This is a genomic window from Parapedobacter flavus (assembly GCF_035818675.1).
Taxonomy (GTDB): Bacteria; Bacteroidota; Bacteroidia; order Sphingobacteriales; family Sphingobacteriaceae; genus Parapedobacter; species Parapedobacter flavus.
Window position 1 is genome coordinate 1 of record NZ_JAYKZZ010000032.1, and the last position, 46,847, is coordinate 46,847.

Consider the following 46,847-nt stretch of genomic DNA (forward strand, 5'->3'; position numbering starts at 1 on the left):
GACTGACAAATAAAACTAAATCCCGGGTTTACCGGACAACAATGAATTTATTTGTCATAATTTAATTTTTTGGTTGGGACAAGGTTAAGTAAAACATCGAATAAAAAAAATGTTTTTCTGATTTTCCATCATCACATCCCAAAAAAAGAACTTAGTCAGACCGGGTCAATCAGGATTTTTTTCCTATCATTGTGGTAGCCAATAAACAACGCCCATTTATGACAAGAATAAGCCTTCGGAATTTGCTATTTTTTCTCTTGGCTTTGTTCGGTATGCAAGCGTGTTCCCAGCAACGGACGCCCGACAACCAGCAGGAAGAGCCTCTTACTCGAAACACACCAGTCAACGACCAGCATACGCGTACGGTTAAGCCGGATACCGCAGCGCTGTTCCCAACCGAACGATCCGCATTCAAGAATTATGTTTTTGTGCTGGATGGAGAAGTCATTGAACAAGAGGCATTATCCCATTATGTGGGGGCATCACTGCATAGGGTATTTCCCTACGACACAACGCTTCAAGGCCGTGACTACAGCGGGGCGGTGCTCTTTCATTCCCCACAACAGACCGTGTTTGCTGAACCCTATGCCGATGACCCCGCTTATTTCATCAATGGTATACAGGTGAGTCCGTATGATATTCGATGGTCTATACCGGAATCGTACAACACGCTTGAAAAATCCACCAAAGATACTGTCGTCGACGGGACGCGATACCATGGTTTCGTGCTTGTGGATACCGATGAGGACTTTTTTGCCGACCGTATCACGTTCGCGGAAGCCGTTGACAAATATACGGACTTGCCTTTGCAGGATGTAATCGTTCATTGGCACAGTGGAAGCAAGAAGGATGGTGGCCGGATAATCCAAGATCATTTTTCGATATATCATATCAAACCCTCCGGCATTCATGCCGTCTCAATTGATAGTGTCCAATTTGCCCATCATGAGAAGTTCGTCGTTCACATAGCCGACCACGGCTATCGCCGAGGTGATTTGATTGATAAAGGAGGGCGAGTGCGAACAAACAGGTGGACTAGTGATAAAGCTCAGCTACTTTTTGAGAATCCGTTGGAAATTGATACCGCTTGCCCGTGCTATATTGCGAATTTTGTTCGGAACGGCGATAATGTGTTCCAATTGACGGAATTAAAGCCGGAACCATACGGAGGCGACGTATTATACTTGGAAAAGTTATCAGGTCTTTTAGGATTACCTGGAAAAGCCGGCAACCCGACAGATCCGGATTCTCTGTGGGTACAGTTTATCGTGACCCGCACAAGCATGCTTGCCGAGCTTCAAGCGATAGACAATCCTTCACCAACCGATGAAAAAATCTTGCAAGCCATCAAACGGTATTCCTGTTCGTGGTCACGCGGTATGTTTAGTGGACGGCCGGTGTTGACACAACGTAACATGACCATCATATACAGTAAAGACCCAAGCGGCAATATGGTTTCGTTGGATGACCTTGAATACCGTTATGACAAATGACACTGAACATTTGCATAATACAATGCGATTAACTAGTCGAAACGGTTTAAGCGTCAACTAACATCAATAGTTAGGCACCCAGCGTGGTCAGGAGAAACAAAAAGGGATGCGGTGGCTATCGGGACAAACCAGCCCGTGTGTGGCACCCGAAAAAGCTACTTGCGCGGCGATATGGCCTTCCGCTCTTCGCGGGGCGACCGGTGGAACTGTTTTCGGTATTGGTTAGCGAGGTGTTTGGCATCGGTAAAATGGAGACTCGTCGCAATTTCCTCTATCGATCGGTCCGGCTTTTTGCGCAGCAGCTCCCTTGCTTTGTGCAGGCGCAGCGTGCGGACGGCCGCATTGAAGGTAACCGACCGGCCCTCAAAAGCCCGAGTGAGTTGCCTCACGGAGCAGTTACATTCCGTAGCGACCGTTTCCCGGTTTAGGCCCTCGTCCATGTAATGCTGCTGGATATGGGCAACGGCCCGGTGGTACAACAAGATGAGGGCTTCCTCCCCGTCCGGCTCGTGGGGTTTCGTCAGTTGGTAAACGTAGGCGGTATACAGGTGGGCCAGCAATTGGCCGATGTGGTGCAGGGTGGTGAAGGGGCCGAAGGCTAACTTGGAGAAGGCATCCAGCTGGCGCCTGTGGGCAGCGGTGATGGGGTAGGCGGCCCAGTCGTTCTGCGGATCGTCGAACAGCTCCCGCAGCGGAGCCAGCTCGGCCAATAACAGCCGGCGGGAGGACCCCGATACCCCCAGCAGCAGGGTTCATTGTTTTTCGGCCGCCAGCGTAAGGGGGTAATCGTCTGCACCAGGGGCAAATGAAAATAGCGTTTCGGGCTGGCCTACGTGGCCATCGGTAAACGACAGCTTGCCGTGGAATTGCAGGCAGAGCCAAAGTACGTCCGTTTGCATGGCCGGCAGGGCAAAAGCCATCATCTCCGATGGACGGCCTTTCAGTTCGCACAGGATGAAGTCGTGGGTTTCGAACTGGATGAGCGATAGTTGCTGGTCGAGCTTCCGCCGCACGGCCTGGCGCAACGCCGCCAAGTGCATCCCGTTAAAGGAATCCCTTGCGCTGGTTCTTGACGAAACCGCCTCCCGCCATTGGTGGAACAGGTCTTTTTCGGGCATCTTTTCAAATAGGCATTTATCGATTGGCGGTAAGATAGGAATATTTTTTGAATTGGGACTAGTCCAAGTGGCCGGTGAATGGTGTCAATAAGCGAGCATTGAAAAGATCGGAGTATGTGATAAATACGTGGATGCCGCCATCGTCGGCGGTGCGGACTATATCGTGACCAATGACGCACATTTCAACACCTTGAAAAAGGTCGAATTTTCAAAAATAGATATCATTAGCATCGATCGGTTTATGACGATGATCGATTAATCCGTTGGTTTCGGTACCACCGTCTATAGACAACTATCCCGTATAATCAATTTTAGCGAGGGGCAAAAGATAAATTCAGTTTGTATAGATAAGTCATCGAATAAAAGGTCTGTAATTTCTTCCTTTCAATATGGAAACAGTCGGGTACCCATTTTTAAAATTTAAGCAACAGCAATTGGTTTTCAGGCCTAAATTTCCCTACCTTCACCCCTGAAAACTTGCGTTATGCCTGCCGTTCCTCCATTAAAAATCCTCAAAGCATCCGCCGGGTCTGGCAAGACCTTCAGCCTCACGGCGCAATACCTGACGCTTCTGTTTGCCGGTGAGCATAAGTACCGCGAGATACTGGCCATCACCTTCACCAACAAAGCTACGGCCGAAATGAAAGGCCGTATACTGGAAGTGCTGGAAGCACTGGCCATGGGCGACGGCGGTACGAAAGACGACGCCAGTGGATACCGCGAAATGCTGCTCGCCGCCTACCCCCAGTGGGGTGCCGCCACCTTGCAGCAACGGGCGGCAGAGACGTACCGCAAAATTTTGCACGACTATAGCCGGTTTGCCGTGAGCACCATCGACGGGTTCACCCAGAAGGTGATTCGCGGGTTTACCTTTGAGCTGGGTATCGATGCGGGATATAAGCTGGAGATGAATATCCGCAAGGTAAAGGCCGACCTGGTGCTGCGCCTGAACCGGTTGCTCGACGAGCGGCCCGACCTGTTGCAATGGATCATGGACTATGCACAGGCCAAGATCGATCGCGATGAAAACTGGAACTACCGCTGGGCGCTGAGCGAGTTGGCCTCGGAAATTTTTAAGGAGGATTTCCAGGACTTCGACAAGGCCATATCCCGCATTCCGGCGCAGGAGCTCTTCACCAACCTCGACCGCTATTGCAAAGCAGCCATCAAGCAGTTCGAAGATGCGTTCGGGCAGTTGCTCAAGGCGGCAGCCGATGCGTTCAGCAAGTCGGGGGTGGATGTGATGGACCTGGCCGGTAAATCGCGCAACTACCTCGGTAAGCTGGATCGGTTTTCGGCAGAAGACCCCGCAGATGTTATCAAAAAGTTAGGGAAATACATCGATGAACCCAACGAATGGCAGAAAAGTGGCCTGGATGCCGGCATGGCAGCGCTGTACGGCGTGCTGAATCCCCTGCTCCACCAGCTGCAAACGCTATATGCCGAACAGGCGCCCGACTATTACCTGGCCAAGGCCATCGATGAAAATTTGTATTACCTGCGGCTGCTTAAGGAAATGAGTGCGCTGCTGGCCGAATGGCGGCACGACAACGCCGCACAACTCATCAGCGACGCCCAGATCCTCCTGAGCAGCATCGGCACCAACGAATCGGGCGACCCTACCTTCATCTGGGAGAAAACGGGTAGCCGTTTCCGGCATTTTCTCTTCGATGAGTTCCAGGATACCTCGAAAAGGCAATGGGATAACCTGCGGCCGCTGCTCATCAACGCCATGGGCAACGCGACGGGCCAGCACCACGAACACCTCGTGGTGGGCGATGTGAAACAAAGCATCTACCGCTGGCGCAGCGGCGACTGGCGTATCCTGCTCGACCGCGCCGAACGGCAGATCGGGCAGGCATTTAACGTGGCCGACACGGCGTCGCTGATCCGACAGGAAACGCTCGATACTAACTACCGCAGCCACGAACGCATCGTGGCCTTCAACAACCTGGTTTTTGAACATGCGCCGGCCTGGCTGCAGCAACGGCTGAACGACCGCGTGCTGAAGGAACTGGGGGCAGAGCGGTATGAACAATGGTGGAAACCGTCCGGCAACCACGATACGATCATCCGCGCCTACCACGATAGTACCCAACAGTTGCCCCCACGTGCCGATAGGGCGGGAGGGACTGTACAGGTCGACTTTATCGAGGTAAACAGCAACAGCCACCGCCCGAGTGCCGTGAAAACAGAGGCATTGGAACGCATGGCCGATACGCTAACCGGCTGCCTGGCCGCCGGGACATATACGCCCCGCCAAGTGGGCATCCTCGTGCGGACCAACAACGAGGCTCGCGAAGTTATCCAATTCCTGCTCGACCGGCAACGGGAGACCGGTGTTTCATTCGATGTGATTTCCGGCGAGGCGCTGACACTCGCCAACAACCCGGCCATACGGCTGCTGGTGGATACGCTGCGGGCACTCGTGGGGGGTGTCTCGGACGCGGCACTATACCGGGCCAACTGCATATTGCTGTATAACCAACTGCACGGTAAACCGGTAGCGGCCGATGATTGGCTGCACATCTGCGCGGGTGGCTTGGGTGGCCTGGCTGGCTTGCTGCCGGAGCCGCTTTGCGAACAGGGGCCGATATGGATGCAGCTGCCGCTGGTCGAACTAATCGAAACCTTGATCGGTGCCTACGGACTGCACGCGCTGCCCCAGCACCTCCCCTATATCTTTGCGTTCCGCGATATGGTGGCGGGCTTCGCGACCGGTGGCGAGCGCGGCATACCAGCCTTCTTGGCGTATTGGGAAGAGGAGGGCATAGACAAGGCCCTTCCCGCCAGCACCGATGCCGACGCCGTGGAAGTGATCACCGTTCACAAATCGAAAGGGCTGGCCTTTGACGTGGTGATGATTCCTTTTTGTGCGTGGGCCATAGATGGCAAGCCGAATGGTCATTTCTGGGTGGGTACGGCGGACACCCCGTATGCGTTGCTGGATAAAACGCCGGTTAAATACAAAAGTGACCTCGGTAAGTCGTCGCTTTATAAGGCCTACTTTGAGGAGATGCTCTTCAACTACATGGATGCGCTCAACACGCTTTATGTAGCCACCACCCGCACGCGGAAGCACCTGTATGTAACGGCGCCCGGTATAAAAGGGGCAGATGAAATCAACACGCTGGTGGCGGGCGACCTGCTGCTGGAAGTGCTGCAGCACCATGCGGACCAACTGGGCGTGGCGTTTAACCAGGGGATACGGTTGGGCGAACCAACTGCTGGGCGCGCCGATGGCGGTTCGGAAGGCCCGGAAGGAGACTTCTCGTTTGACCATTACCCCACGTCGGGCAGGCTGAAGGCCGAGTTGGTGCGCCCCGAAATGCATGCCGAATTGGATATGGTGCGGCGCGAAACCGCCAGGCGGCACGGGCAGCTCCTCCATGAGCTGATGGCTGCCGTAACCGATATGGCCGGATTGGACGCCGCGCTGGATAACCTGCAGGCGCAGGGCTTGTTACAGGGCGAAGAGCGGGATGAACTGCGGGCCCTCGCCCTAGCCACCTGGGAGCATCCGCAATTACAGGCGTGGTATGGGGGCGACTACCTGCACTGGAACGAACAGCCCATTATCCTATCCAATGGGCGGACCTTACGCCCGGATAAGGTGCTGGTGGGTAAGGATGAAACCATTGTGGTTGACTTTAAATTCACCCAGCAGGAAGATGATGCCCACCGCAAACAGGTGGCCGACTACCAACTGGTGCTCCGCCAACTGGGTATGCCCAATGTAAAAGGGTATGTGTATTACGGAACATTGAATAAATTAATCGCGATATGAGCGCCGCGCCCTTTCTTCGACAAGTAGCTGCCGACCTGTTGTCGCGCTTTGGCGACGACCTAAAAGACGTGGCCGTGGTGCTGACCAACAAACGGCCCGCCGTATTCTTGCGCAAGCACCTGGCAGACCTCGCGGGTAAACCGTTGTGGAGCCCGGCGTTTTTCACCGTGCAGGAATTTTTCGCCCAGTCGGCCACCCTGCCGCAAGGCAATGTGCTTGCGCAGTTTTTTATCCTGCACCGCCTGCACAACGGACTGCTGCGCGATGAGGGCCTGCCCGAAGAAACCCCGGATGCGTTCTATTCGCTGGCGGAGACCATCCTATCCGACTTCGCCCAGCTGGACTATGACCTGGTAGACCCCGGCGAGGTGTATGCTGAGCTGCGCGACATCGCCCTCCTCCAGCAGCGGTTTCCCCACCTCTCGGCCGAGCAGCAGCGTTTCATGCGGCAGTTCTGGGAGTCATTTTCCGTGGGTAAGCAAACCGCCATACAGCAGAAGTTCCTGCAGCTGTGGGGGCGCCTGCCGCGGTTATACCGCCAGTTTAAAGCGGAGTTGGCCCAGCAGGGGCTCACCACCTCGGCAACGACGTACCGCGACCTCGCGGAAGGACACGCTGCCAACCCGCAGTTTATCGAAGCCTATAAACAGGTGGTTTTCGTGGGCTTCAACGCCCTTAGCCGCTGCGAAATAAAATTGTTCACCCAGTGGCAGGAAGCCGGTAAGGCGCTTTTCTATTTCGATGGCGACCAATATTATACAAATGATGACTTGCAGGAGGCGGGTCTCTTCCTGCGCAGGAATATCGGGCAGCATGGGCTGAAAAATGCCTTGGGCGACTTCCCGTCCGTATTGGCCACGAAGACCAGCCGCTTGGATGTGGTCGCTGCCTCGGGTGCGGTGGCCCAAGCCAAGATGCTGTCTGCATGGTTGCCCACGGCTGCGGCGGGAATGGCTTCGCCAACCCGTACAGCCATCATCCTGGCCGACGAGCGCCTGCTGATACCGCTGCTGCAAAGTCTGCCGGAAGGGGCCGACTTCAACGTGACGGTAGGGTACCCGCTGGTGCAGTCGACACTCTTCGGCTACATCGACCTCTGGCTGCGTATCCAGCAGTACTACGCCACCCACGGCGCCGGGGCCGCGCACCATCTCGATGTGGCGGCGGTTTTGGCCCACCCCCTGTGCGGGGTGGCCGCCGCGGAACGGCGAAGCATCCAACAGCTGATCAATGAAAACCAATGGCTGGACGTGCCCGCCCAGGCGCTGCCGCTCAGCTCGGGCAGCTATCCTGCTTTTTTTACCGAGCGGAAAAACAGCGGGGCGCTGCTCCAGGCGTTGCATGGGCTGCTCGAAGGCGTGCTCGAACAGCGGCAACGCGACAAGGCTTTGCAGCATATCGAGGCAGCCCTTCTGCTGGCCACCAAGAAGACCCTCAACCTGCTGCACGAAGGACTCGCCAGTCACCCCGACCTCTCGGTCGATTTCGCCTGTGCGCTCATCCAGAAAGCATTGCAAAGTGTCAGCGCACCCATCGAGGGCGAGCCGTTGAACGGCATACAGATCATGGGGCTGCTGGAGAGCCGTTGCCTCGATTTCGACGAGGTGTTCATTATCGGGGCCAACGAGGGCGCATTGCCGAAAATTACCGCTGCCCCTACGTTTATCCCCGACTCCATCCGCCGCGCACACGGCCTGCCGGTGCTCGAAAACCAGGATGCCCTTTCGGCATACCTGTTCTATCGCTTATTGCAGCACCCCCAACGGATCACCGTGGTATATAACCAGGTCGTAGACGAGGGCAACAGCGGCGAGGTGAGCAGGTTCGTGCGGCAGCTGGCTTTCGAAAGCAGGTTGACGTACCATCATCGGGTACAGCGGCAACCGGTGCGGACCGTATCGCCACCCAATCCGGTGACGGTAGCCAAAACCGGCAACGTGTGGCAGCAGATGCAACGCTATGTGGATGTGGATGCGCCCGACCGCCTGCGGCTGTCGGCCTCGGGCCTCACTACCTACCTGCAGTCGCCCTTGTTGTTCTTCCTGAAGTACATCGCCGAAATCAAGGAACCACCGAAGGTATCGGAAGAATTTGAGCTGAATAGGCTGGGCTCTGTGGTGCATGGCGCCATGCAGACGGTATACGAACGGCTGCGCACGCAACACGAAACCATCGAAGCCGCCCATATCCGGCAACAGATCGCCCAACTGCCACAGTTATGCCTCGGTGCGCTGGCCAAGGAGCTGAAGCTGCCCGACGGCAAGCACCTCACACCGAACAGCATGCACCGCATTCTCCTGAAGATCGCCACGGAATACGCAGCCGTGTTTCTGCGGCACGATGCCAGCGAGGTGGCACCGTTGCACATCGTGGAGCTCGAGAATGACCGCGATTATGCCATCGAGTTTCCGATTACGGTGTGTGGAGAAGAAAAGACCATCTGCCTCTACGGTATCATCGACCGCGTGGATGTGGTTGCCGGGAAAACACGGGTTGTGGACTACAAAACGGGGCGCGACGAACTGAAGTTCAGCGGTTATGAAACGTTGTTTGCCCCTGCATCGGCCAAGAGCAACAAGGCCATGATACAAACCTTGTTTTATACCTTGTTGTATGAACAGGTAACGGGCACCGCCGGCGTGGAGCCGAACCTCTACGTGGCCCGGAAACTCCGCAACGAGGGTTCGTTGTTTTACATGGGTGGCCGCAGTGGGTTCGTGGTGGAGGGTGCCGGACTGGAGGATACCAAGGCCCGGTTCGTGGAGTTTCTGCGCCACACGTTGGAAGAGCTGTTCAACCCGGATATCCCTTTCGGGCACAATAGCAATGCGGTGTTGTATCCGGGCGACCCCTACCAGGAGTTTCTCGGCCAACAGCCCGCCGAAGAGGAAGCGTAGCCAAGTCGACGAAGACGTGTAACGAAAACGTATGCGTAGATTTTGGGGCGTATTTCGCATGTTGCGTTTCCTGTTTCGTACTTTAAATACTACTTTAGCACCCCATGAGTAAACATCGAATACTTTCTTTCGGCGAGCTGATGTTGCGGCTCAGTTCAACAGGCGCCTCATTTTTGGAAAAAGATAGTGCCGTGGCCGTTTTCCCCGCCGGCTCTGAAGCCAATGTCGTGGCATCGCTGGCCCAGTGGGGCGTACCGTGCAGCTACCTGAGCCGGATGCCCGATAATGAACTCGCTGCACAGGCGCTGGGCGGCCTGGCGGCGCTTGGTGTGGATGTATCCACCACGTTGCTGGAGGGCGATCGGCTAGGGCTCTATTTCCTGCTCTCGGCAAACGGACTTACCAAAGGCGAGGTGGTGTACGATCGGAAATATTCGGCCTTCAGCCAGCTGCAGCCGGGAGCTATCGATTGGGACGAGGTACTCGATGGTTATACGTGGTTCCACTGGAGCGCCCTTACGCCGGCCCTCAACGAGTCGCTCGCCGCAGTATGCAAGGAAGCCCTCGAAGCGGCACGCCGTAAAGGACGGGTGGTGTCGGTAGATCTCAACTACCGCAATAAACTGTGGAACTATGGCAAGCAGCCGATTGAGGTGATGCCTGAACTGCTTCGGTATTGCGACGTGGTGATGGGCAATATCTGGGCGGCGAATAAGATGCTGGGAACGCCGGTGCTCGAAACGCTGGGACGGGATACCCCATCCGATACGTATTTCGAACAGGCGAAGGAATCGGCGCGTGAAGTGTTAGAGCGGCTGCCCCAATGCAAACACGTGGCCTATACGTTCCGCTTTATGGATTCGGCTACCCATAACCTGTTGTACGGTACTTACCATACGCATGGCGGCGATTTTATGTCGGCCATACAGGAGACCAACGAAGTGGTAGACCGTATCGGCAGCGGCGATGCGTTTATGGCCGGACTGATTTATGCGCTGGTTGCGGAGAAAGACGGACAAGGGGTTGTGGATACGGCGACGGCTGCCGGGTTCAGGAAACTGTTTGTGAAAGGGGATTTCGGTAACGGTGATTTGTAGGGAGTAGACGACAGACAATAGACACTAAACGACAGACATCAGACACTAGATATTGGCTATCAAAAATGAAAAATATACTTGACCACATATTAAAATATCCGGTACTGCCGGTTTATTATAACGATGACATACAGACCTGCATAGAAGTGGTAAACGCTTGCTATGCGGGTGGCATCCGGGTTTTTGAATTTGTGAACCGCGGCGAACAGGCCCCGGAAAACTTCTCGCAGCTACTCGCCTACCAGCGGGAGCATTGGCCCGATCTATTACTGGGTATCGGGACAATCAAAACCGCCGCGATGGCTACGGCCTACGTCGAGATGGGAGCCGGGTTTATCGTGAGCCCCGTGGTAAAGCCGGAGATTGCGGAGGTGACCCTGAAGCGCGGCATCCTGTGGGTACCGGGCTGCATGACACCGACAGAAATCAGCATGGCCGAAGACCTCGGCGCACCGTTGGTGAAGCTCTTCCCCGGGGATGCGCTGGGGACGGGGTTCCTCAAATCCATTAAGCCGCTGTTTCCCACCATGCGGTTCATGCCCACTGGCGGGGTAAATCCGACGGAAGAAAGCATTTCCAGTTGGTTCGGTGCCGGGGTGAGTGCCGTAGGGCTGGGCTCCAAGCTGTTTGCCAAGCCTGAGGGCGCTACCGGGTTCGACTGGCTCGCCGACCGTAGTAAGGCGCTGATGGGTTGGGTGAAGGGTTAGGTGATTGTTTACAGTTACGCTGTCTCGAAAAAGGACACGGCACAATCATTTTCAAAATAAAAAGGCATATTTTCTACCGAAAATTGATTTTTTGGCTATCTTCATCGCCAGTTTCGCAAGGCGTAAGAGCGCCAGCGACAGCTTAAAATTTGCCCATTGATGAAGACAGTAGGGATTGCAGCAGATCACGCCGGTTTGGAACAGAAGGAACAACTGATGGCGAAGCTGATTGAAGCTGGGTATGAGGTGCACGATTATGGCGCGAAGGCATACGACCCCACAGACGACTATCCGGATATCATTGTGCCGTTGGCTCATGCTGTGGCCAACCATGAAGTGGCCCGCGGTATCGCGGTATGCGGCAGCGGTGTGGGCGTATCGGTGGCAGCCAATAAGATACCCGGCGTGCGTGCCGCATTGATTACGGAGACCTACTCGGCCCGCCAGGGGGTGGAGCACGACGATATGAACCTGCTTTGCCTGGGCGGACGGGTTATCGGTCCGATGCTGATCTGGGAGCTGGCAACCGCTTTTCTACAAGCGGAGTACGACGGTGGCGAGCGTTTTGAACGGCGACTGCAAAAGGTTATTGCACTGGAAAAACGTCTAACGCGGGCAGGTGATAGTGAAACGGAAAACAAGTGAGAATAAGGAGTATTTAATTCAACATGAAGTCAAATAAAAAGCTGGCCCCCACGGTTATTGTCATCTTCGGTGGCACGGGAGACCTTACTAAAAGAAAATTAATACCGGCATTTTACAACCTGTATATCGATGGGTGGATGCCCGAGAAATTTGCCATCATCGGCCTGGGACGCACCAAACTCGGTGACGATACGTACCGCGAGCACCTGCACAACGGATTGGTGGAGTTTTCCCGGAAAGGCAAGCCCGATGAAAAGCAGTGGGACCAATTCAAGACGACCATTTCGTATTTTGAGTCGAACATCAACGACCCGGCGGCTTACGAGGGACTTGGTGCCCAGCTTGATGCGTTCGATAAGGAATGGGGGGCACGCGCCAACCGACTGTTTTACCTGTCGATAGCGCCACAGTTTATCGAGTCGGCCACCCTAAACATCAACAAGTACAAGCTTGCCGATGTGCCGGAATCGGACCGGATCGTTGTGGAAAAACCGTTTGGTTACAACAAGGAGACGGCGGTGGCACTGAACGAGCTGTTGGGACGGACATTCCAGGAGGAGCAGATTTACCGCATAGACCATTATCTGGGCAAGGAAACGGTACAGAATATATTGGCCTTCCGCTTTGCCAACGCACTGTTTGAGCCGCTGTGGAATCGAAATTACATCGACTATATTCAAATTACAGTCGCTGAAAAGGTGGGTGTGGAAGATCGGGGCAGTTATTTCGAAAATTCGGGAGCGCTGCGCGATATGATACAAAACCACTTGTTGCAGGTGCTCTGCATGGTGGCTATGGAGCCGCCGATCTCGTTCCAGGCTGAAGAGATACGGAACCGCAAGGTGGATGTGATGCGCGCAATCCGACGCTTGAAACCGGAAGAAGTGCACAAATATGCCGTTCGGGGTCAATACGGCCCCGGCTGGATAGGGGGTAAACAGGTGCCGGGCTACCGCGAGGAGCCGGGGGTAGACCCCAAATCGAACGTAGAAACGTATGCGGCGGTTCAATTGTTTATCGACAACTGGCGGTGGCAAGGGGTTCCCTTTTACCTGCGCACCGGCAAGCGGATGCAGGAGAAAACCTCGTCGATCACCATCCAGTTCCGGCCGGTGCCGCACTCTACTTTTTCATCGTCGCAGGCGGGCAACCTGATGCCCAACCGGCTCACCATCAATATACAGCCTACGATGGACATCAGGCTGCGCTTTACAGCCAAGAAACAGGGGCTGGAAATGAGCTTGAACCCCGCGGAGATGGTGTTTGATTACGATACATGTTCCACACAGACCCCCGAGGCCTACGAAACCTTACTACTGGATGCCATGCGTGGGGATACCACATTGTATATGCGGTCTGACCAGGTGGAAGAGGCATGGGATGTAATTACGCCCATACTGGAAACATGGGAAAGCCGCGATTCCCTGGATTTCCCGAATTATGCTGCGGGGACATGGGGCCCCGAAAGTGCTGAAGCGCTGATTGCCCGGCAAGGGCACATCTGGGCGCTGAACTTGCATACATAAGTCTTTTGGTAAAAGTAGAAAGTCATGATTAAGAAATTCAACGATTTGGGGCAGCTGAATGAAGCTGCTGCGCAACTATTCCTAGAAGTGGCTAGCGAGGCGATTGACAAAAACGGCCGATTTACTGTAGCCCTTACCGGCGGCTCGTCGCCCGTGGAACTGTATAAACTGCTAACCACGGCGCCTTATCGCGATGCGGTGGACTGGCAAAAGGTGTTCGTTTTCTGGGGCGATGAGCGGTGGGTGCCCTTGGCCGATGACCGGAGCAATGCCCGGATGGCCTTTGAGACGCTGCTGGACCACGTGCCGGTACCGAAAGAACAGATTTTCCCGATGTGGGCCGACGGCACTTCGCCGGCTGATTTTGCAGTACAGTATGAAAAAGCACTGCACAGCCACCTCCAACCTGCGGGGCGCTTTGACTTGGTGCTATTGGGGATGGGGGGCGATGGCCATACGGCGTCGTGGTTCCCCAATACCGGGGTGCTCCATGAATATGACAAATGGGTGGCCGCCTATTTCCTCGCCCCACAAGATATGTACCGCATTACGCTGACCATACCGGTGGTCAACCAAGCGGCTAAGGTGGCGGTAATTGCTTACGGTGCCAATAAGGCGGAAGCACTGCGCGAGGTGCTGCGCGGTGAGCGCAACATCGAACGGTATCCTGCCCAGCTCATCGACAGGAGTGAGGAAGGCCGCGTAACGTGGTTTATTGACGAAGCGGCCGCACAAGGCGTGTGATTGCAGCTCCTACGGCTGCTTTCTCGTCTTTTACTTATTATCTCCTTTCAGCGTAGCCAGAAAGGCAACCACATCCCTGATTTCGCGTTTGGATAGGATGCCCTTCATATCCAGCATACTGGATGGGGAGAACGTCTTTTCTTTGATGTCACTGTGGGGGATAATCCGATCGGGAGCTTGCCCCTTTCTGATTTTTACGCCAGTTTCATCCTCCCCTTGGAATATACCCGATAGTTGCTCCCCGTTGTTCAGTACCAGCATCACGATGCCGTAGCCCGGTGCGATGCGCTTGCCGGGGTCGATAATCGATTCGAGTAGCTGTTCGCGGGTGAGGCGGTCGGCCACGCCATTGAGCTGCGGGCCAGCGTTGCCTCCGCGGTCGTCATAGGCATGGCATTTCATGCACTGTGCCTGCTGGTGCTGGAAGAAGACACGACGGCCCCGCCGGACATCACCCCCTCGGAGGCTGCTGGCATACGAGGCCATAAGCTGGTCGGTCGAGAAGTGTTGGGTAATGGCTTTGTAACGCGCGGTTAGCGATTCGGCATGGGTGCTATCGATCGCTTCGCCAAGTTCGAGGTAAACCTCCGGACTTAAGCGGTTCGCTTCCATGTCATCAAGCAGCGTGTTGAAAAGTGCTTCTGAATGTGCTACCGGTATTTTACCTAGTGTGATGATGGCGGCCTGTTTTTCCTCGATTGTTTTGGTGTCGATGACGTCTGCCAACAGATCGACCATCACCGGTTTAGGAATGGCCATGTTTTCCAGCAGGTCAAGCGCCGCCACGCGCAACGACTTTTCACGGTCGGCCAATGCAAATTTGATGGCCTCTTCTTGCTGGGTTGTTTCGAGGGCCACCAGGGCTGACAGGCATTCTACGCGCATGGCGGTTTCCTTATCGCCTTTGAGGCCGGCCAATAAGGCCGGAGCGGCTTGCTGGATACCGAGCTTGTGGATAGCCTTGGCGGCACTGAGGCGTACGGCGAGGTCTTTGTCGGTGAGGAGGTGGATGTACGTGCTGGCTGTTTGGCTTTTCAGTGCGTCCACATCGCGCTCCATAACACCGCGGTATCTGCCATCTACCCGATCGACCAGGGAAGGCTTGGCCCACGTGCTCAACGCCGCCAGGGCTTCGGCCCGCATGGGGGCAGGGTTGCTGCCATTTTGGGCATATTGGAGAAGTTCGTGTAAATTTTTTTCGTCACCCACCCGAAGGTTGGCATTGATGATGCGGCGGATGAGCGCCTCATTGGAGAATGGTGTTGTATTGAGCAGGGAAGCCAAGGCGGGGAGGGCCTCTTCGATAGAAAGGTCGTCGTTGATGGCGCGGGCGGTTTCGGTGACGACAAATTCATCGCGGTCGAGGAGGAAACGGGCGATGCCCGGGTCGCGCATACGGCGCAGAGCTACTACGGCGGCAATACGCAGCGCCGGCGAATGGTTGCGGACGAGCGCCAGCAAGGGGTCGGCATTGCCGATGCGGGCCAAAGCCAGTGTGCCGGCATGTCGCAGGTAAGCGTCTTCATCGTTATTGGTCCAGAGCATCATGATGAGCGGTTGAATTGCAGGTTCATACTGGATACGTCCTAAAGCTTCGGCCGCAAAAAAACGAACCCGGCGTATGTGTCGGTCCTCCAATAAGGGAATGAGCTCCGCGCCAGCGGGTTTATACTTGATATCACCCAGCCACTTGGCGGCCTGTGCCTGTATTTCCGGATCGCCATCTTGCAAGAGAGGAATGAGGAGGGCAGCATGCTGCTCATCCTGACGCGCCAGTTGGCTAATGCCCCAGATGGCATGTACGCGGGCGAGCTGGCTGTGGGTTTGCGCAAGCGCCTGCTTGAAGGCTTCCAGCCCTTTGCTGTCCCGCTCCACCAGTGCGAATTGGGCCTTTTGGCGGATGCGCATGTCGTCGTGGTGAAGTAGGTCGCCCAGCTCCGCTTCGCTTTTGTCCCCGAAGCTGGCGGCGAGCAGTTCTTTTACTTCCGCACGGATGGCCTGCGTGGCCCCATCGACATCGTCCATTTTCCAGATGCGGCCATAATCGTGGGTATCCCACCCGTCAATCCAGTCGGCCACGTACAGTGCGCCGTCGGGTCCGAAGTCAAGGCCGGTAGCCAAAACGCCCCCCAGTACCTTCTTATGTTCGCCGAGCTCAAAAGTGGCTCCCTTCGGGTTGAGCTTGAAACTGTGTACGCCAGAGTTGGCCGGGTTGCCCACGAACTCTGCCACGAAAAAGGTCTGTTTATATTGTGGGCCCAGGGCGGTACCGGGGTTGTAGACCACGCCGGCAGGACCGCTCACGAAATTGCTGATACAGGGCGTAATGTATGCTGCTTGGCCTTCGAAGCGCGGCAGGTACATCTTCTCATCCATCCACACCTTATAGCTGTTATTGTCCGGATCGCTGTATTTTCCGTATTGCCAGTTGCTCCGCCAGCCGGCATCCGACCCGTTGACAATGTATACCAAGCGCTCCTTCTCGCCGGGGTGGTCGCCGTCATTATCTTCGCTGATGATGTTACCATATTCGTCAAACACAAACTGGTGGGTGTTGCGCAGGCCGTGGGCAAAGATTTCGAAATCGCTGCCGTCGGGGTTGGCCCGGGCAATAACGCCCGAATTGGGGTGTTCCCATTTCGTGCCGTCGGCCCCTTCGCCATTGAATCCGATATCGCCGATTTGCCAATACAGGCGGCCATCGGGACCCATCTTCACACCCGACATGCCGTGGCCACCGAAGCCGATATGCACACCATAGCCATGGGAAATGGAGGTCTTTTTATCGGGTATACCGTCACCATCCGTGTCGGTGAGCCGCCACAAGTCGGGCGCTACGGCAAGGTAGAGGTCATCGCCATCGGCGAAAACTCCCCCTGCCACATCGGTAATCTCCTCGTGGAAATCGTGGACCACCAATTGCGACCGGTCCGCCACGCCATCGCCGGAGATATCCTCCACCCGATATACTTTTTCTTTCTCTATGGTGAGGTCATGCCAGTCGTGCGAACCGTCGCCGTTGAGGTCGGCCAGCCAGGTGTTGCGCGCGCTGTTCGCCGGCGATAACTCCTCGTGTAGGAATGCCCGTCGGTCTTCAACGGTTTGGAAACCGATGGATGGGATTTCCCAGGCACGATGGCCGCGGATATCGAACTCCGAATTTTTCTGCCGGTCGGTAGTGGTATAGAAGAGCCGTCCATGATCATCGATATCGATTGCAATGGGCGAAATGACCAGCGAGTCGATGCCCCACAATTTCAGGGTGAGGCCACTATCCAGCTGGGGGGTTACCTGCGCTTCGATCGTGGCGGCCAGCTCGGCGGTTTTGGCAGGGTCCATCTCCTTGGTTGGCAAATTGGCCGTTTTTTGCTGGCAGCTCCACAAGAGGGTGGCGGCGATTAGGGTAAAAATTGTTTTGTTCATTTAAGTATATGTCCATTTATCACCTGCGTCCGTTCGTCTGGTAAGCCCGAACGCGGTAATCGTAAAACCAACATTTAATCGGTAAGTTGGGCTAATATAAGAAGTATGTGCAATTTTATCTGTTTTTAATTGAGTGGTCACCAAATATTTCGTTATTTCGTTTGCAAATTAGCGACCATGGACTCCAGACGATCATTCTTGAAAAAAGCTGCACTGCTAGCGGGTGCCGCGGCGGCCCATACGCTGCCGCCCTCCATCCAACGGGCATTGGCCATCGACGCGCCGGCGGGGAGCACGTACCTCGATGCCGAGCATATCGTATTCCTGATGCAGGAAAACCGCTCGTTCGACCATTGTTTTGGGAGTTTGCGTGGCGTGCGGGGTTTCAATGACCCGCGGGCCATTACCCTGCCCAATGGGCTGCCCGTTTGGGCCCAGAGCAATGCGAAGGGCGAGACGTATGCCCCGTTCCGGCTCGACATCAAGAACACCAAGGCCACCTGGATGGGGTCCTTACCACATGGCTGGAAAGATATGGTGTACGCACGGAATGACGGAAAAATGGATACCTGGCTGGAAGCGAAACGGGCAGGCAACCCCGAGTACCGGCCTATGCCGCTCACCATGGGGTATTACGACCGGCAAGACATCCCCTTTTATTATGCGTTTGCGGATGCTTTTACCGTATGCGACCAACATTTCTGTTCATCCCTTACGGGAACAAGTCCAAACCGATCCTATTTCTGGTCAGGGACGGTTCGAGAGGAGCCACGCAATGGAAACTCGGTGGCCCATGTGGAGAATGGACAGATGGTCTATAAAGGGTTGGGTTGGAAAACTTACCCCGAGCGACTGCAGGAGGCCGGTGTATCGTGGCGTGTTTACCAGAATGAACTGAGCCTACCTGTCGGTTTCGAAGGTGAGGAAGAAGATTGGTTGGGTAACTTTACAAACAATAATTTAGAGTTCCACCGGCAATACCACGTGCGCTTCCACCCTGCGCACCGGACGCATCTGGAGCAATTGGCGACGTTGCTAGAAAATGAACTCGCCGGGGGTAAGGATGGCGATGATGTGCAGCAAAAGAAAAGGGCGCAGCTAGCCCAATTGAAAGCGGATTTGGAAAAATATACGGCTGATAATTTCGAAACACTGCCCGAAGTGGAGCGCGAAATTCACCGGCGCGCATTTGCCACCAATACCGAAGACCCCGACTACCACCGGTTGGAAACCATCCATTATACCGATGAGGAAGGAGAAAAGCACGTGCAGGTGCCGAGGGGAGATATTTTCCATCAATTCCGGAAAGACGTAACCGCGGGTACGCTGCCCACCGTTTCATGGCTGGCGGCACCGTGCAATTTTTCGGACCACCCCGGCGCACCGTGGTACGGAGCTTGGTATGTCTCCGAAGCGCTGGATATCCTAACGAAAAACCCCGAAGTATGGAAAAAGACGATTTTCGTGTTGACGTACGACGAAAACGATGGCTACTTCGACCACGTGCCGCCCTTCGTACCACCACATCCCGATGGTGGCGATGGGGCGGTTGCAAGAGGGATAGATACGGCCGATGAGTATGTTACCACCGCACAGGAGCGAGTACGTTCCGGTGATGCCGAAGCAACATTGGAGAGCCCTATCGGGCTCGGGTTCCGGGTGCCGATGGTGGTGGCGTCGCCTTGGTCTAAAGGCGGGTGGGTCAACTCGGAAGTGTTTGACCTCACTTCGCCATTGCAGTTTTTGGAACACTTCCTAGAGAAAAAGACCGGCAAACCAATTAAGGAAACCAACATCAGTGACTGGCGACGATTGGTATGCGGCGACATGACATCCGTATTCAGGCCTGCCGCCGGCGTGGAAGCTCCAGTGGTGGGGGCATTGGGCAGAGATGCTTACGTGGAGCGTATTTTTTCGGCAAAGACGAAAGGGTTGCCCGGAAATTACACCCGGGTTGACCCCACTGCGCCGCAATGGCCACAACAAGAGCCGGGAACGAAGCCGGCATGTGCACTGCCGTACAACCTGCAGGTAACGGCCAGGCTGGATAAAGACCGCAAGCACCTGACCATCCGGTTTGCGGCCAGCGGGGGCTTGTCAAAAACAAAACCGGTAGGGGTACCCTTCCGGGTGCATACCTTGGTGCCTTGTACACCGGATAAACAGCCCGGCCGGACGTGGAATTTCGCTGTCAGCGAAGGGGAACCGCTCGATTACCACTGGCCGCTAGCCAACTTCGGGGATGGGGTGTACCATCTGCAGGTGCATGGTCCGAACGGCTTTTTCTGCGAATTTAAAGGCAATGCGGATGACCCGGATGCGGGGGTGGCCGTAGCGGGCGATGCAGATACCGGAAAGTTAAAAGTGGTGGGCAGTTCCCCAAGCGACCTGGCGCTGCACGTACGTGACGTCTCGTACGCGGGGGGCAGGTACCTGACGAATGAGGGGAAACCCCTTTGGCTCGATGTGCGTGCTACGGGTGGTTGGTATGATGTCGCGGTCGAGGTGACGGGCTTCCCGGGTTTCTACCAACGTTTTGCGGGGCATGTAGAGACCGGCCAACCCAGTATAACCGATCCCCTGATGGGGAGCATTCGGAAGTAGTTCTGGCCGTCACATCGTGGTGCTATTTGCCCATGGCATTCGTCGGTTTGACCCAAAATTCGTCTTCCCAATCGTCGCAGAGCGCATGGTGGTTATGGTGCTTGTCTACCAACGCCAGTTGTTCAGCCGTAGCGACCTTTTGCACTTCGTTGAACAACACCCGCTCTTCGAAACGGATGTGGCTATCCAGTTCCTCCTCAATCAAGTTGAGCGAGCGCCAGACTTCGGTATCGTCAGCAAACAGCCGCTTTAGTCGGCGGTGCTCGCTGAGTGCTTTCTTTACCAGCTCGTGGTCGGCGCCGAGGATGGGGAAGATGTATCTTTCTTCGATCGCAAAATGGTCGACTAAATGGGAAGCCCAAAACCAGTCGGTGTACCGTTTGATTCGGGAAATATCGATCTCCCGCTTGAAACCCTCCCTGATTTTCCAGCATAGCAACAGGCCATCGTGGTGGTCGCGGCTTACCGCTTTAAGATGCGGGTCTCTCTTTAAGGGCTTGACTCGGTCTGTCATCGTGTTGCGGTTAAGAATCCAATACTTGTTTTAGCACCACGGCATGGTTGTGCTGGTCGTCTTTTGCCGCGTATAATAAGGTCACTTTCTTTTTCTTCGCGATCTCGCGTAAGCGGTCGAGATTGGCCGACTTGGCCATAAGTTCCTCGCGGTATTGCGCTGAAAAGGCGTCGAAGCGTTGCGGTTGGTGGCCAAACCATTTGCGTAAGGCTGGTGAAGGGGCAATATCCTTATTCCATTCATCGAGTTGGGCAGTGTCCTTTCGCTGTCCCCGCGGCCATAGCCGGTCTACCAGTAAGCGGTAGCCGTCCGCTTCCGAAGGGGCCTCATATACACGTTTTAGTTTGAATCCACCCATGACGTACTTGTTGCTATAGGGATTATAACAGCGGCTTGGCGGCGTTGTTTCTATAGTATTCAATTTTATAGAGAAACATTTCCGCCATCCGGTCGCCCTGCCACTTTGCACGTTCTGCTTTTTCGCCGACAAAGTAGGTGTCAACGGTCTCTGCGAACAGCTTCATCCAGCGGTCGAAATGGTCTTTTTTTACGGGCAATTCGGCATGCGGTACGAAAGGGCTGCCGAAGTAGGTGTGGTCGCCCAGTAGCACGGTCTGCCAAAACCGGTACATCTTTTCCAGGTGTTCCGGCCAGCGGTCCTGGATCACATTGTTGAAGATGTCTTTCAGCAGGTCGTCTTTGCGTACTTTGTCATAAAAGCTGTCTACCAGCAGTTTGATATCGCCAATGTCCGATATGTTCTTTCTGTTTTCCATCGCATCACTTTTGCCATTAACGTACGGCCGTTCGCTCCGATCAATCCGTCAAAGATACGAAAAGCTTCTTATTAAAGACAAATTTGTCTTTAATAGGTTTGAGCGCGGTGAGGCAGCCAGGTGCAGTGTTATTTCACGAAATTACGTGCTTTTACCAAAAACCTTTACCTTTGCATTTTGTTAATTACCGAAAAGCCATGTAATATCCCGCCGCATCACGTGTTGTGTGAGGTGCCCAAACGAGCACCGGATGACTTTAATTTGCATACTTTATTTTTTACTACATGGCAAGACAAGAGATTTTTGACACCGCTATACAGCCAGAAACCGCTATATTGGTGGGGATCGTTCTTCCGCAGGACAGCGAAGAGAAAGAACAGGAATACCTGGAGGAATTGGCATTCCTGGTGGATACCGCGGGCGGTATTGTGAAGGAGGTGTTTACCCAGAAGCTACAACACCCGGACCGGGCCACATTCGTGGGCTCGGGCAAGCTGGATGAGATAAAGGCCTACGTGGAGGCCGAAGAGATAGACATCGTTGTTTTCGACGATGAACTAACCCCTTCGCAGCTCCGCAATATCGAGAAGGAGCTCAAGGTGAAAATCCTCGACCGCAGTAACCTTATCCTCGACATATTTGCTCGCAGGGCCAAAACGGCCCAGGCAAAAACACAGGTGGAGTTGGCACAGTTGCAGTATCTGCTGCCCCGGCTGACCCGGATGTGGACACACTTGGAGCGCCAGCGCGGTGGCATCGGTATGCGTGGCCCGGGTGAGAGCCAAATTGAGAGTGACCGCCGGATGATCCTTAACAAGATTTCCTTATTGAAAGACCGGCTGAAGGCCATCGACAAGCAGGCGGAAACCCAGCGGAAAAACCGCGGGCAATTGATTCGTGTGGCCTTGGTAGGTTATACGAACGTAGGCAAATCGACCATCATGAACATGATCTCGAAGTCGGACGTGTTTGCGGAAAACAAGCTTTTCGCCACGCTGGATACGACCGTACGCAAGGTGGTGATCGAAAACCTACCTTTCCTGTTGTCGGATACGGTGGGCTTCATACGTAAGTTGCCCCACCACTTGGTGGAATGTTTCAAATCGACGTTGGATGAGGTGAGGGAGGCAGATGTGCTGCTACATGTGGTGGATATTTCACATCCCAGCTTCGAAGATCACATCCGCGCGGTGAATGAGACGTTAAAGGAATTGGAAGCGTTGGATAAACCGGTGATTACGGTATTCAACAAAATCGATGCCTACCGTGGCGAAGCGGTAGAGCAGGAAGCACCCGATGCCGAAGGAGCGGCGGAAGCTGAGCCCCGCGTAGTTACATTGGATGACTTCAAACGAAGCTGGATGGCCCGGCATAACAGCCCGGCTGTCTTTATATCGGCTACCGATAAGACCAACGTGGATGAATTCCGGAAACTACTGTATGATACCGTGGTAGACATGCACACGAAACGGTATCCGTATGATAATCTGCTTTATTAATTGTTTTTTTGCTTTCATGTCTAGTATACGGAAATAGGGACCATAAAACATCGGCCGATGAATAAAAAAGTAGTTTTCGAGGATTGGGGGCTGGTTGACTACCAGGAGGCTTGGGACCGGCAGGAAGCGCTTTTTGCCAAAGTGTTGGCGCAGAAGACGAAGAATAGGGTGGAGGAGACCGCCTTGCCGACGACCAACTACCTGGTTTTTACGGAGCATCCACATGTGTATACGCTCGGCAAAAGTGGTAAACCTGAAAATTTGCTGTTGGATGAACAGGGCTTGCAGGAACGGCATGCCGCGTTTTACAAAATAAACCGGGGTGGCGACATTACCTACCACGGGCCGGGACAGATCGTAGGCTATCCGATATTGGACCTCGATAATTTCTTTACCGACATACACCTGTACCTCCGTACCCTCGAAGAGGCGGTGATCCGAACGTTGGCTGATTATGGCATCGCGGCAGGGCGCTATCCGGGAAACACGGGGGTATGGTTGGATGCCGACAACCACCGTGCACGGAAAATATGCGCGTTGGGCGTACGGGCCAGCCGCTGGGTAACCATGCACGGTTTCGCTTTTAACGTCAATGCAGGCCTGGATTATTTCAATAATATCATCCCCTGCGGCATAGACGACAAGGACGTCACTTCCATGCAGCGGGAACTGGGTGGGGTCCAGGATATCGAAGCCGTCAAAGGGCGACTAAAAAGCCATATTGCCGAGCTGTTTGGGATGGAGCTTTGTTGTTCTCGCTAGTTCAGCTTGAGCTCGTCGCCATTCAATACCCTGGTCACGTCCAATGGTCTTGGATTTGAGAGGTCTTTATTAGGTTTTTCTAATAGTTTCAAACCAATAAGTTGCTGCCGCTTTCTTGCGACATCCATTTGCCTTTGCAGGGGCGCTTGCATGCTTGGATCGATAATTTCTAGCGCTTTTGCGATAAGCGGGTCCGAGCTCGCCCCCATCGGGGCAAACGGAACGGTTTCAATTACCTGATGCATAGGTTGCAAACCAGCCTCAAAATCACCAATGCCATCTTTGTTTTTGTATTTTAGAATGATGGGTTGAATACCCCAGTCGTTTTCGCCTTCAAACTGTGGAGACGAATTTTCAAAGGTTACAGAAGCCTCGTCCTTTCCATAGGTCGTACTTCCTATGTGTATAACGTTTGAAGCGCCAAGGAAGGGCTTCAGGTTGTTGATAAGCAGTTCGCTCGCCGATGCCGAATTTCCTGTGGCTAAGATAAACACTCGACTCAACCCGAGATTTCTTGCGGTTATCAATGGGCCGTTGGTCGAACCGAATAGATCGCCGTAAGTGAGGGTTTCATCGTTGAAATTTGCGTTGAAGTCAAACTGGATAAACGGACTATTGATATCAAAATCCTGATGAATCATTGCAGATAGCAAGCCAGCGATATCTACTGAACCACCCCCGTTATATCGTTCGTCGATGATCAAATCAGTTACGCCAGCCGCTTTGAATCGTCCAAAAGCATCAACCAGCTCTTGCGGTTGATTAAGGAATCGATTATAAAAGAGATAGGCCACCTTGGTGCCGTTGTCGGTTGTGATGACATTCTCCATATGAATGGCTTTTTCCTGAAAATCTTCGATAGGTGTCAACGAAATGGTTTCACCTTCGTTGATGATGTTGCCATCGAAGATCCCTTTAGTGAGCGAGAAGGTCTCATTGCCAAATAATGGCTCATAATCTTGCACATATCCCTCATTATCAATTGTTAGCGGTATACCATTAACACGTGTGAAAACGTCTCCCCGTTTGATTCCCGCCGCATCAGCGGGCGTCCCTTTGTGGACAAACCTAACCGTCACGCCTGCACCATTTTTGCCTATTCCAAAAAAACTGACCCCTAAACCACTGGTTTTAATTATACCACTGAGTTCATTCTTCAAGTCTTCTGCATTCTGAATCCATGAAAACCTGTCCACTGGGCGGTAAAGAAGACTTTCGAAGAAATCTTCGGGATCACTATTTAAATTCAAACGGCTCTCGTTGGGTATTTCTTTATTCCAATAATAATAATAATTCATGGTGTCTAAAATCCACCGATTAATCTCCGCGTTTGTAACCTCTCCTTGAGGCTCCGGAGATGGTTCTTTCTTTTTACATGACGAAACAATAAGCAGTGAAGCTAATAGTACGACCGACAAAAATCCAGCTGTCGGACGGAAAGTGCGACTAAATATCATATGTACAGCATATATCCATATTCAAACTTAGATAAAATTTCTTATATGAGGTGGGGTATTATAAGATTTCTCCTATCATATCGAAGGCCTTGCTCGGAGAAACAGTGGCAGCAATAATTTGTTTTACCCGTTTAACCCGAAATGGACCGGTAACCGAGCGTAGTTTCGATTTCCGTACGACTTTCCATGCTGGCCAGCTTGCCCCCAACTTCATACACCGCCGTTTCGGTGTAGCGGCCGGCAATGACGATTTCGGTATCGCCACGATGTTGGTGGAACAGCTGGTACGCCACGTCGGGGTCGTTGTTATCGCGGGAGAGGTGCGATAAGAACAGGTGGCTGAGCTTCGGTGGGCGGTGCTTGGTGAATAGCTCCAACGCTTCGGTATTAGATAAATGCCCATAGCCACCGCGGATACGGTTCTTGAGAAAAATGGGGTAACGCCCCTGCATCAGCATATCCGTATCGTAGTTGGCTTCCAGAAAAACCGCGTCGCATCGACTAAAGAAATGGATGACCTGCTCGCATACCCTGCCGATATCGGTGAAGACGCCGACCGTGTGGCCATCACCCTCGATAAGGAAACTATGGGGGTCTGCGGCATCGTGGTACTTGCGAAATGAGGTAATGGTCAAGTCGCCCACATCAACGCATTGCATATCTACAAGTGGGTGCAATAGGCGGTCGGGAATGGCCAGCTTGCAGCCCCGCCGTGTGCCATTGGTGAGAAAAACAGGTAACTGATATTTGTTGGCCACTACACTGAGCCCTTTCACGTGGTCGGAATGTTCATGCGACACAAAGATGGCCTTGACCTTTTGCATAGACAGGCCCTGCGTGGCCATGCGTTTCTCTATCTGGCGGCACGATATGCCGGCATCTATCAATACAGCCTCGTTGCCATTACCTACGTAATAACAATTGCCGTTGCTGCCCGATGCGATTGAACTGATGAAAAGCGGCATGGTACAAAGTACGGTTAAAAAAGGAGGAAGTGCAACAAAAAAATAAGCGGTGCCGTAGGAACCATCAGCACTCGGGCAGGCTGAGCGGAATGTTGACCGCCAAGCCACCATCAGCGGTCTCCTTGTATTTGACGTTCATGTCTTGGGCGGTCTCCCACATGGTCCGCACCACGGCATCCAGGCTTACCTTGGCTTTGTCGGGATTAGACTGTAGCGCCAGCTGCGCGGCAGTAATGGCCTTGATGGCCCCCATGGTGTTGCGCTCGATGCACGGCACCTGTACCAGGCCCCCAATGGGGTCGCAGGTGAGCCCGAGGTGGTGCTCCATCGCTATTTCGGCCGCCATAAGCACCTGCCGTTGCGAGCCGCCCAAGCTCTCGGTAAGGGCCCCGGCAGCCATGGCCGAGGATACGCCGATTTCTGCCTGGCACCCGCCCATGGCAGCCGAAATGGTGGCTCCTTTCTTGAAAATACTGCCGATCTCGGAAGCGGTGGCAATAAACCGGATGATCTGGTCTTCATGCAACCCATCATGGAACACGATGAAATATTGCAATACGGCGGGTATGACTCCCGCTGCGCCGTTTGTAGGAGCGGTGACCACGCGCCCAAAGGATGCGTTTTCTTCGTTGACGGCCAGTGCCCAACAGCTTACCCAATCTAGTATATATTGAAAATGGTCGCCCCCGGCACGGATGGATACGATCCAACTGTGGTAGTCGGTATAAGGACGACCCCCGATTAATTTCTTGTTGAGTTTGTAGGCCCGCCGCTCTACCTGCAGTCCGCCGGGTAGCATGCCGGTAGTATGGCATCCACGGTAGATGCAATCGCGAATGGTGGTGAATAGCTGGCGGATGCCAAGAATGGTTTCTTCTTCCGTCCGCCAAGCCTGCTCGTTTTCCAATACCAGCTCCGAAACCTTCAGTCCGGTATTCATGCACCAAATCAACAGGTCGTTTGCCGTCTGTACGGGGAACGCGAGATCCAACGGCTCACGCGCATCACCATCATCGCCTTCTTGTACCACAAAGCCGCCACCTACGGAATAATAGGTTTCGCTCACCGCCGTTCCATCGGTAAGCAACGCTTGGAACGTCACGGCATTGGGGTGAAAGGGAAGACTTTCGGTATATAGAAACAGGATGTCGTCCGTATAACGGAAAGGGACCTGGTGTGTGCCACCTAGTGGCAAGCGTTGCTGCTGTTTGATCTCGGCAACCGTCGTGGACACGTCATCGATAGCGATGGTTACGGGGTCTGCACCACTCAGCCCCAGCAGAACCGCTACATCCGTACCGTGGCCGATGCCGGTTTTGGCCAGTGAGCCATAAAGCAGAATCTTTATGGCTTCGGTCTTTTCGAGCAGGTCTCTGGCAGCGAGCCGCCGTGTGAAGCGCTGTGCCGCACGCCAGGGGCCAAGGGTATGCGAGCTCGACGGGCCAATGCCAATCTTAAACATATCGAAAACCGAAATCTGCTCTTTGACCATCATAATTTTAGATTAAGACACCGTTACAAAGATACCGCTTTATTTGTGCTTTGGTTGCTATGCTTATGAATTGTGGCCCGTTCGGGCCGCAAGATATTGCATTTTTCAAATTAACTACTATCTTTGATTGAAAAACAGGCAGATACCAATTGAATAACTGTTTCACTGATAACTTCAAATTTTAAGAACCATGGACAATTATGGAAATTATGAGGGTGGTGGCTTGCTCGCTGGGATGGGCGTAGGCGCTGTGATCTTTTACCTAGCGATTATTGTGTTGTATATCGCCGGTATGTGGAAAATCTTCGAGAAGGCCGGCAAGCCGGGCTGGGCGGCCATCATCCCCATTTACAACATGATCATCATTGCCGAAATCGTGGGAAAGCCTATATGGTGGGGCATCGTTGCCGCGTTAGTGCCTTGTGTGAACATCGTGTTCAGTATTTGGCTGATGAATCTGTTGATGAAAAGCTTCGGCAAGGATGTTCCGTTGTGGACCATTCTGACCGTATTTTTCGGCTTTGTTACCATCCCGGTCATCGGTTTCGGAAGCGATCGTTACATCGGCCCAACGGCTGCCGAAGCAACGGGGGGCGACTCATTTAATAATCTGAAGCGGGATCTCGATCAGTTCAAGGATTCGATTGACGACAAAAACGATCCGCAAAACCCGCCGGTATAGGATGGCCAACACCACCCGATGGCTATGGGCAGTGTGCAGCCTGGAGCGTTCGTCTTGGGTGCAAGACTGGCTATTGCCCTGCCCGATTAAAATCGTGACGGGCTTCGATTGCCCAGGCTGCGGGTTTCAGCGATCACTATTGGCGCTGTTGCAAGGACACTGGCACGAGAGCTACCGGCTCTACCCGCCCACCGTGCCCCTGCTCGTACTTTTGCTGTATGCGGTACTGAAAAATACATTCGGTTTTGATCGGCGAAACATCCTGCTGAAGGTGCTCGCTGTGGTGTGTGGATGGTTTGTATTGGTTGTGTATGGTATGAAGTTGGGGTACGGCCCCGACCTGTAGTTGCAATCGTTGGAAGCATTTTATTTTTATCTTTGACGCGGACAATAGCAATGAGATGAGATATACCCGCGCGTGGATAGGTTGTGTTACTGTTTTTTTCTTATCATTTATTGGCTCCCTGGGATATTGCGGGCCGGTTGCATCCGGCGACACCCCCCCAAAGCGGGAGCTCCGGGGGGCCTGGGTCGCTACGGTGGTCAATATCGATTGGCCATCGGCGGATAACTTGAGTACGGCGGCACAGCAGCAGGAGCTCATCCGGCATTTGGACAACCATCAACGTGCGGGCATCAACGCCGTCTTTTTGCAGATACGGCCCACCGCCGATGCGTTTTATGCCAAAAGTAGCGAGCCGTGGAGCCGCTTTCTGACCGGCAAACCGGGGCGGGCACCGGAACCTTTTTACGACCCATTGGAATTTGCCATTAACGAAGCCCATAAACGGGGTATGGAATTGCACGCCTGGATTAATCCCTACCGGGCGACGTTTGATCTGGTAGCGGCCAACACCACGAACGATCATATTACGCGCCTCAAACCGGAATGGTTTTTTGTCTATGGCGGAAAGAAGCTTTTTAATCCGGGTATTCCCCAAGTAAGAGACTATATCGTGGGCATTGTAACGGATATCGTGCGGAACTATGACATCGACGGTGTCCATTTCGACGACTATTTCTACCCGTATCCGGCAGGAGGTCGGTCCATTCCCGATGCGGAAACATTCAGGAAATACCCCAATGTCTTTAAAAATATCGCCGACTGGCGAAGGAATAACGTCAACCTGCTCATCCAAATGATTTCGGAAAGCGTGCATCGGGAGAAGGAATATATTAAATTTGGTGTAAGTCCTTTTGGTATCTGGGACAACAAGAAAGACCATCCGGATGGCTCGGCATCATCGGGCTTTAGTGGATATCGCCAGCTTTATGCCGATGCGTTGAAATGGCTGGAAGAGGGATGGGTAGACTACATCAACCCGCAGATTTATTTCCCCTTTGGCCACCCGGCAGCACCTTATGAGGTATTGGCCGACTGGTGGGCCGAGCGTACGCACGGGCGTCACTTGTATATCGGGCATGCGGCCTACCGCGCAACAGAGAATGGTGCCGGTTGGCGCGACCGTAGCCAGATTCCCAACCAAGTGCGTTATGCACGGCAACATGCCGGTGCACAGGGGAGCATTTATTACAGTGCCAAACACATCACCAACAATGTGGTAGGCCTTCGCGACTCGCTGCAATACAACCTGTACCGCTATAAATCGCTTCCGCCAACGATGCCTTGGCTAGACAGCATTGCGCCGGAGCCACCGTTCGGCCTGCTGGCCCAGGTAGCTGAAAACGGAACTTCAGTGATTTTGCAGTGGCAACCGGGGGCGCCGGCAGCCGATGGGGAAGCCCCCTATGGCTATGTGGTGTACCGCTTTAACGAAGGCGAACCGCTGGATGTAGAAAACCCACAAAATATCCTCCACATCACCTATGACCATACCCAAATGCAATACACCGATAATTTGACACGGAAAAACGGCCACTACCGTTATGTGGTGACTACCATAGACCGTCTGAAAAATGAAAGCTTGCCTTCAAACAGCCGGGAGCTGTATATCGAATAAATACGTTATTTACCATCGCCATACCGGAAAAAGGCGTTGACGGTAACCGGGAGCCGCCCCGAAGGGGTCAGCTGCCGCAGTAAGACCTTAGCTGCTGCGCGTTGCATCATACCGTCATTTTGATAGCATACGAGGATGGATTTGGCCTGCTCGATGCCGGGTAGGCCGGCAAGACCGTAGGGGTTGGCAAAGATGCAAAAGATGGCGTTCCGGTGTGCTAATTCATTGATGAAGAGCCGCACGGTGCTGTTGTAGCTGTAGGTGCTGCGCGGGCGCGTGCGGTTGTCGTGTAGGGCCACGATGATCTGGCCGTACCGGCGGAGCTCCGTTGCCACGGCTGCCACATCGTCTGCTGTGGCATTTGCCGACAGTACGTAATGCATGTGATTATCAAAACGCCACTCCAACATACGTTGGAATTCGGATAGCTCTGATAGCCCAACACTGATAATTGCTGTGCGGCGATTGTAGTTGATTGCCCTGATCAGGCTGTCGCCCTGGAGTAATGTAACCGATGCATCCGCCAACCGCTGATTGAGGGTTTGTGTGCCTTGGCTGTTTAGATCGTGGTATAGGTTGGTGAGCTGGACAGGCTGGGGGTTGTTTAGCCCAAGCCAGTATTTCGTGGCTAATATCTTTTTAACGCGGGCGTCTATATCGCGTTGGGCCAGTCGCCCTTGCTTAATGGCCTGTAAGACCATTTCTATGGCGCGGGAGCTGTTTTGCGAGAGTTCGAGCAGGTCGTTTCCGGCGATGATAGCCCGTATGTCGGCTTCACCATTGGGGAAATGTTTTACGACGCCTCTCATATCCATGGCATCCGTAAAGGTAAGTCCTTTGAATCCAAACTTTTCCTTGAGGATGCCGGTAACAATGGGTTTCGATAGCGAGGAGGGGAGGTTGGGGGTGTTGTCGAGGCTCGGGATATTCATGTGGGCCACCATCACGCCCGAAGCGCCAGCGTTGATCAGTTCACGGAACGGGTACATCTCCAGTGAATCCAAGTGCCCTGCAGTGAAGTTGAGCTGTGGCAGGTCGTAGTGCGAGTCGACATCGGTGTCGCCATGCCCCGGAAAATGTTTCAGTGACGTCACGATGCCGCCATCCATCATGCCCCGCATATAGGCCAAGCCCTTGCTTGTTACATTATATTTGTTTTCACCGAATGACCGGTAATTGATGACGGGGTTGCGGGGGTTGTTATTAATGTCGACAACCGGCGCAAAATTCACATTCATTCCCAGGCGCCTGAAATCACGGGCAACCTCACGACCCATCTGATAAATCAATGCTTCATTTTGCACTGCCCCCAAAGCCATCTGGTAAGGGAATGAGATCGTAGAGTCAGCTAAACGCATACCAAGCCCCCATTCGCCATCGAATGCCACTAGCAAGGGTACTTTCGATAACTGTTGGTAGCGGTTGATTACTTGGGCGTGGCGGATGGGGCCGCCTTGGAAAAGCACGATACCGCCAAGCTGCTCCCGCTGAACCACCCCAGCCACCGAATCGATATAGCGCTGGCCCAGATTGCTGTGGGCACGTACCATGAAAAGCTGCGCCACTTTATCCCGGTCGGTCAATGTCCGGAATACGGAGTCTACCCAACCATGTTCGCTATTGATGAAGGGGATAAAAGGCTCGCGTTGCTGTGCAACGGCATCCCAACAAAGTGATGCAAGAAAAATGGATAAGTAAACGGTTTTCTTTAGCATAATAGCTTAGCTTACAATAACGATACCGATAATGCAACATCGGAATCGCCTCCAATATTAAACATTTTTTTGCGTGTTAATGCGTGTTGTCGGTTATTGTTGCGTTTTTTTGCGCTTTTAAGCGTCGATTCCGTATTTCCCTTCCAGGATTTTCGCCAATTCGGCCGACTCGCGGAGCTCGCCGCTGGCTTCCTTTTTCCACAATATTTCGATAATCAACAGCAAGAGCTGGGTTTCCAATTCGGGGTGCTCATAACCCAATTCGGTAAACGCCCGATTGATGGCGGGATGGACCGGCTTGATGAACAACTCGTGTTGTTGTTTTGAAAATCCGTGATGCGACAGTCGTTCCTGCATTTTCCAGAAGACCGGATCTTCACTAACCAATTCCTTGGGGAGGTTAATCATGTTCTGCAGGAAACTTTTGGCATCCCGATAGATCATCATGCCCCGGTGGTGTTGTAGTACACGTCTGTAGCCGGATTTGATCAAATGCGATAACAGGTTGTCCTTATTTCCGAAATGTTTGAAAATGAGTGCCTCGGATACGCCTGCTTGTTGGGCTATGATCTTGGTCGATGTGTCGATATAGCCCTTTTCAGCAAACAGCAAGAGGGCCTCCCTCATGATTTTCTCCTTTCTGCTCTCTGCCTTCTGTCTCATCGTGGTCCGTACAAAAAAATGAATTGCAAACTTAGATAAAATCCCCCATAATTGAGAGCAATGGGAGTCTTTTGGCGAAGATGTGACACTGTATTGTTGAAGCGTGCCGCTGCTGCATATGTAATAATATCTTTACATTTAAACGAATGGGGTTTTATACTATCTGATGCAATTAGATACTAACACAGTTACTAACACATGCAAAAGCTTTATAAAGCCTTTCTTCTTTCGGTTTGCTTTTTTCTGGCTGCATCAGCGGTGGCCCAGCAGCCGCTCAAGGGAAGGGTAGTAGACAGTGTAGCTAATACGGGCCTCGAAGGGGCCAATGTGAAGCTGCTAACCGCCAAAGATTCAGTAGTTGATCAGCGCAGTGCTTCGGCCGATGGGAAGTTCGAACTGAAAAAGGTGCCGGCAGGGCAATATCGACTGCAGGTCAACTACCTTGGTTACCGGCCGACGGTTGTCCGTATTCACATACCTGTCGAATCCAATCCGCAACCGCTCACCATCCAGTTGCTTCCGGAATACCGAACGCTGGATGAAGTGGCTGTCATCGCGGCCTCGCCCGTTGCCGTATTGAAAGGCGACACCACCGAGTTTGACGCTGCAGCATTTAGCACAGAAGCTTATGCAGATGCCGACGCGTTGGTGATGCAGATTCCCGGTGTGGAGATTGATGAGGAAGGGCGGGTAAAAGCGCAGGGGGAGGATGTACAGCGCATCATTGTGGATGGTAAAGAGTTTTTTAGCACGGACCCGCGCATTGCGCTGAAAACCCTCCCCGCCGATATTATTGCTAAAATACAGATTATTGACGAGCAAAGTGAACAAGCGCAATTCAGTGGTTTTGATGATGGACAGCGACGCAAGGTAATCAATATCGTTACCCGCCCCGACCGCCGTAAGGGCTACTTCGGTAAAGCTGCGGCGGGGTACGGCGCTAACGAAAGATATAATACCGGGGGAAATCTGAACAGCTTTGATGGGGACCGCCGGATAACCATATTTGCGGTATCCAATAACGTAAACCAATCGGATTTTTCTATGGCTGGTATTGCGGGCGGAGAGCAGGAAAGTGGTCGTAATAACCGGGGAAGGCGAGGTGGGAGCAATTCCGGGGGTGGCCGGGGCCTTAACAATACGCATAGTGTTTCGACAAATTTTAACGACGAGTGGTTAAATGAGCGCCTCGATATCAACGCCAATTATGCGTTTAATTCTACCGGCAATGAGACCAACAGCCTCACCAATCGGGAATATCTCATCGGCGCCCATGCCAACCAGTTTAATACCCAGCATCAGGAATCTGGGAGTGTGAATTCCAGCCATCGGGCCAATATGCGTATTCGGTTTGACATCGATTCGAATCAGCGTATCGATTTCAGACCCACCTTATCCTTCCAACGGCACAACCGAAATACGTTTTCCAATAATAGTACCGCCTTGGCAAACAGCGATCCGGTGAATGCGTCGGTACGCAGCAACGACAATGAAAACTCGAATTTCAATTTCAGCGGGAGCTTTAATTATCGTTTGCGACTGTGGAAGCCGGGCAGAACGGTTTCCTTGAGTGTCAACGGATCGGCCAACAGTAATAACGGATTGGCCCATACGCACTCACTCAACGAGTTTTTCAAAGAACAGACATTAAACCGTACCGACACGGTAAGCAACAGGAGTTATACCGATAGCTATGGCAACGGCATAACCGGCAGGCTGGCGTATACAGAGCCTTTGGGCGAGCATACCCGGATGCAAGCGAATTACAGCGTACGTAACACCGCAAGTTACTCCAATAGGGAAACATTCGAGTTCCTGGCAGAAACAGGTCAGTTGGGCGAGCTCAACCGACAGCTGTCTAATGAGTTCAGGAACGACTATACCTATCAAAGTGGAGGCTTATCTTTTCAGCTTGCCAAACGTGATTCATTCCGGGTCGAGGTGGGCGTGGACTTTCAGGACGCCCGTATCCGAAATAATCGGACATTTCCGGAGGACGATATCCGGGGAAGCCATTTTACCAGTTACCTGCCCAGCGCCGAACTATCCTACAATTTCACGCGCGACAAAAAGATCGATATCAGCTATCGGGCATCAACAAATGCACCCTCCATCAACCAACTGCAGGATGTGATCAATAACCAGAACCCGCTGAATATACGCACGGGAAACGCGGGATTGAAACAAGAGTACGGTCACCGTTTTGGTTTGCGTTATAACAGCGTCCAGCGCGAAACGGGGGGTAATTTTTCGGTCAATGTGAATGCCGACTTTACCAATAACCGCATCGTTAATTCGACGTTTATCGCCATGGCCGATACGCTTATTGCCCCCAATGTGTTGCTGGGGGCTGGGGGCCAATTCACCCGACCCGAAAATGTCAGCGGCTACTATAGCATCCGAGGTGGTGCCACATACGGAACACCGATAAAACCATTGAAAATCAATGTCAACCTACGCAGCGCCGTTTATCACAACCATGATATCGGATTGATCAACCAAGAGGGGACGTACACCAATTCCTACGGTATTAACCAGCGGGTAGGGATAAACAGCCGCTTCGGGCCCCATTTGGTGGTGGGTATGAGCTATACGGGTAACTATAGCGTGGTGCGTAATAACACCAATAGTGAATCGAGTTACAACACATACAACCAAATCATCCGCAATGATGTGGCCTACACGTTTTGGAAGGGGATACGTATCGCATCGTCGCTGTATTACAATTATAACCAGGGCTTGTCGGACGGATATAATCAGCAGTTTATCCTGTGGAATGCCTCACTTGGTAAAAAACTTATGCAACGGCAGGAAGCTGAAATTACATTGTCTGCCTTCGATCTGCTCAACCGTAATACCAACGTAAACCGGAGCATTAACGAGCGTTACATCCAAGATTCCCAAAACATCGCACTCCAGCGTTATTTCTTACTAAGCTTTACCTATAACTTACGCCACTTTGGCGGGGGCGGACCCGGCGGGCCACGGGGCGGTCGGCGTTTTGGTCGTTAAACGGTAATCAATTGCCCGCCTTGCCGAACGAATGCCGTGCGTTTTTCGGCATAGGCCGATGCGTCGATAGCCCGTACCGCGCCCTCAAGGATACGGGTTTCGAAACCGAGTTGCAGGGCGTCCATAGCCGTGAAATACACGCAATAATCGGCCGCAAGGCCACAGACCGATACGCCGGTTATGCCGCGGTCGTGCAGATATCCAGCTAGTCCTGTCCGTTTCCGCTTTCCGTTATCAAAGAAACCGCTATAGCTGTCGATGGCGGGGTCAGTGCCTTTGCGAAAAACGGCTTCGATACGACAGGTGTCCAATTGGTCACTTAATCTAGCCCCGGCTGTGCCCTGTACGCAGTGGTCAGGCCATAAAACCTGATCCAGCCCGTGCAGATCGATGGTCTCAAATGGTTTGTGGCCAGCATGGGTAGACGCGAAACTGTGATGACCCATTGGATGCCAGTCTTGAGTAGCCACGACCAAATCGTAATCGTCCTGAATATGGTTGATGACGGGAATAATGGCATCACCATCGGCTACCGCCAATGCGCCTCCGGAAAGAAAATCGTATTGGATATCGACAATAATCAGTGCATGCATGATAAACAACTGTTTGACCTAGCGCCAAACTTACCGATTATGGACCTAAAGTGAAAATTGTAGCCCTATGATACCGCCGAAATATAATCCATTGAACAGATCGTCACCGCGCGATTGCCATGAGTAGCGGCCACTACGGATGTCGGTCTGGTCGGCATCGAAGAGAAGGTGGTTGAATGTAGGGCCGCCAATTAATTCGACATAGGGTGTAATATGCCACCCGCCGAGTACACGGAGGCTTTGTTTTCCATATACACCGTCTTCAAAGCTTGTCATGGCGGTTCCGGCCAGTTCGGCACTCATGCGGAACGCCCGGACAGTGATAAGGTGTGCGCCGATGCCACCCGTTAGCTGGTAGCGGGCCTCCCGGTACCTAAGGTGGTAGCCTAACCCGAGGATGCCATACATTACCCTTCCACCGCTCCGCAGTGCCAGCATGGAGGCTCCTTCTTCGTCGACGGTGAGACCCAATGCTAACTCACCATCCCGGATGATGTTAAGCAATCCGATGGGGTAATCACTCTGCTCGGCAATGTTAATAAGTCCGGCCACTTGAACGCCTTCAACGCGCTTGGCGATGTTAATCAGGCCAGCTACTTGTGTGTGGGCATCGCCTGACGTGTTGATAAGCCCTGCTACTTGAAATCCGCGCGCTTCCCCCTTCACTTGGTTCAGCAAACCTGCTACAAGTACGCCGGTGGCGTGGCCGCCAACATGGTTGGAGACACCGGATACCATCGTTCCGTAAGCGTTCCCTTTTACCACCCCCGAAACTCCGGCTATGAGGCAGGCATTCTCTTGCTGCGAAAATCCAGCGATCAGGTGGAGGGACAGGTTATTTGTATCTGCGGCGGCGGTTTTTCCATTGGTGCTGAGGGGGTAGGTGAGACCTAAATGTACTTGGTTGGTTTTTCCTGTTTGTGCCATCGCCATAATGCTACAGGTTATCATCAGCGCAATTCCGGCCATGGTACGGGTCATCTTTTGGGTCGTTGCTTTTTTGTCCATTAGTTATGTTTTAGGCTTAAGACAACGACACCCCAGATCACCCTTACTCGCTAACCATCTTTGCCACAAAAAAACACCCGCTCATGAGCGGGTGTCTCTGTATATCATACGTGGATGGATCTTCGGTTACAGTAACCCTCTTTCAAGCAGCTTTTCGGCAATCTGCACGGTATTGGTCGCTGCACCTTTGCGCAGATTATCGGCTACCACCCATAGGTTGAGCGTTTTGGGCTGGCTTTCATCCCGGCGGATTCGGCCCACGAACACCTCGTCTTTCCCATGTGCATCCTTAGGCATGGGATATTCTTGGTTGGCGGGGTTGTCTACGATAACGATGCCGGGTTGTTTGGCCAGCAACGTCCGTACTTCAGCCAGGTCGAATTCGTTAGCAAACTCGATATTCACAGATTCTGAATGGCCACCTATTACAGGGATACGTACCGTTGTTGCGGTAACCCGGATGGTGTCGTCGCCGATGATTTTGTTGGTTTCCTTGATCATCTTCATCTCTTCCTTGGTGTATCCGTTGTCTTGAAATACATCAATCTGTGGGATAACATTCAGGTCGATTTGGTGTGGATACGCTTTCTCCCCCGTTACGCCCGCACGTTCATCGTTGAGTTGCTGTACCGCTTTCACACCGGTACCGGTTACGGATTGGTAGGTGGAGACAACCACTCTTTTAACGACGTATTGCGCATGCAAGGGTTTCAATACCACAACCATTTGTATGGTCGAGCAATTCGGATTGGCGATGATTTTGTCTTCCGCGGTCAATACCTCGCCGTTTACTTCGGGCACCACGAGTTTCTTGGTCGGATCCATCCGCCATGCCGACGAATTGTCGATAACGGTGATACCAGCCTCAGCAAATTTCGGTGCATAGGTCAATGATGTACCGCCCCCAGCCGAAAAGAGCGCCACATCGGGTTTAAGGGCAATGGCTTCGTCAGGTGTGACCACCTTATACGATTTTCCCTTGAATTGTATTTCCTTACCCTTGCTACGCTCAGAAGCAACGGGGATCAATTCTGTTACGGGAAAATTGCGCGCTGCTAACACGGTTAACATCTCCGAACCTACCAGCCCGGTTGCGCCGACTACTGCCACTTTCATTTTTTTGTGTTGTTGATTTTGTGAATTAACTTATACTGTTTAACTTTATTTTCTTTAAGCGGCCAAACATACGAAATTTGGCTGGATTTTGAGCATAGCAAACACGAAAAACCCGCTAACCGAAGGGGCTGTTTATCAGTCCGGAAGCCAATGGAAAACAAGTTAATCCTTTTAGTGGTCGTCGCGGCACTATTCACCGTATTTAGGGTGGTGGCATCCGCCCAGCCTCAGCCAGGCGATATCCTTATCAACGAAGTATTGTCTAACCCGAAGTCAGGAGGGGCTGACTTTCTAGAGATTTACAATTACTCGAATAAGACCATCGACCTGTCGGGCATCCGTATCGCACGCGTAACGGCCAATGGTAAGGTGGGAAATCCACAGGAGGTCAGCAGCCAGCCGGTGTTTATCTATCCCAATGAATACAAAGTGCTGACGCGCCAGCCCACGGTGGTAAAGCAGCATTACCCCAGAGCCGTATCCGGCACCTTCATCGAAATGGCGGCATTGCCCGACTTTAACAACGAAACGGGGGGCGTGGTGATCTACGGTGGGGAAGAAGTGATTGATAGCCTTTTTTATACCCCCCGCATGCAGTCGCCATTCATAATTAGCAATCGGGGCGTTTCGCTGGAGCGGCAACATTTCTCGTTGCCCACCCATGCTCCGGAGAATTTCCGTTCGGCGGCGGTTGCCGCCGGTGGGGCTACTCCTGGATACCAAAACTCACAAGATGTGGGTACAGGCGGTGAGGATCGTGTTTTTTTGGCATCGAAGACCTTTTCGCCGGATAACGACGGATATGAAGATCGGCTGGAAATCAATTACCGCATGCCCGGAGCCGGGTTCATGGCCAATATCGATATCTATACAGACCAAGGCCGATTAGCCAAACGGTTGGTACGCAATCAAAGTATGGCTACCCACGGAACGATCTATTGGGATGGGTTATCTGACGCAAATGCCCGGCTTCCCATTGGGATGTACGTGGCCGTGATCGAGGTCTACAACGCCAACGGTGTACGGAAAATATACCGTGAAAGCTTCGTATTGGCTGCGAGACTGTGATGGCGATTGAAATTTTGCTAAGTTTGCATGCCACGTATGACCGCGGTATCATCGATGCGGATAGCCAAGGTGATGCGGAATCGTGGTTGCAAATCATAACAACGGAAATATATGAGATAGACGATGGGAAGAGCTTTTGAATTCAGGAAAGAACGAAAATTTAAGCGCTGGGCCAAGATGGCCGTGCAATTCACCCGGTTGGGGAAAGAAATTGCCATGTCCGTTAAGGAAGGCGGGGCCAGTCCTGAGGCAAACTCGCGCCTACGCACGGCAATCCAAAACGCAAAGGCCGTAAACATGCCGAAAGACCGCATTGAAGCGGCCATCAAACGGGCTTCTGACAAGGATGCTAAAGGTTATGAAGAACACGTGTATGAAGGCTATGGCCCGCACGGGGTACCCATTCTCATCGAGACAGCTACCGACAACACCAACCGTACCGTCGCCAATATCCGTAGTTACTTCAGTAAATCAGGGGGGACCCTGGGTAAAACCGGCTCGCTGGATTTTATCTTCCAGCGCAAGTCGATTTTCCGGTTCGTTGTAGCAGACGACGCGGATCTCGAAGAACTGGAATTGGAGCTTATTGACGGCGGGCTGGAAGAGCTCTACGTGGAGGCCGACGAAGAAGGGAACGATGTGGTTGTCGCACAGACATCGTTTGAAGATTTCGGCAACATGCAGCGACTGTTGGAAGAAAAGGGAATCGAAGTGAAAAGCGCCAACCTCGAACGGATTTCACTGTCGCATACGGAAGTATCTGAAGAGGATGCCACCGAAGTGCTTAAGCTTGTCGATAAAATTGAAGAGGACGACGACGTCCAAGCGGTTTACCATAACATGAGCTAATGACGTTTGAGGAATTCTTCACGAAGAAGCGGATTGACCTGGCATTGCTGCGGCGTGCCAAACCTGATCTTTATGAAGAGTTTCGCGACCATTATGCCCAAATGAGCGAAAAGAGTTTCGACCATACCAAGAAATACTGGTTTAACCGCCTCCGTAAGGACTTTTTGCTTGAGGTTGTGGAACCGCCAAAGGCGGTGACGGAGAGAGAACCTATTTCTAAAGCCGCTGAGGTCCCCACGTCGACCGCGCAGGCAGCCAAGCCTGCAGGGTTCAAACCCCGTTTCAAGCCTGGGACCACTTCGGCACCAAAGCCAGTGGACAAGCCGACCGAAGTTCCTCCGGAACCAACCGGTGCCGGGGAAACATCGGCTGCTCCCGATGAAAAGCCGGCCACGCCGACAACGAAGCCGGTCGGCTTCAAGCCTCGATTTAAACCAGGGGCTACGGCGATGAAAAAGAAGGTGGAACAGGAAGAACATCCAGAACCGGATTCATCGGCACCTACTCCCGAACCGGCAGCGGCATCTAAGCCGTCGGGATTCAAGCCGCGATTCAAGGCGGGAACGACACCCGTTAAGAAGGTGGAAAGAGAGGGCGCCGGTAAGACCACCAACAAAAAGGATGACACGGACACTACTTAAACACCCGGTCTTCTTTCTCGAATTCGCGCCGTATCCCCGTTAGCAGCTCCTGTTTTTCGATGGTCGGGTTGCCTTTGGAAAAGGTTTTAAGAGACGCGTAGTGTACTGCCTGTACGATGGCAGAGCCGCTTAGTTCATATTTTTCGGCGATGTCTTTCAATTGAATGTCTTGGGCCAGTTGTGCCTTGGCTGGGAGGATGGTTTGCCAAAGTTTATGTCTTTCCGATGCATTGGGTACCGGGAAATGGATAACCGCATTGAATCGCCTCATGAACGCTTTGTCGATATTGTTCTTGAAGTTGGAGGCCAAAATGACCAATCCCGGGAAGCCCTCCACGCGCTGCAGTAGATAGGCTACCTCTTGGTTGGCATACCGATCGTGCGAACTCTGCACATTGGAACGCTTGCCGAACAAAGCATCCGCTTCATCGAAGAATAATATCCAATCCCGATTTTCTGCCCGCTGGAAGATTTTTTCCAGGTTCTTTTCCGTCTCGCCGATGTACTTGGATACCACCTGTGAGAGATCGATGCGGAATACGTCGCGATTGAACTCCTTGCCGAGTAGGGTAGCCGTGAGCGTCTTTCCTGTACCCGGCGGACCGTAGAAAAGCACCCGGTAACCGGGTTTGATCACCCGTTCCAAATTCCATTGACCAATTAGTGTGGTATTGTGCCGCAGCCAAATCCGAATATCCTCCAATTGCTCACGTGTTTTATCGGCAATCACCAAATCCTCCCATCCCAATAAGGTGCTAACCGGTTTGGCGGGGAAATCGGGGCCGAATACGGGCAATTGCTCCTTGCCAAGCAATAATTTGGATAGCCATTCCGGCGGAATGATAAGTCTCCCACTCATCGGCGGTTCACCTTCTTTGACCGCTTCGAGGTAGATTACCCCTTCTTTGATTAATTGGCTGTCGCCCATGAGCAATCGCTGTATCTCCAGGCGCTTATCGACGTCAACCCCGGCGATGATAAACAACGCGGTTTCACCCGTGGGAAGGAACCCCCGGTGGTTACCCGTGTTTTTCACGCCCCCCATTTCAATAATATCACCACCGTTGGGCAGGAACTCCTGGATGATACGGTCAAAGAAAGCCGGTCTGAGATAGGGCGCTAACGCAATATGCAACACCGTCTTTTCTGCCGTTGGTAGTTGGAAGAAATAGCTGGGCAACGCCAAGCCTGCCTGTTCGGAGGCTGGCGGGTGTGATAAATCATCCGCGTTTCCCGTCATCGAAAAAAAACTACGGAGCCGCATTACGGTCAGTTGCTCTACGTAGTTGGCGTGTGCCAGTAAATATAACAGCTGTTTTTGCATCATATTTTGGTGTAGCATCATCTTGATTGGAACGTATATTCATGGCCGATGTTTGAGCCAATCGGTCCGCTTGCTATCCACCAGGGCTCCGTCACCTCCACAACCAATCCCCCATCGGAAACTTCCACAACCCGTATTTGCACGGGCACCCAAAAAGCAGTGGTGTTGGCCGGTGGCACAGACACCAATATGTTGATTTCGCGTTCTTCCCCTTCAGCAACATCCAACGTAAGGTTCCGAACATCGTGGATGGGAAATTCGATTAAGGGAGCGTCGGTGGGATAGGCATGGGAGAGCTCATAATCTGGAGGGGGAATCGACCGTGCCGGGCTACTGTGTTCCGCTGTCGAACTACTTCCAGCGTGCCGTGGTGCACTTCCTCCACTGCTGGCGTCTGAGGGCGTTGCGGTACCCGAAGTGGCGTCACCGCCAGCATGTCCGGAGCCCCCTGACCCTCCCCGTCCGTTATACAGTGCCCGTATAATCGGGCAATCGGGGAGATGCTCCGTCGGATTATCCAATACCTCAATAACCCGTGGAATCAGATTAGCTAACGAAACAGGGCCTCCCATCACCTGGATAATATCCAATTCGCAAGACATGCCCACTTGACCGTTTACATCAAACCGGGCTTTTGCGCCTTCAGCTACCCGGGCAGAGACCCCTATCCCGATTCCTATCTCCAGTCTTAATTTTGCCGTATTCACAACGGTTGTACCTAAGATTTGTTCAGACAACTTTTCAAAAGCTTCCGACTGGACATATCCCGAAAAATATCCTGAAAGCGCTTGGTATGCCGACGAAAGATCAGTTGCTGAGTCGAGCGAATCCACGGCACCACGAGACGCTTCAAGTAGTTGCCCGGCGATGGCCAAAAAATCTGGCCCGGCAATATCAGCACCAAAATCGAGGTAGGCATTGAGCTCCGCTCCATATACGCGCCGCGCGCGGCTCAGCGTGTTGGTGGATAGCAAGGACCGCACCCCACGTTGCCTACGCAGTAAGGCCGCAAAGCCCGCCAGGTTAGGACTTTGAAGTGACAATCGTTGGAAAAAGGAAACCTTCTCCAACAAATCGGGTAAGCTCCCCAAACTGGATACATCGGGTAACTCACCGGAAATTAATGCGTCGAAAACTTCTTCCCACGACAAAATATTGGTCAAATTGATGACCATTTCCTGCTGACCAGCACTGCCTGCATAGTATTGGTCTTCTCCCTGCTTGATGTAGACGACGGCAAAAACTTGTTGTTCTGCATCCGGCCGCTGCACAATTCTAAGCTCTACCCCGCCGCCGGCATTCGGCGGGAGACTGGCCAACGCATCATTAATAACCGGAATCGGCAGCCCCAACATTAGCCCAAACTGACCTTCGATAAATAACGACGTCGTCGTGGTATCGCCATTGGTTCGTTGGTCGTATCCAAATGTCAATGCCGCATTCACGTTTGACCCTGCAAAAACACTCAGGAAATTCAAAATGGCCAATGGATCACCACGGAGGATATCCGGCCGCGTTCCTTGAAAGTTACGGTCGTCATTAGGGCCCCAAGCAGATCCACCGGCATCCATCGCCCCACTGCCTCCAAAGCTACCCGTAGGTCTCCTGATGCCTGCGGATACCTCCGCGTCGGCGTTGGCGAATACACCGCCTTCGATGCGTTGCTGAATTAAATATTCGCTGGCATGACCTTCCAAAAGCTGCGTAAGGGGAGCACCTAACAGGGATGCTGAAACTGCCGTCTCCAAGAGTTGAGCACCCACAAAACGCAAAACATCACCCGTTGGAATACTATATTCCTCGATAAACGTACCCTGGACTCCAGCCATGGCATTAGCACCTGCTTCCGCTCCAATACCGTAACCTCGGCTGGCGCTGCCGCCTTCGCCCCGTCTGGAAGACGTACCGATCATAACCGACCCCCCGGCCCCCGTATCAAATGCCAACCGGCCCTGTTTCCGCACACGGAGGTGCACCCGCTCTTCGCTTTGCCGGGTCACGTACACGATGATTGCCCCCCCGGTGTAAACCGGATAACCCCAGGTAACCCCGCCTTCGATTTCGTAGGAAAACCCGACACCGACCGGCAATACCTGATCGAGCAATTCTATGGAAGCCTCCGTTAACACACCCACTTCGCTTTCGGCATCATCTTGACGTTGAACCGCAGGGGTAGTTCCCGAAGGTCGATTGCTACCTAATGCGCCTTGCTGGATGGTATGTACCAGTTCGTGAGCGATCAATCGCTTACCTTGCTGCGAATGCGGTTGATATTGGTCGGTATTAAATACGATATCACGACCGACGGTGTAGGCCAACGCATGGATGCGTTGTGCAGACTGTGCTGCCTCGGACCCCGTGTGGACGCGTACATCTGATAAATCACGTTGGAAGCGGGGCTCGAAATATTGGCGCTCCGCTGTTGATAGTGGTACTCCCCGGCCCGGCAAGCCCATAATGTACTGTTCGAAATCTGAATCGGCCGCCGGCGCACTGCCACTGCTTTCCTTTCGGTGTACGTGCTCCTCTTCCTCTTCGCATGCCTTGCATTTCCGCTGGATTACCACGGGCCTCGACGCGAAAAAAGGGGGGCTATCAGCCCTCGGAAATGCCATCCGCATCACCCGATCGGCCACAGCATCCGCTTCCTGCTCATAAATGTCATCGGGTTGGTTTACCGTGAGCTTTGGCTGGAAAAACTGCCGGCCGGTAGTCATGTTGCCCCCGGACGAGTTTGGCTTGGCTTGCTTTGATCCGGTATGTTCAATAGGTTGCTTCACCGATTCTTTTTAATTAATGAGTCCGATTTATTCACATAGCGTTGCAGCCGTACATTCTCGCTGAATTTATGGTCGGCTTCAATCTGCGCCTTGGTAATTTTCAGTATCTCCAGGCTTTCCGGTGTAGGCGATGCTTTCGCCTTTTCCAATTTCCGCTCTATATCTTGCGTTGTGTGTATAGTGCGTTGCAGGTCCGCAACACCTAATACCGCTTTATCCGCTTCGGGTATTTTGCTTATGGTCTCCAATGCTGCCTTGTTTTTTCCCAATAGGTACTTTGCTCGTGCGATATCGGCTAACTTATCCGGTGCATTTACATTTTTTTCTTCCAGCACCTGTATACTTTGTTCTACCTTGTTTTGTAGCGTTTCATTATCCGGATATTTTTCCAGCTCCTTGAGGTTGTTGACCAGCATCAAACCCTCCTGGTTCAGTTGTATCTTGGCAATGGAGGGCCATCCGAGCATCACAATAGGGATGATAAAAAAGAGCAATAGCGGTTTGAGCTGGCGCTTGCGGAGGGCAAACAATACGATTAAGAAAAGTAGGACCATAAAGAGCAGACCGCCAAGCACAAACATGGCAACTTCATGGAGTTGCAGGCCATCTGTCAGCTTTTCAAAATAAGTCATTTTACAATCGTCTTATGGTACTAAATCAAAGCAATCTAAAACCAGTAACGCTCCGATCGCGGTTCTGGCGAAAAAATCACTTTAAATGGCATATCGTATGCTTCTCCCGATGCTTCCAAGCGACTCATGGGAACCGTGATGAGCTGTTCAAGCGGTGACCCGGGGTCTCCCGGACAAAAATCTATGGTGTCAAACACCTCGTAATGTGGTATTAATTCAATAGTATAATAGCCTACACCGCCCAATAACTCTGTTTTATCGATCGCAACATTTGCCCTGGTTATCTTGCGGTAGTCATCTCCCGCATCACTGCTGCCGATACCGCCGGCTATGTGACCGGACACTGAAAACGGATTACTGAAGTTGATCGGTCTGTTGTCCATCTCTGATTTCGACAGGAAATTGGAAAGTGACATAATGGTATACCCGCGTATACTTCCCCAACCTCCAGCGGCCCGGTGTCGTCTTTGCCAAACCAAGTCTAAGATTTCGTCCATGTCGTCTTTGATATAGCCGTCATCTTTAAATGAATTGTGAATGTAACTGCCATCACTATCGAACACCCGTGGGGTCAGTGAATCTCCGGGCGCCCTGCTCAAGTAACTGTCATATAGATTATATACTTCTGTACCGAAGGACTCTATTCCCTCCGCGCGCATATAGGTGTTTCTGATCCACCATTCCGCATCGGTGGCATCAGCAGCAGTAGGGTATGGGGTACAGAAATCCGTCGAACGTTGTACTGACTTCGCAGCCATCCCGTCGCCTTGTTGTACCACATGTGTCAGTTCATGCGCCACCAGCCGCTGGCCTTGTTCTGAATGAGGTTGGTATTGGCCTTCGTTGAAAACAATATGGTTACCGATGGTGTACGCCCGTGCGCTTATCTGTCGAGCCGATTGCGTTGCCCGCGCACCGGTGTGGATGCGTACGTTTGAGAAGTCGTGGTTGAAACGTGGTTCAAAAAAAAGCCGTTCTTGTTCCGATAATCCTGTTCCTTGCCCGCCGAGAGTCGACACGTAATTTTCAAAGTTGTCGTCCACGCCGACTGCCGGGGGGGCGTTTTCTTTCCGCCTGACTGGCTTTTCTTCCTCCTCACAATGTTTGCACTTACGCTGTATTACATCGCCGGGTGTTGCCATCCGCATCACCCGATCGGCCACAGCATCCGCTTCCTGCTCATAAACGTCACCGGGCTGGTTTACCGTCAGCTTTGGCTGGAAGAAAACACCGCCATTATTCTTGGGTTTGGATGCACGCCTGGAAATTTCTTTTGCTGAAAACATATGCTTTGATG

Annotated in this window: 38 protein-coding genes; 20 read left to right on the plus strand and 18 right to left on the minus strand. The window is 52.8% G+C overall.

Annotated features, from left to right (window positions below):
- The first annotated feature begins 218 nt into the window (after positions 1–218).
- Complete coding sequence (locus U9S71_RS19570; protein ID WP_326329512.1) at positions 219–1,493, plus strand: hypothetical protein; 1,275 nt, start codon at positions 219–221, stop codon at positions 1,491–1,493.
- Positions 1,494–1,648: 155 nt separating this feature from the next.
- On the opposite strand, the gene U9S71_RS19575 is transcribed toward U9S71_RS19570, so the two are convergent.
- Positions 1,649–2,203, minus strand: coding sequence for a helix-turn-helix domain-containing protein (locus tag U9S71_RS19575; protein WP_326329514.1), 555 nt, complete (start codon positions 2,201–2,203; stop codon positions 1,649–1,651).
- Positions 2,204–2,245: 42 nt separating this feature from the next.
- Positions 2,246–2,611, minus strand: a complete 366-nt coding sequence (locus tag U9S71_RS19580; RefSeq protein WP_326329516.1) for a hypothetical protein — start codon at positions 2,609–2,611, stop codon at positions 2,246–2,248.
- A gap of 127 nt (positions 2,612–2,738) precedes the next feature.
- Here U9S71_RS19580 and U9S71_RS19585 point away from each other — a divergent pair, with 127 nt between their 5' ends.
- The 8 genes from U9S71_RS19585 to pgl all read left to right on the plus strand — a co-directional run bounded on the left by U9S71_RS19585 (position 2,739) and on the right by pgl (position 14,014).
- Positions 2,739–2,870, plus strand: coding sequence for a hypothetical protein (locus tag U9S71_RS19585; RefSeq protein WP_326329518.1), 132 nt, complete (start codon positions 2,739–2,741; stop codon positions 2,868–2,870).
- Between the two features lie 225 nt (positions 2,871–3,095).
- Positions 3,096–6,398 (plus strand): UvrD-helicase domain-containing protein, encoded by a 3,303-nt coding sequence (locus U9S71_RS19590; protein WP_326329519.1) that lies wholly within the window; start codon positions 3,096–3,098, stop codon positions 6,396–6,398.
- On the plus strand, positions 6,395–9,295 hold the full coding sequence (locus tag U9S71_RS19595; protein ID WP_326329520.1) for a PD-(D/E)XK nuclease family protein: 2,901 nt from the start codon (positions 6,395–6,397) through the stop codon (positions 9,293–9,295). The genes U9S71_RS19590 and U9S71_RS19595 overlap by 4 nt, the downstream gene beginning before the upstream one ends.
- Before the next feature lie 104 nt (positions 9,296–9,399).
- Complete coding sequence (locus U9S71_RS19600) at positions 9,400–10,392, plus strand: sugar kinase (RefSeq protein ID WP_326329521.1); 993 nt, start codon at positions 9,400–9,402, stop codon at positions 10,390–10,392.
- A 65-nt stretch (positions 10,393–10,457) separates the two neighbouring features.
- The gene (locus tag U9S71_RS19605; protein ID WP_326329522.1) at positions 10,458–11,099 is read left to right on the plus strand and encodes a beta/alpha barrel domain-containing protein; all 642 of its coding nucleotides are present in this window, start codon (positions 10,458–10,460) and stop codon (positions 11,097–11,099) included.
- Between the two features lie 159 nt (positions 11,100–11,258).
- On the plus strand, positions 11,259–11,744 hold the full coding sequence (locus U9S71_RS19610) for an RpiB/LacA/LacB family sugar-phosphate isomerase (RefSeq protein ID WP_326329523.1): 486 nt from the start codon (positions 11,259–11,261) through the stop codon (positions 11,742–11,744).
- Positions 11,745–11,767: 23 nt separating this feature from the next.
- Positions 11,768–13,270, plus strand: coding sequence for a glucose-6-phosphate dehydrogenase (gene zwf, locus U9S71_RS19615; protein WP_326329524.1), 1,503 nt, complete (start codon positions 11,768–11,770; stop codon positions 13,268–13,270).
- A 24-nt stretch (positions 13,271–13,294) separates the two neighbouring features.
- Positions 13,295–14,014, plus strand: a complete 720-nt coding sequence (gene pgl, locus U9S71_RS19620) for a 6-phosphogluconolactonase (RefSeq protein WP_326329525.1) — start codon at positions 13,295–13,297, stop codon at positions 14,012–14,014.
- Between the two features lie 30 nt (positions 14,015–14,044).
- On the opposite strand, the gene U9S71_RS19625 is transcribed toward pgl, so the two are convergent.
- Positions 14,045–17,437, minus strand: a complete 3,393-nt coding sequence (locus U9S71_RS19625) for a HEAT repeat domain-containing protein (RefSeq protein ID WP_326329526.1) — start codon at positions 17,435–17,437, stop codon at positions 14,045–14,047.
- A gap of 177 nt (positions 17,438–17,614) precedes the next feature.
- On the opposite strand from U9S71_RS19625, the gene U9S71_RS19630 reads away from it, so the two are divergent.
- Positions 17,615–20,041 (plus strand): phosphocholine-specific phospholipase C, encoded by a 2,427-nt coding sequence (locus U9S71_RS19630; RefSeq protein ID WP_326329527.1) that lies wholly within the window; start codon positions 17,615–17,617, stop codon positions 20,039–20,041.
- Positions 20,042–20,063: 22 nt separating this feature from the next.
- Here U9S71_RS19630 and U9S71_RS19635 read toward each other — a convergent pair whose 3' ends face one another.
- The 3 genes from U9S71_RS19635 to U9S71_RS19645 are packed head-to-tail and all read right to left on the minus strand — an operon-like array spanning position 20,064 to position 21,331.
- On the minus strand, positions 20,064–20,555 hold the full coding sequence (locus U9S71_RS19635; protein WP_326329528.1) for a hemerythrin domain-containing protein: 492 nt from the start codon (positions 20,553–20,555) through the stop codon (positions 20,064–20,066).
- Positions 20,556–20,565: 10 nt separating this feature from the next.
- A complete protein-coding gene (locus U9S71_RS19640) occupies positions 20,566–20,913 on the minus strand; it encodes a DUF488 domain-containing protein (protein WP_326329529.1) in 348 nt (115 codons plus the stop codon).
- Positions 20,914–20,935: 22 nt separating this feature from the next.
- Positions 20,936–21,331: a group III truncated hemoglobin gene (locus tag U9S71_RS19645; protein WP_326329531.1), complete on the minus strand. Its 396-nt coding sequence runs from the start codon at positions 21,329–21,331 to the stop codon at positions 20,936–20,938.
- A 284-nt stretch (positions 21,332–21,615) separates the two neighbouring features.
- On the opposite strand from U9S71_RS19645, the gene hflX reads away from it, so the two are divergent.
- Both hflX and lipB read left to right on the plus strand, forming a co-directional pair.
- The gene (gene hflX / locus U9S71_RS19650) at positions 21,616–22,830 is read left to right on the plus strand and encodes a GTPase HflX (protein ID WP_326329532.1); all 1,215 of its coding nucleotides are present in this window, start codon (positions 21,616–21,618) and stop codon (positions 22,828–22,830) included.
- Positions 22,831–22,887: 57 nt separating this feature from the next.
- Positions 22,888–23,592 carry a lipoyl(octanoyl) transferase LipB gene (lipB, locus tag U9S71_RS19655; protein ID WP_326329533.1) on the plus strand — a complete coding sequence of 235 codons (705 nt, stop codon included), beginning with the start codon at positions 22,888–22,890 and terminating at the stop codon, positions 23,590–23,592.
- Here the strand turns inward: lipB and U9S71_RS19660 are convergent.
- The 3 genes from U9S71_RS19660 to U9S71_RS19670 all read right to left on the minus strand — a co-directional run bounded on the left by U9S71_RS19660 (position 23,589) and on the right by U9S71_RS19670 (position 27,506).
- Positions 23,589–25,049: a S41 family peptidase gene (locus U9S71_RS19660; RefSeq protein ID WP_326329535.1), complete on the minus strand. Its 1,461-nt coding sequence runs from the start codon at positions 25,047–25,049 to the stop codon at positions 23,589–23,591. The two genes, lipB and U9S71_RS19660, sit on opposite strands and share 4 nt — an antisense overlap.
- A 131-nt stretch (positions 25,050–25,180) precedes the next feature.
- Positions 25,181–26,014 carry an MBL fold metallo-hydrolase gene (locus U9S71_RS19665; RefSeq protein WP_326329536.1) on the minus strand — a complete coding sequence of 278 codons (834 nt, stop codon included), beginning with the start codon at positions 26,012–26,014 and terminating at the stop codon, positions 25,181–25,183.
- Positions 26,015–26,078: 64 nt separating this feature from the next.
- The gene (locus tag U9S71_RS19670; protein WP_326329557.1) at positions 26,079–27,506 is read right to left on the minus strand and encodes an L-serine ammonia-lyase; all 1,428 of its coding nucleotides are present in this window, start codon (positions 27,504–27,506) and stop codon (positions 26,079–26,081) included.
- Positions 27,507–27,696: 190 nt separating this feature from the next.
- Between U9S71_RS19670 and U9S71_RS19675 the strand changes: the two genes are divergently transcribed.
- Genes U9S71_RS19675 through U9S71_RS19685 form a run of 3 tightly spaced genes read left to right on the plus strand, consistent with a single transcriptional unit; the run spans position 27,697 to position 30,149 of the window.
- Complete coding sequence (locus tag U9S71_RS19675; RefSeq protein ID WP_326329537.1) at positions 27,697–28,188, plus strand: DUF5684 domain-containing protein; 492 nt, start codon at positions 27,697–27,699, stop codon at positions 28,186–28,188.
- A gap of 1 nt (position 28,189) precedes the next feature.
- Positions 28,190–28,534 (plus strand): DUF2752 domain-containing protein, encoded by a 345-nt coding sequence (locus U9S71_RS19680; protein WP_326329538.1) that lies wholly within the window; start codon positions 28,190–28,192, stop codon positions 28,532–28,534.
- A gap of 55 nt (positions 28,535–28,589) precedes the next feature.
- A complete protein-coding gene (locus tag U9S71_RS19685; protein ID WP_326329539.1) occupies positions 28,590–30,149 on the plus strand; it encodes a glycoside hydrolase family 10-like protein in 1,560 nt (519 codons plus the stop codon).
- Between the two features lie 5 nt (positions 30,150–30,154).
- Here U9S71_RS19685 and U9S71_RS19690 read toward each other — a convergent pair whose 3' ends face one another.
- The gene (locus tag U9S71_RS19690; protein WP_326329541.1) at positions 30,155–31,864 is read right to left on the minus strand and encodes a glycoside hydrolase family 3 protein; all 1,710 of its coding nucleotides are present in this window, start codon (positions 31,862–31,864) and stop codon (positions 30,155–30,157) included.
- A 117-nt stretch (positions 31,865–31,981) separates the two neighbouring features.
- A complete protein-coding gene (locus U9S71_RS19695) occupies positions 31,982–32,527 on the minus strand; it encodes a TetR/AcrR family transcriptional regulator (RefSeq protein WP_326329543.1) in 546 nt (181 codons plus the stop codon).
- A 198-nt stretch (positions 32,528–32,725) separates the two neighbouring features.
- Here U9S71_RS19695 and U9S71_RS19700 point away from each other — a divergent pair, with 198 nt between their 5' ends.
- Entirely contained in the window at positions 32,726–35,539 is a 2,814-nt protein-coding gene (locus tag U9S71_RS19700) for a TonB-dependent receptor (RefSeq protein WP_326329544.1), read from the plus strand.
- On the opposite strand, the gene pncA is transcribed toward U9S71_RS19700, so the two are convergent.
- The 3 genes from pncA to U9S71_RS19715 form a co-directional block, all read right to left on the minus strand.
- Positions 35,536–36,132 carry a bifunctional nicotinamidase/pyrazinamidase gene (gene pncA, locus U9S71_RS19705; RefSeq protein ID WP_326329545.1) on the minus strand — a complete coding sequence of 199 codons (597 nt, stop codon included), beginning with the start codon at positions 36,130–36,132 and terminating at the stop codon, positions 35,536–35,538. The genes U9S71_RS19700 and pncA overlap by 4 nt on opposite strands.
- Before the next feature lie 45 nt (positions 36,133–36,177).
- Positions 36,178–37,140 carry a hypothetical protein gene (locus U9S71_RS19710; protein ID WP_326329546.1) on the minus strand — a complete coding sequence of 321 codons (963 nt, stop codon included), beginning with the start codon at positions 37,138–37,140 and terminating at the stop codon, positions 36,178–36,180.
- Between the two features lie 126 nt (positions 37,141–37,266).
- Positions 37,267–38,256: an aspartate-semialdehyde dehydrogenase gene (locus U9S71_RS19715; protein WP_326329547.1), complete on the minus strand. Its 990-nt coding sequence runs from the start codon at positions 38,254–38,256 to the stop codon at positions 37,267–37,269.
- 150 nt (positions 38,257–38,406) lie between these two features.
- Between U9S71_RS19715 and U9S71_RS19720 the strand changes: the two genes are divergently transcribed.
- From U9S71_RS19720 to U9S71_RS19735, 4 genes are read left to right on the plus strand one after another with little or no spacing between them, the layout of a single operon-like run.
- On the plus strand, positions 38,407–39,324 hold the full coding sequence (locus U9S71_RS19720) for a lamin tail domain-containing protein (protein ID WP_326329548.1): 918 nt from the start codon (positions 38,407–38,409) through the stop codon (positions 39,322–39,324).
- A complete protein-coding gene (locus tag U9S71_RS19725; protein WP_326329549.1) occupies positions 39,324–39,464 on the plus strand; it encodes a hypothetical protein in 141 nt (46 codons plus the stop codon). The genes U9S71_RS19720 and U9S71_RS19725 overlap by 1 nt, the downstream gene beginning before the upstream one ends.
- Positions 39,448–40,173, plus strand: coding sequence for a YebC/PmpR family DNA-binding transcriptional regulator (locus tag U9S71_RS19730; protein WP_326329550.1), 726 nt, complete (start codon positions 39,448–39,450; stop codon positions 40,171–40,173). Before U9S71_RS19725 ends, U9S71_RS19730 begins: the two co-directional genes overlap by 17 nt.
- Positions 40,173–40,814: a hypothetical protein gene (locus U9S71_RS19735; protein ID WP_326329551.1), complete on the plus strand. Its 642-nt coding sequence runs from the start codon at positions 40,173–40,175 to the stop codon at positions 40,812–40,814. Before U9S71_RS19730 ends, U9S71_RS19735 begins: the two co-directional genes overlap by 1 nt.
- Here U9S71_RS19735 and U9S71_RS19740 read toward each other — a convergent pair.
- The 4 genes from U9S71_RS19740 to U9S71_RS19755 form a co-directional block, all read right to left on the minus strand.
- A complete protein-coding gene (locus tag U9S71_RS19740; protein ID WP_326329552.1) occupies positions 40,807–42,159 on the minus strand; it encodes an ATP-binding protein in 1,353 nt (450 codons plus the stop codon). The genes U9S71_RS19735 and U9S71_RS19740 overlap by 8 nt on opposite strands.
- Positions 42,156–44,918, minus strand: a complete 2,763-nt coding sequence (locus U9S71_RS19745; RefSeq protein WP_326329553.1) for an eCIS core domain-containing protein — start codon at positions 44,916–44,918, stop codon at positions 42,156–42,158. The genes U9S71_RS19740 and U9S71_RS19745 overlap by 4 nt, the downstream gene beginning before the upstream one ends.
- Complete coding sequence (locus U9S71_RS19750; RefSeq protein ID WP_326329554.1) at positions 44,915–45,550, minus strand: EGFR-like transmembrane domain-containing protein; 636 nt, start codon at positions 45,548–45,550, stop codon at positions 44,915–44,917. Before U9S71_RS19750 ends, U9S71_RS19745 begins: the two co-directional genes overlap by 4 nt.
- A 35-nt stretch (positions 45,551–45,585) precedes the next feature.
- Positions 45,586–46,847, minus strand: a 1,262-nt coding sequence (locus U9S71_RS19755; protein ID WP_326329555.1) for an eCIS core domain-containing protein, incomplete at its 5' end; no start/stop codon positions are given.

Excerpts from the sequence above, each read along its gene's own strand:
- zwf (WP_326329524.1), top strand. The coding sequence starts at position 11,768 with ATGAAGTCAAATAAAAAGCTGGCCCCCACGGTTATTGTCATCTTCGGT.
- U9S71_RS19700 (WP_326329544.1), top strand. The coding sequence starts at position 32,726 with ATGCAAAAGCTTTATAAAGCCTTTCTTCTTTCGGTTTGCTTTTTTCTG.
- U9S71_RS19690 (WP_326329541.1), bottom strand. The coding sequence starts at position 31,864 with ATGCTAAAGAAAACCGTTTACTTATCCATTTTTCTTGCATCACTTTGT.
- U9S71_RS19740 (WP_326329552.1), bottom strand. The coding sequence starts at position 42,159 with ATGATGCTACACCAAAATATGATGCAAAAACAGCTGTTATATTTACTG.
- U9S71_RS19625 (WP_326329526.1), bottom strand. The coding sequence starts at position 17,437 with ATGAACAAAACAATTTTTACCCTAATCGCCGCCACCCTCTTGTGGAGC.
- U9S71_RS19635 (WP_326329528.1), bottom strand. The coding sequence starts at position 20,555 with ATGACAGACCGAGTCAAGCCCTTAAAGAGAGACCCGCATCTTAAAGCG.
- U9S71_RS19595 (WP_326329520.1), top strand. The coding sequence starts at position 6,395 with ATGAGCGCCGCGCCCTTTCTTCGACAAGTAGCTGCCGACCTGTTGTCG.
- U9S71_RS19590 (WP_326329519.1), top strand. The coding sequence starts at position 3,096 with ATGCCTGCCGTTCCTCCATTAAAAATCCTCAAAGCATCCGCCGGGTCT.
- pncA (WP_326329545.1), bottom strand. The coding sequence starts at position 36,132 with ATGCATGCACTGATTATTGTCGATATCCAATACGATTTTCTTTCCGGA.
- pgl (WP_326329525.1), top strand. The coding sequence starts at position 13,295 with ATGATTAAGAAATTCAACGATTTGGGGCAGCTGAATGAAGCTGCTGCG.
- U9S71_RS19725 (WP_326329549.1), top strand. The coding sequence starts at position 39,324 with ATGGCGATTGAAATTTTGCTAAGTTTGCATGCCACGTATGACCGCGGT.
- U9S71_RS19570 (WP_326329512.1), top strand. The coding sequence starts at position 219 with ATGACAAGAATAAGCCTTCGGAATTTGCTATTTTTTCTCTTGGCTTTG.
- U9S71_RS19610 (WP_326329523.1), top strand. The coding sequence starts at position 11,259 with ATGAAGACAGTAGGGATTGCAGCAGATCACGCCGGTTTGGAACAGAAG.
- U9S71_RS19645 (WP_326329531.1), bottom strand. The coding sequence starts at position 21,331 with ATGGAAAACAGAAAGAACATATCGGACATTGGCGATATCAAACTGCTG.
- U9S71_RS19735 (WP_326329551.1), top strand. The coding sequence starts at position 40,173 with ATGACGTTTGAGGAATTCTTCACGAAGAAGCGGATTGACCTGGCATTG.
- U9S71_RS19710 (WP_326329546.1), bottom strand. The coding sequence starts at position 37,140 with ATGGACAAAAAAGCAACGACCCAAAAGATGACCCGTACCATGGCCGGA.
- U9S71_RS19670 (WP_326329557.1), bottom strand. The coding sequence starts at position 27,506 with ATGGTCAAAGAGCAGATTTCGGTTTTCGATATGTTTAAGATTGGCATT.
- U9S71_RS19730 (WP_326329550.1), top strand. The coding sequence starts at position 39,448 with ATGGGAAGAGCTTTTGAATTCAGGAAAGAACGAAAATTTAAGCGCTGG.
- U9S71_RS19680 (WP_326329538.1), top strand. The coding sequence starts at position 28,190 with ATGGCCAACACCACCCGATGGCTATGGGCAGTGTGCAGCCTGGAGCGT.
- hflX (WP_326329532.1), top strand. The coding sequence starts at position 21,616 with ATGGCAAGACAAGAGATTTTTGACACCGCTATACAGCCAGAAACCGCT.
- U9S71_RS19720 (WP_326329548.1), top strand. The coding sequence starts at position 38,407 with ATGGAAAACAAGTTAATCCTTTTAGTGGTCGTCGCGGCACTATTCACC.
- U9S71_RS19685 (WP_326329539.1), top strand. The coding sequence starts at position 28,590 with ATGAGATATACCCGCGCGTGGATAGGTTGTGTTACTGTTTTTTTCTTA.
- U9S71_RS19630 (WP_326329527.1), top strand. The coding sequence starts at position 17,615 with ATGGACTCCAGACGATCATTCTTGAAAAAAGCTGCACTGCTAGCGGGT.
- lipB (WP_326329533.1), top strand. The coding sequence starts at position 22,888 with ATGAATAAAAAAGTAGTTTTCGAGGATTGGGGGCTGGTTGACTACCAG.
- U9S71_RS19665 (WP_326329536.1), bottom strand. The coding sequence starts at position 26,014 with ATGCCGCTTTTCATCAGTTCAATCGCATCGGGCAGCAACGGCAATTGT.
- U9S71_RS19695 (WP_326329543.1), bottom strand. The coding sequence starts at position 32,527 with ATGAGACAGAAGGCAGAGAGCAGAAAGGAGAAAATCATGAGGGAGGCC.
- U9S71_RS19605 (WP_326329522.1), top strand. The coding sequence starts at position 10,458 with ATGAAAAATATACTTGACCACATATTAAAATATCCGGTACTGCCGGTT.
- U9S71_RS19750 (WP_326329554.1), bottom strand. The coding sequence starts at position 45,550 with ATGACTTATTTTGAAAAGCTGACAGATGGCCTGCAACTCCATGAAGTT.
- U9S71_RS19600 (WP_326329521.1), top strand. The coding sequence starts at position 9,400 with ATGAGTAAACATCGAATACTTTCTTTCGGCGAGCTGATGTTGCGGCTC.
- U9S71_RS19580 (WP_326329516.1), bottom strand. The coding sequence starts at position 2,611 with ATGCCCGAAAAAGACCTGTTCCACCAATGGCGGGAGGCGGTTTCGTCA.
- U9S71_RS19715 (WP_326329547.1), bottom strand. The coding sequence starts at position 38,256 with ATGAAAGTGGCAGTAGTCGGCGCAACCGGGCTGGTAGGTTCGGAGATG.
- U9S71_RS19640 (WP_326329529.1), bottom strand. The coding sequence starts at position 20,913 with ATGGGTGGATTCAAACTAAAACGTGTATATGAGGCCCCTTCGGAAGCG.
- U9S71_RS19660 (WP_326329535.1), bottom strand. The coding sequence starts at position 25,049 with ATGATATTTAGTCGCACTTTCCGTCCGACAGCTGGATTTTTGTCGGTC.
- U9S71_RS19675 (WP_326329537.1), top strand. The coding sequence starts at position 27,697 with ATGGACAATTATGGAAATTATGAGGGTGGTGGCTTGCTCGCTGGGATG.